This window comes from Allobosea sp. (assembly GCF_017308015.1).
GTDB lineage: Bacteria > Pseudomonadota > Alphaproteobacteria > Rhizobiales > Beijerinckiaceae > Allobosea.
The window spans coordinates 55644-110677 of record NZ_JAFKFW010000003.1 but is presented as its reverse complement, the minus strand read 5'-3'; the positions used below and the strand labels follow the sequence as shown (position 1 = coordinate 110677).

56 protein-coding genes, 2 tRNA genes and 1 pseudogene (2 of these 59 cut by a window edge) are annotated in these 55034 nt (G+C 66.7%); 28 read left to right on the top strand and 31 right to left on the bottom strand.

Annotation, left to right across the window (positions count from 1 at the left end; all coding sequences use genetic code 11):
• The 7 genes from cckA to flgB form a co-directional block, all read right to left on the bottom strand.
• Positions 1 to 2494: the 5' portion of a cell cycle histidine kinase CckA gene (cckA, locus tag J0I42_RS03605; RefSeq protein WP_291652890.1), read on the bottom strand. Its footprint begins 11 nt before the window's first position; 2494 of the gene's 2505 nt are visible here — the first part of the coding sequence; its start codon is at positions 2492 to 2494; its stop codon lies beyond the left edge, outside the window.
• A gap of 71 nt (positions 2495 to 2565) precedes the next feature.
• The gene (gene flhB / locus J0I42_RS03600; protein ID WP_291652889.1) at positions 2566 to 3633 is read right to left on the bottom strand and encodes a flagellar biosynthesis protein FlhB; all 1068 of its coding nucleotides are present in this window, start codon (positions 3631 to 3633) and stop codon (positions 2566 to 2568) included.
• 7 nt (positions 3634 to 3640) lie between these two features.
• Complete coding sequence (fliR, locus tag J0I42_RS03595; protein ID WP_291652887.1) at positions 3641 to 4396, bottom strand: flagellar biosynthetic protein FliR; 756 nt, start codon at positions 4394 to 4396, stop codon at positions 3641 to 3643.
• Positions 4397 to 4488: 92 nt separating this feature from the next.
• On the bottom strand, positions 4489 to 4755 hold the full coding sequence (gene fliQ, locus J0I42_RS03590; RefSeq protein WP_199089135.1) for a flagellar biosynthesis protein FliQ: 267 nt from the start codon (positions 4753 to 4755) through the stop codon (positions 4489 to 4491).
• Between the two features lie 24 nt (positions 4756 to 4779).
• Positions 4780 to 5103, bottom strand: coding sequence for a flagellar hook-basal body complex protein FliE (fliE, locus tag J0I42_RS03585; RefSeq protein ID WP_257732287.1), 324 nt, complete (start codon positions 5101 to 5103; stop codon positions 4780 to 4782).
• A 44-nt stretch (positions 5104 to 5147) separates the two neighbouring features.
• A complete protein-coding gene (flgC, locus tag J0I42_RS03580; RefSeq protein WP_291652881.1) occupies positions 5148 to 5558 on the bottom strand; it encodes a flagellar basal body rod protein FlgC in 411 nt (136 codons plus the stop codon).
• A 17-nt stretch (positions 5559 to 5575) separates the two neighbouring features.
• Positions 5576 to 5977, bottom strand: coding sequence for a flagellar basal body rod protein FlgB (gene flgB / locus J0I42_RS03575; protein WP_291652879.1), 402 nt, complete (start codon positions 5975 to 5977; stop codon positions 5576 to 5578).
• A gap of 221 nt (positions 5978 to 6198) precedes the next feature.
• On the opposite strand from flgB, the gene J0I42_RS03570 reads away from it, so the two are divergent.
• Together J0I42_RS03570 and fliP are read left to right on the top strand one after the other, a co-directional pair.
• Positions 6199 to 7503, top strand: a complete 1305-nt coding sequence (locus J0I42_RS03570; RefSeq protein ID WP_291652877.1) for a hypothetical protein — start codon at positions 6199 to 6201, stop codon at positions 7501 to 7503.
• Positions 7504 to 7658: 155 nt separating this feature from the next.
• Positions 7659 to 8426 (top strand): flagellar type III secretion system pore protein FliP, encoded by a 768-nt coding sequence (fliP, locus tag J0I42_RS03565; RefSeq protein ID WP_465247633.1) that lies wholly within the window; start codon positions 7659 to 7661, stop codon positions 8424 to 8426.
• A 69-nt stretch (positions 8427 to 8495) separates the two neighbouring features.
• On the opposite strand, the gene rnd is transcribed toward fliP, so the two are convergent.
• Complete coding sequence (gene rnd, locus J0I42_RS03560) at positions 8496 to 9635, bottom strand: ribonuclease D (RefSeq protein ID WP_291652875.1); 1140 nt, start codon at positions 9633 to 9635, stop codon at positions 8496 to 8498.
• Between the two features lie 143 nt (positions 9636 to 9778).
• Here rnd and aspS point away from each other — a divergent pair, with 143 nt between their 5' ends.
• From aspS to J0I42_RS03540, 4 genes are read left to right on the top strand one after another with little or no spacing between them, the layout of a single operon-like run.
• Positions 9779 to 11557 carry an aspartate--tRNA ligase gene (aspS, locus tag J0I42_RS03555; protein WP_291653151.1) on the top strand — a complete coding sequence of 593 codons (1779 nt, stop codon included), beginning with the start codon at positions 9779 to 9781 and terminating at the stop codon, positions 11555 to 11557.
• A 5-nt stretch (positions 11558 to 11562) separates the two neighbouring features.
• The gene (locus J0I42_RS03550) at positions 11563 to 11931 is read left to right on the top strand and encodes a hypothetical protein (RefSeq protein ID WP_291652873.1); all 369 of its coding nucleotides are present in this window, start codon (positions 11563 to 11565) and stop codon (positions 11929 to 11931) included.
• A 7-nt stretch (positions 11932 to 11938) separates the two neighbouring features.
• Positions 11939 to 12247 (top strand): hypothetical protein, encoded by a 309-nt coding sequence (locus tag J0I42_RS03545; protein ID WP_291652871.1) that lies wholly within the window; start codon positions 11939 to 11941, stop codon positions 12245 to 12247.
• Between the two features lie 42 nt (positions 12248 to 12289).
• The gene (locus J0I42_RS03540) at positions 12290 to 13207 is read left to right on the top strand and encodes a glycosyltransferase family 2 protein (protein ID WP_291652869.1); all 918 of its coding nucleotides are present in this window, start codon (positions 12290 to 12292) and stop codon (positions 13205 to 13207) included.
• Here J0I42_RS03540 and J0I42_RS03535 read toward each other — a convergent pair.
• The 3 genes from J0I42_RS03535 to J0I42_RS03525 all read right to left on the bottom strand — a co-directional run bounded on the left by J0I42_RS03535 (position 13173) and on the right by J0I42_RS03525 (position 16701).
• Complete coding sequence (locus tag J0I42_RS03535) at positions 13173 to 13991, bottom strand: class I SAM-dependent methyltransferase (protein ID WP_291652867.1); 819 nt, start codon at positions 13989 to 13991, stop codon at positions 13173 to 13175. The two genes, J0I42_RS03540 and J0I42_RS03535, sit on opposite strands and share 35 nt — an antisense overlap.
• Positions 13992 to 14168: 177 nt before the next feature.
• Complete coding sequence (locus tag J0I42_RS03530) at positions 14169 to 14756, bottom strand: CatB-related O-acetyltransferase (RefSeq protein ID WP_465247638.1); 588 nt, start codon at positions 14754 to 14756, stop codon at positions 14169 to 14171.
• Positions 14757 to 14862: 106 nt separating this feature from the next.
• Positions 14863 to 16701 carry a hypothetical protein gene (locus J0I42_RS03525; RefSeq protein WP_291652865.1) on the bottom strand — a complete coding sequence of 613 codons (1839 nt, stop codon included), beginning with the start codon at positions 16699 to 16701 and terminating at the stop codon, positions 14863 to 14865.
• A gap of 204 nt (positions 16702 to 16905) precedes the next feature.
• Between J0I42_RS03525 and J0I42_RS03520 the strand changes: the two genes are divergently transcribed.
• From J0I42_RS03520 to J0I42_RS03505, 4 genes are all read left to right on the top strand, one after another.
• On the top strand, positions 16906 to 17388 hold the full coding sequence (locus J0I42_RS03520) for a DUF192 domain-containing protein (RefSeq protein WP_291652863.1): 483 nt from the start codon (positions 16906 to 16908) through the stop codon (positions 17386 to 17388).
• Between the two features lie 107 nt (positions 17389 to 17495).
• Positions 17496 to 17572, top strand: a tRNA-Pro gene (locus J0I42_RS03515).
• Between the two features lie 69 nt (positions 17573 to 17641).
• Complete coding sequence (locus tag J0I42_RS03510) at positions 17642 to 17947, top strand: ETC complex I subunit (protein ID WP_291652861.1); 306 nt, start codon at positions 17642 to 17644, stop codon at positions 17945 to 17947.
• Between the two features lie 31 nt (positions 17948 to 17978).
• Positions 17979 to 18055 (top strand) — tRNA-Arg (locus tag J0I42_RS03505).
• Positions 18056 to 18185: 130 nt separating this feature from the next.
• On the opposite strand, the gene J0I42_RS03500 is transcribed toward J0I42_RS03505, so the two are convergent.
• Entirely contained in the window at positions 18186 to 19859 is a 1674-nt protein-coding gene (locus J0I42_RS03500; protein WP_291652859.1) for an ABC transporter permease, read from the bottom strand.
• Positions 19856 to 20899: an ABC transporter ATP-binding protein gene (locus J0I42_RS03495; protein WP_291652857.1), complete on the bottom strand. Its 1044-nt coding sequence runs from the start codon at positions 20897 to 20899 to the stop codon at positions 19856 to 19858. Before J0I42_RS03495 ends, J0I42_RS03500 begins: the two co-directional genes overlap by 4 nt.
• Positions 20900 to 21010: 111 nt before the next feature.
• Between J0I42_RS03495 and J0I42_RS03490 the strand changes: the two genes are divergently transcribed.
• A complete protein-coding gene (locus tag J0I42_RS03490; RefSeq protein ID WP_291652855.1) occupies positions 21011 to 21997 on the top strand; it encodes an extracellular solute-binding protein in 987 nt (328 codons plus the stop codon).
• A 29-nt stretch (positions 21998 to 22026) separates the two neighbouring features.
• The gene (locus J0I42_RS03485; RefSeq protein ID WP_291652853.1) at positions 22027 to 23037 is read left to right on the top strand and encodes a hypothetical protein; all 1011 of its coding nucleotides are present in this window, start codon (positions 22027 to 22029) and stop codon (positions 23035 to 23037) included.
• Between the two features lie 90 nt (positions 23038 to 23127).
• Here J0I42_RS03485 and J0I42_RS03480 read toward each other — a convergent pair whose 3' ends face one another.
• On the bottom strand, positions 23128 to 23331 hold the full coding sequence (locus tag J0I42_RS03480; protein ID WP_291652851.1) for a hypothetical protein: 204 nt from the start codon (positions 23329 to 23331) through the stop codon (positions 23128 to 23130).
• Between the two features lie 107 nt (positions 23332 to 23438).
• On the opposite strand from J0I42_RS03480, the gene J0I42_RS03475 reads away from it, so the two are divergent.
• The 4 genes from J0I42_RS03475 to J0I42_RS03460 all read left to right on the top strand — a co-directional run bounded on the left by J0I42_RS03475 (position 23439) and on the right by J0I42_RS03460 (position 26733).
• Positions 23439 to 23690 carry a hypothetical protein gene (locus J0I42_RS03475; protein ID WP_291652849.1) on the top strand — a complete coding sequence of 84 codons (252 nt, stop codon included), beginning with the start codon at positions 23439 to 23441 and terminating at the stop codon, positions 23688 to 23690.
• A gap of 165 nt (positions 23691 to 23855) precedes the next feature.
• Positions 23856 to 25553 (top strand): ArnT family glycosyltransferase, encoded by a 1698-nt coding sequence (locus J0I42_RS03470; RefSeq protein WP_291652848.1) that lies wholly within the window; start codon positions 23856 to 23858, stop codon positions 25551 to 25553.
• Positions 25554 to 25645: 92 nt separating this feature from the next.
• Positions 25646 to 26389, top strand: coding sequence for a glycosyltransferase family 2 protein (locus J0I42_RS03465; protein WP_291652846.1), 744 nt, complete (start codon positions 25646 to 25648; stop codon positions 26387 to 26389).
• On the top strand, positions 26389 to 26733 hold the full coding sequence (locus tag J0I42_RS03460) for a lipid-A-disaccharide synthase N-terminal domain-containing protein (RefSeq protein ID WP_291652844.1): 345 nt from the start codon (positions 26389 to 26391) through the stop codon (positions 26731 to 26733). The genes J0I42_RS03465 and J0I42_RS03460 overlap by 1 nt, the downstream gene beginning before the upstream one ends.
• 109 nt (positions 26734 to 26842) lie before the next feature.
• Here the strand turns inward: J0I42_RS03460 and J0I42_RS03455 are convergent, their stop codons facing one another.
• The 5 genes from J0I42_RS03455 to fliL all read right to left on the bottom strand — a co-directional run bounded on the left by J0I42_RS03455 (position 26843) and on the right by fliL (position 34007).
• Complete coding sequence (locus J0I42_RS03455; protein ID WP_291652842.1) at positions 26843 to 30283, bottom strand: hypothetical protein; 3441 nt, start codon at positions 30281 to 30283, stop codon at positions 26843 to 26845.
• Between the two features lie 744 nt (positions 30284 to 31027).
• Entirely contained in the window at positions 31028 to 31867 is an 840-nt protein-coding gene (locus J0I42_RS03450; protein ID WP_291652840.1) for a MotE family protein, read from the bottom strand.
• Positions 31864 to 32319, bottom strand: a complete 456-nt coding sequence (locus tag J0I42_RS03445; RefSeq protein ID WP_291652838.1) for a DUF6468 domain-containing protein — start codon at positions 32317 to 32319, stop codon at positions 31864 to 31866. Before J0I42_RS03445 ends, J0I42_RS03450 begins: the two co-directional genes overlap by 4 nt.
• 10 nt (positions 32320 to 32329) lie before the next feature.
• The gene (gene fliM / locus J0I42_RS03440; protein WP_465247632.1) at positions 32330 to 33457 is read right to left on the bottom strand and encodes a flagellar motor switch protein FliM; all 1128 of its coding nucleotides are present in this window, start codon (positions 33455 to 33457) and stop codon (positions 32330 to 32332) included.
• Between the two features lie 46 nt (positions 33458 to 33503).
• On the bottom strand, positions 33504 to 34007 hold the full coding sequence (gene fliL, locus J0I42_RS03435; RefSeq protein WP_291652836.1) for a flagellar basal body-associated protein FliL: 504 nt from the start codon (positions 34005 to 34007) through the stop codon (positions 33504 to 33506).
• A gap of 284 nt (positions 34008 to 34291) precedes the next feature.
• On the opposite strand from fliL, the gene flgF reads away from it, so the two are divergent.
• From flgF to J0I42_RS03405, 6 genes are all read left to right on the top strand, one after another.
• Positions 34292 to 35035: a flagellar basal-body rod protein FlgF gene (gene flgF / locus J0I42_RS03430; RefSeq protein WP_291652834.1), complete on the top strand. Its 744-nt coding sequence runs from the start codon at positions 34292 to 34294 to the stop codon at positions 35033 to 35035.
• A gap of 15 nt (positions 35036 to 35050) precedes the next feature.
• Positions 35051 to 35842, top strand: a complete 792-nt coding sequence (gene flgG / locus J0I42_RS03425) for a flagellar basal-body rod protein FlgG (protein ID WP_291652833.1) — start codon at positions 35051 to 35053, stop codon at positions 35840 to 35842.
• Between the two features lie 14 nt (positions 35843 to 35856).
• Positions 35857 to 36903: a flagellar basal body P-ring formation chaperone FlgA gene (gene flgA / locus J0I42_RS03420; RefSeq protein WP_291652832.1), complete on the top strand. Its 1047-nt coding sequence runs from the start codon at positions 35857 to 35859 to the stop codon at positions 36901 to 36903.
• Between the two features lie 18 nt (positions 36904 to 36921).
• A complete protein-coding gene (flgH, locus tag J0I42_RS03415) occupies positions 36922 to 37674 on the top strand; it encodes a flagellar basal body L-ring protein FlgH (protein ID WP_291652830.1) in 753 nt (250 codons plus the stop codon).
• Between the two features lie 376 nt (positions 37675 to 38050).
• On the top strand, positions 38051 to 38524 hold the full coding sequence (locus J0I42_RS03410; RefSeq protein WP_291652828.1) for a hypothetical protein: 474 nt from the start codon (positions 38051 to 38053) through the stop codon (positions 38522 to 38524).
• Positions 38517 to 39749 (top strand): HlyD family secretion protein, encoded by a 1233-nt coding sequence (locus J0I42_RS03405; RefSeq protein ID WP_291652826.1) that lies wholly within the window; start codon positions 38517 to 38519, stop codon positions 39747 to 39749. Before J0I42_RS03410 ends, J0I42_RS03405 begins: the two co-directional genes overlap by 8 nt.
• Before the next feature lie 44 nt (positions 39750 to 39793).
• Here J0I42_RS03405 and J0I42_RS03400 read toward each other — a convergent pair.
• From J0I42_RS03400 to J0I42_RS03385, 4 genes and pseudogenes are all read right to left on the bottom strand, one after another.
• Positions 39794 to 40185 (bottom strand): annotated as a pseudogene (locus tag J0I42_RS03400) (GFA family protein).
• Between the two features lie 157 nt (positions 40186 to 40342).
• Positions 40343 to 40765 (bottom strand): RNA polymerase-binding protein DksA, encoded by a 423-nt coding sequence (gene dksA / locus J0I42_RS03395; RefSeq protein WP_291652824.1) that lies wholly within the window; start codon positions 40763 to 40765, stop codon positions 40343 to 40345.
• A 181-nt stretch (positions 40766 to 40946) separates the two neighbouring features.
• Positions 40947 to 41969, bottom strand: coding sequence for a hypothetical protein (locus J0I42_RS03390; protein ID WP_291652822.1), 1023 nt, complete (start codon positions 41967 to 41969; stop codon positions 40947 to 40949).
• Positions 41944 to 43317: an MBOAT family O-acyltransferase gene (locus J0I42_RS03385; RefSeq protein ID WP_291652821.1), complete on the bottom strand. Its 1374-nt coding sequence runs from the start codon at positions 43315 to 43317 to the stop codon at positions 41944 to 41946. Before J0I42_RS03385 ends, J0I42_RS03390 begins: the two co-directional genes overlap by 26 nt.
• 170 nt (positions 43318 to 43487) lie before the next feature.
• Here J0I42_RS03385 and J0I42_RS03380 point away from each other — a divergent pair, with 170 nt between their 5' ends.
• The 4 genes from J0I42_RS03380 to J0I42_RS03365 are packed head-to-tail and all read left to right on the top strand — an operon-like array spanning position 43488 to position 47168.
• Positions 43488 to 44150, top strand: coding sequence for a CerR family C-terminal domain-containing protein (locus J0I42_RS03380; RefSeq protein WP_291652820.1), 663 nt, complete (start codon positions 43488 to 43490; stop codon positions 44148 to 44150).
• Complete coding sequence (locus tag J0I42_RS03375; RefSeq protein WP_291652819.1) at positions 44147 to 45106, top strand: HlyD family secretion protein; 960 nt, start codon at positions 44147 to 44149, stop codon at positions 45104 to 45106. Before J0I42_RS03380 ends, J0I42_RS03375 begins: the two co-directional genes overlap by 4 nt.
• Positions 45107 to 45108: 2 nt before the next feature.
• Positions 45109 to 46029 carry an ABC transporter ATP-binding protein gene (locus J0I42_RS03370; protein WP_291653147.1) on the top strand — a complete coding sequence of 307 codons (921 nt, stop codon included), beginning with the start codon at positions 45109 to 45111 and terminating at the stop codon, positions 46027 to 46029.
• Positions 46026 to 47168, top strand: a complete 1143-nt coding sequence (locus tag J0I42_RS03365; RefSeq protein WP_291652818.1) for an ABC transporter permease — start codon at positions 46026 to 46028, stop codon at positions 47166 to 47168. The genes J0I42_RS03370 and J0I42_RS03365 overlap by 4 nt, the downstream gene beginning before the upstream one ends.
• Positions 47169 to 47196: 28 nt before the next feature.
• Here the strand turns inward: J0I42_RS03365 and J0I42_RS03360 are convergent, their stop codons facing one another.
• The 6 genes from J0I42_RS03360 to J0I42_RS03335 form a co-directional block, all read right to left on the bottom strand.
• Positions 47197 to 47946 carry an SGNH/GDSL hydrolase family protein gene (locus tag J0I42_RS03360; protein ID WP_291652816.1) on the bottom strand — a complete coding sequence of 250 codons (750 nt, stop codon included), beginning with the start codon at positions 47944 to 47946 and terminating at the stop codon, positions 47197 to 47199.
• 26 nt (positions 47947 to 47972) lie between these two features.
• Positions 47973 to 49502, bottom strand: a complete 1530-nt coding sequence (locus J0I42_RS03355; protein ID WP_291652814.1) for an acyl-CoA carboxylase subunit beta — start codon at positions 49500 to 49502, stop codon at positions 47973 to 47975.
• 227 nt (positions 49503 to 49729) lie between these two features.
• Positions 49730 to 50518 (bottom strand): ATP12 family chaperone protein, encoded by a 789-nt coding sequence (locus J0I42_RS03350; protein WP_291652812.1) that lies wholly within the window; start codon positions 50516 to 50518, stop codon positions 49730 to 49732.
• Positions 50519 to 50561: 43 nt separating this feature from the next.
• Complete coding sequence (locus J0I42_RS03345; RefSeq protein WP_291652810.1) at positions 50562 to 52022, bottom strand: methyl-accepting chemotaxis protein; 1461 nt, start codon at positions 52020 to 52022, stop codon at positions 50562 to 50564.
• A complete protein-coding gene (locus J0I42_RS03340; RefSeq protein ID WP_291652808.1) occupies positions 52019 to 52333 on the bottom strand; it encodes a hypothetical protein in 315 nt (104 codons plus the stop codon). The genes J0I42_RS03345 and J0I42_RS03340 overlap by 4 nt, the downstream gene beginning before the upstream one ends.
• A 93-nt stretch (positions 52334 to 52426) precedes the next feature.
• The gene (locus tag J0I42_RS03335) at positions 52427 to 53449 is read right to left on the bottom strand and encodes a P1 family peptidase (RefSeq protein WP_291652806.1); all 1023 of its coding nucleotides are present in this window, start codon (positions 53447 to 53449) and stop codon (positions 52427 to 52429) included.
• Between the two features lie 174 nt (positions 53450 to 53623).
• Between J0I42_RS03335 and J0I42_RS03330 the strand changes: the two genes are divergently transcribed.
• Positions 53624 to 54259, top strand: a complete 636-nt coding sequence (locus tag J0I42_RS03330; protein WP_291652804.1) for a Spy/CpxP family protein refolding chaperone — start codon at positions 53624 to 53626, stop codon at positions 54257 to 54259.
• An 83-nt stretch (positions 54260 to 54342) separates the two neighbouring features.
• Here J0I42_RS03330 and J0I42_RS03325 read toward each other — a convergent pair whose 3' ends face one another.
• On the bottom strand, positions 54343 to 54585 hold the full coding sequence (locus J0I42_RS03325; protein WP_291652802.1) for a hypothetical protein: 243 nt from the start codon (positions 54583 to 54585) through the stop codon (positions 54343 to 54345).
• A gap of 199 nt (positions 54586 to 54784) precedes the next feature.
• Here J0I42_RS03325 and J0I42_RS03320 point away from each other — a divergent pair, with 199 nt between their 5' ends.
• Positions 54785 to 54937 (top strand): hypothetical protein, encoded by a 153-nt coding sequence (locus tag J0I42_RS03320; RefSeq protein ID WP_291652800.1) that lies wholly within the window; start codon positions 54785 to 54787, stop codon positions 54935 to 54937.
• A gap of 59 nt (positions 54938 to 54996) precedes the next feature.
• Here the strand turns inward: J0I42_RS03320 and J0I42_RS03315 are convergent, their stop codons facing one another.
• Positions 54997 to 55034, bottom strand: partial view of a hypothetical protein gene (locus tag J0I42_RS03315; RefSeq protein WP_291652798.1) — the 3' portion only. Its footprint extends 334 nt past the window's final position; 38 of the gene's 372 nt are visible here — the last part of the coding sequence; its start codon lies off the right edge, out of view — the gene reads right to left on this strand; the stop codon is at positions 54997 to 54999.

Sequence of the window (55034 nt, the reverse complement as noted above, 5' to 3'; positions counted from 1 at the left end):
CCGCCTTCACCGTCTCGACGAGCTGCTTCATCGTGAACGGCTTGGGCAGGAAGTGGAATTCCTCGCCCTCGGGCAGGTTCTTGCGGAAGGCTTCCTCGGCATAGCCGGAGACGAAGACGACCTTGGTATTCGGGTTGCGCTTGCGCAATTCGCCGAGCAGCGTCGGGCCGTCCATTTCCGGCATCACCACGTCGGAGACGACGAGATCGATCCTGCCGTCGTTCTGCAGGAAGAGATCGAGCGCCTCGACGCCCGAAGCCGCCTCATGGACGGTGTAGCCGCGCGAGACCAGCATGCGGGCGTTCAGCGCACGGACCGCGTCCTCATCCTCGACGAGCAGGATGACGCCGGCGCCGGTATGGTCGGCGGCGAGCTTCTTGGGCGTTTCCCTGGCCGCGGTTTCGGCTGCGATCTCCTCCTGACTCGGGACATGGCGCGGCAGAAAGATCTGGAAGGCCGTGCCCTTGCCGATGGTCGAGTCGACGAAGACATAGCCGCCGGTCTGCTTGACGATGCCGTAGACCATGGAGAGGCCCAGCCCGGTACCCTTGCCAACTTCCTTGGTGGTGAAGAACGGCTCGAAGATCTTGTCGAGATATTCCTGCGGGATGCCGGTGCCGGTATCCTCGACTTCCAGGAGGACGTAGTCGTCGGCCGGCAGCGCGTCGTGACCGAATGAGGCGCAGTCGTCGCGCGCGACGTTGCGGGTGCGGACCGCGAGCTTGCCGCCATCCGGCATGGCGTCGCGGGCGTTGACGGCAAGGTTGACGATGACCTGCTCGAGCTGGCCGAGATCGGCCTTGACCGGCCAGAGGTCGCGGCCCTGGCGGACGTCGAGCGTGACCTTGTCGGCGACGACGCGCTTCAGCATCAGCGAGAGGTCGGAGAGCACCTCGCCGAGCTCCAGTACCTGCGGGCGCAGGGTCTGGCGGCGCGAGAAGGCGAGCAGTTGCCGCACCAGCGCCGCGGCGCGATAGGCATTCTGCTTGATCTGCATGATGTCCGGGAAGGACGGATCGGTCGGCCGGTGGCTGGCGAGCAGGAACTCGGAGGCGTTGATGATGACCTGCAGCACGTTGTTGAAATCGTGCGCGATGCCGCCGGCGAGCTGGCCGACCGCCTGCATCTTGCCGGCCTGGTCCATGTTGTCGCGGAGCTTGCGCTCGGCCGTCGTTTCCAGCGCGTAGACGATGGCGCGCTCGCCTGCACCGCCCTCGGTGCCGGCGACGGGGGTGAGATAGAGCTTGGCCGAGCGGCCGTCCTCGCCGGCAAGCGCGAGGTCGAGCGGGGCGCCGCCAGAGCGCCCGGCGACCACCTCGGCCAGAGCCTGATCGAGGCCGGCGCTGGCAGCCACGAGATCGTGGATCGTATGCGGCCGCAAGCCGGCCGGGATCAGGCGGGCGAAGGCGGCGTTGGAATGCAGGATCGCGCCGGCCTCGTCGATGGTGGCGATCGCCATCGGCGTCGAATGGAAGAAGCGGGCGAAGCGGACCTCGGCATCGCTGCCGCCGTCGGAGCCGGCCTCGCCGGCGGTGCGGTTGAGGACGAGGGTGCGCGAGGGGCCGGCGCGGCCGTCCTGCCCGAACGCGACCTGATGATGCAGGCGCACGGGCAGGGGCGCGCCGTTGCGGCGTTTCAGGTCGACATCGAGCACCTCGACACGGACATCGCCGGGCTGGCCGCGGATCGCCTGGATCAGCGCGGCGGCGGATGAGGTGCAGACATCGTCGAGATGCAGGCCGCCGGAGCCGAAGCGGGCGAGGTCGAAATCGAGCCAGCCGGAGAGCGTGGCGTTGAGATAGGAGATCTCGCCATCGGCATCGATCGAGATGAAGCCGGCGGGCGCATGGTCGAGATAGTCGATCGCGTGCTGGAGCTCCTGGAACGCGTTTTCCTGGCGCTCGCGCTCAGGCGTGATGTCGGAGACCGACCAGAGTGTCGCGGTGGTGGTTTCGCGGCGAACCGGAGAAACGCGGACGCGATACCAGCCGACCTCGCCGCGTCCGTTCAGGGCGGGTTCCAGCCGGACCTCCTCGACAAGGCGGCGGTGCTCGCGGGCGGCGGTGGCGAGCCGGTAGATCGCTTCGGATACGTCGGCGCGCCCGGTCAGCAGGCGGCCGACCGGCTTCAGGTCGTTGGCACCGGTCGCGCCCGCCAGCGCCAGATAGGCTTCGTTGGCATAGACGATCTCGTTCTCGCTCTCGGTCACGACGATGCCGTCATCGGCGCGGTCGACGATCGCCTTGGTCAGGTCGTTGCGGGCGGCACGGCCGGAAAACTGCACGAGCCCGATGGCGAAGGCGAACAGCCCGAAGACGCCGACGACCGAGAGCAGCGCGAGCAGGCCGAGGATCAGAGGCTGCGCCCATTCATTGGCGAGGAAGCCGAGCGCGATCGCCGCGCCGACGAGCAGGGCGGCGACGAACAGGATGATCCCGATATGGCCGGGCTTGTCCGAGCGATCGATCGTGGTGGTCGCCGTGGTGCCGCTCATTGCGGTGGAGTCCGTTCCCTTGGGGCCGCGCGGAAACCGGGCGGCCAAACTTCCTTCGCATCCCTGCCGAGTTAGGCGCGGCGGCCCTTCAGGCGCAAGACGTATCCGATGACTTCGGCGACAGCCTGATAGTGTTCGACAGGAATTTCTTCGTCGATGTCGACCGTGGCGTAGAGCGCACGCGCCAGCGGCGGGTTCTCGACGATCGGCACGCGGTGCTCGCCGGCGACCTCGCGGATCTTCAGGGCCACCGCATCGACGCCCTTGGCCAGGCAGAGGGGAGCGGCCATTCCGGGCTCGTATTGCAGGGCGACGGCGAAGTGGGTCGGGTTGGTGATGATCACGGTCGCCTTGGGCACCGCCGCCATCATGCGCTTGCGGACGCGCTGGGCGCGGATCTGGCGCAGCTTCGCCTTGACCTCGGGATTGCCTTCGGAGTTCTTGAACTCGTCCTTCATCTGCTGCTTGGTCATCTTCTGGCGCTGATACCAGGAGAAGCGCTGCCAGCCGAAATCGCCGATGGCGATGATGGCGAAGAGGGCGAGGACCGCGCCCATCAACTGGATCGCGAGCGAGAGCGTCGCCGGCATCAGCGCCTCGACGCCCATCTGCGCGAAGCCTTCGAGCCGGTCATGCTGGCCCCAGAGCGTATACCAGACGACGATGCCGATCAGCGCCGTCTTGGCGAGGCCCTTGGTGAAATTGACCCAGGCCTCCTTGCCGAAGAGGCGCTTGGCACCGGCCATCGGCGATATCCGGTTGAACTTCGGCATCAGCGGCTCGAAGGTCCAGAGCGGCTTGTGCTGGAGCATCGCGCCGGCCAGGCCCGCGCAAAGGATGAAGGCGAAGGGCAGGCCGAGCGCCATGAAGCCGGTGAGCACGCCGCGCTGCGTGATCTGCATGAAGGAGGCGCCGTCGGACGGGACCTGATGCGCGTTCATCAGGAAGGAGCGCAGCGACAGCATGGCTTCCCGGGCCGACCAGCCGGCGGCGACCATCAGGGCGAGCGTGAAGCCACAGAGCACGAAGAAGGTCCCGATCTCCTGCGATTTGGGGACGTCGCCCTTCTCCGTGGCTTCGTCCAGCTTTCGCTGGGTCGGGTCTTCTGTTCTGTCTTCGTTTTCGGCTTCCTCGGACATCGCGACCTCAGCCGGTGAACTGACGGAGGAAGGCGCCGAGATCGTCGATGAAGACGCTCATCATCACGCCGAGCACGACGAGCATGACGAGCATGCCGCCCATGATCGAGGCCGGCACGGCGAGGAAGAACACCTGCAATTGCGGCATCATCCGTGCGAGGACGCCGAGGCCGAGATTGAAGAGCAGGCCGAAGACGAGGAAGGGCGCGGAGATCTGGATCGCGAGCGCGAAGCCGCGAGCCGTCGAGCGCACGGCCAGCGCCATCGTGTCAGCGAGATCCATGGCGCCGCCGGGGGGCAGCAGCCGATAGCTTTCATGGATGGCGGCGATGGCGATGTGGTGCAGGTCCGTGGTCAGGATCAGCGTGATGCCGAGCATCGTCAGGAAATTGCCGATCGAGGGGTTCTGCATGCCGCCGGTCGGATCGACCGTCATCGCGAAGCCGAGCCCCATGGTCTGGGCGACGAGCGTGCCGGCGGTCTGCAGGCAGGCCATGACCAGCCGGGCGCAGAGCCCGATGACGAGGCCGACCAGCAATTCGCCGATCAGCAGCGCGACGACGCCGGAGACATCGCCGGGTAGCTGCAGCGACGGGCGGGCAATGGGCACGATCATCAGCGCGATGAAGAAGGCGAGCGACAGCCGCCCCCGCGAAAAGATGAAGCGCTCGCCGATGCCCGGCATGAGCATGACGAGCGTGCCGACCCGCGCGAAGACGAGCACGAAAAGGGCGCTGATCTCGGGCAGGATCGCGATCTGCATCGTGCCGCGGGCACCTTTGCGACAATGACTTGCGCGCCAAGATGTGTGCCGCGGAGCCCCGCCGGCGAAGGCCGGCAGCAGGCGCGACGGGTTCATCCGCCCGTGGCGATTCGGGCGGCGACTCGCCCCATATAACCCGCCAGCGCGTCTCCCATGAACGGAAGAAACAGCAGCAGCGCGGCGAAGACGGCGACGATCTTCGGCACGAAGACCAGCGTCTGCTCCTGGATCTGGGTCAGCGCCTGGATGAGCGAGACGACGAGGCCGACCGCGAGCGCGATCACCATCAGCGGGCCGCCGACCTTGAGGAAGACGACGATGCCGTCGCGGGCGATGTCGAGAATGGCTCCGGAAGTCATGTTCTCTGTCCGATCCAGCAGCCGTCAGACCGGCATCCGCATGATTTCCTCGTAGGCCGCGATGACGCGGTCGCGCACGGCGACCAGCGTCTCGATCGCGGCCTCGCTCTCGGCCACCGCCGTCACGACATTGACGATGTCGGCCCGGCCGCCGGCGACGCTCGCCGTCTGGGCATCGGCCTTGCGCCCGGCGTCCGCCGTGGCGTCGAGCGCCTTGCCGAGCAGGGCGGAGAAATCCGGCCCGCCGGCCTCAGCGCCGCCCGTGGCGAGCGGCTTGCGCATCAGATTGCCGGCACCCATCCCCTGGATGGAGGCGTAGGCGCCCGCGGCGAAACCCGGAGTGGCCATGTCGGTCTAGTCCCCTTCTGGAGCGCCTGCTTCGAAGCCTCGCGTCAGGCGCGCAGGATGTCGATGGTGCGCTGGATCATCCGGCGCGTCGAAGAGATCAGGTTGAGATTGGCTTCGTAGCTGCGCTGGGCCTCGCGCATGTCGACCATCTCGACCAAGGAATTCACGTTCGGCATCTGCACGTTGCCGTTGGCGTCGGCGGCCGGGTTGCCGGGCTCGTGCTTCGTCCTGAAGGCGCTGGGGTCGCGCTGGACCTTGCCGAGCGCAACGAGCTGGGCGTCGAGCGCGCGGTCGAAATGACGCTGGAAGGTCGGGACCTTCCGGCGATAAGGCTCGGCGCCGGCGCGCTCCGGGCCGGAATCGGCATTGGCGATGTTCTCGGAGATGACGCGCATGCGTCCGGACTGGCTGCGCAGGCCCGAAGCTGCGACGGCGATGCTCTTGATCAGGTCCATGATCAGCGTCCCATCCTTCAGCGGCCTTTCCCGATCGCGATCTTCATCAGGCCGAGGCCCTTGCTGTAGAGCGAGGCGGCGAGCTGATAGTCGGACTGGTTCTGCGCAACCTTGAGCATCTCGTCCTCGAGATTGACCGCGTTGCCGTTGGGCGTGGTCTCGAAGCGCGGCGCGCCGGTGCCGTCGAAGCCGCCATTGGCGGTGTTCAGGCTCATGTGTCCGGCGCTGGTCCGGGCGACCGCCACACCGGCACGGGCCGGGTCGGCGCTCGGCGGCTTCAGGTCGACCGGGCGGAAGCCGGGACTGTCGGCATTGGCGACGTTCTCGGCGAGAATCTTCTGGCGCGACTGCTGGTAATGCATGCGCGTCTTCAGCGCCTGCATCAGGCCGCCGCCGACGCTGAAACCGTCGTTCGCCATGGCTCCAGCTCCCCGTTCTCGCCGCCGGCAAGGCCGGCGTACTGGGCAAATCCTGCCGGGTGCATGGTTAATATCCGGTTAAAGGGCGGGTTTTCACGGGTGTGATTAACCACGCGTTCACCATGTTTCCCGATAGGAAAAGCGTTATGCTATAGCCAAGGTGTTGAACCATGGGCGGGACTTAACGGCCGTCCGGGCCGCCGTCGCAGATGAGGCAGACCTTGCAGAGCTTGTTCGGATTGGAACTCTCGACCGCACAGAAGGTGATCGTCGCCTCTGTGGTCATTCTCGTGCTTCTCGCGCTGCTCGGCCTGTTCGTGCGGCAGATCCAGGGCGGGCGGCTGCGGCTGCGCGGCCAGCCGGGGGGGCGGCAGCGCCAGCCGCGCCTGGGTGTGGTCGATACCTACGACCTCGACCGCCAGCGCCAGCTCGTGCTGATCCGCCGCGACAATATCGAGCATCTGCTGATGATCGGCGGCGTGTCCGATGTCGTGGTCGAGACCAACATCCTGCGCAGTGGCGGCCGCGCCGCGACGCCGGCCCATTTCGACACCACAGGGGCCGATCGGCCGCTGCCGCCGTTCGAGACGCTGGTGCCGCCGAGCGAACCCGCCATGCGGGCGGGCGAGGAAGCGCGGCGCGCCGGTTATCCCGAAAGTCCTGAGCTGTTGCCATCCTTGCCGACCCGGCCCGCTTCGGTCCCGGTCGAGGCGCCTGTGCCGACCGCTGCCGCCGCGACGGCAGGCGTCGCCGCCGCTCTCGGTGTCGCAGCAGCCGAGGCGGTTGCTGCTCCTGCCAAGCCCGTGGCTCCGGCAATGCCCGTTCCTCCGATCACGACCGGGCCGGCGCCGAGCTTCGCCCGGGAGCATGCGCCGCAGCCGGCCGTCAGCGCCGGCGAACTCGACGATATGACGCGTCAACTCGAAGAAGCATTGAAGCGTCCGTTCTCCGCCGTGCGTCCGGCCAATCTTGGCGGCGAGTCGTCCGCAGCGAATGTGGCGCCGGCTGTCGAGCTGCCCGCGCCCGTTGAAAAATTTGCTCCTGCGCCCATCGCCGACGAGGAGCCTGTTCCGGTGGAAGCGGCCGCCCCCATCGTCGAGCCGCCGCCCGTTCCTGAACCGGAAACCGTGCCTGAGCCCGTCGTGACGCCGGCTCCGGCCGCTCCGCCGCGCCCGAAGCCGATTCCGAGCGATGTCGAGGCGGAGCTTGCCGCCGCCCTTGGTCTTTCTCTGGATCGCCCGATCCAGAAGGCGCCGGAACCCAGGCCGTTAGAGCCCAGGCCGGTGGAAACGCACCACGCGGAGCCGGTCCCGGCGCCCGCGCCAGCAATCGAGCACGAGCCGGTCGTCGAGGAGGAGGCCGTTGCTATCGTGGAAGAGCAGGCCCCGGTCGAAAGCCCGAAGCCGCAGCCTGAACCCGAAAAGCCGGCCGAGCCCGCCGCGAAGGAGATCGATCCCTTCTCCGTCGATGCGATCGAAGCCGAGTTCGCCCGCCTGCTCGGCCGCGATCCCAAGGCCAAGTCCTGAGGCAATAAGGTACGGTCCGCGCTGGTTCAGGCCGCCGGCCATCAACAGGATTGTCGGCCATACGGCCCTGTGACGCCGCGCATCGGTTGCGCGGCGTTTTCGCGTGGCTAGCCTCGTCGGCGCCCGATCGGTTGAGTCGGGCAGTGGCGGCGCGCGTGACGATCATCGGCAGACGAGCAAGGGGCTTTCGAGGCGGGCGCATCCTGGCCGCTGCCGCGCTGCTGCTCGTGCTGCAGACGATGCCGGCGCTGCCGCAGACGCTGTCGCTCGATCTCGGGCAGGGCGGCGGCGTGGCGGAGCGGGCGCTGCAGCTCATCGCCGTCATCACGGTGCTGTCGCTGGCGCCGTCGATCCTGATCATGGTGACATCGTTCACGCGGATCGTGGTTGTGCTGTCGCTGCTGCGCTCGGCATTGGGCACGCAGACCGCGCCGCCGAATGCCGTGATCCTCGGACTTGCGCTGTTCCTGACCGGCTTCGTCATGGCACCGACGCTGCGCGAGGCCTACACGACGGCCGTGCAGCCGCTGGTTGCCGGCCAGATCCAGCCGCAGGAGGCCTATAATCGTGGCGTCGTGCCCTTCAAGACCTTCATGCTCAGGCATGTACGCGAGAAGGACCTGGCACTGTTCCTCGACATGTCGCAGGGGCCGCGCCCACAGACGCCGCAGGAGATCGGCATCGAGGTGCTGATCCCGGCCTTCATGATCTCGGAGCTGCGCCGCGCCTTCGAGATCGGCTTCCTGCTGTTCGTGCCCTTCCTGATCATCGACCTCGTCGTGGCCTCGATCCTGATGTCGGTGGGCATGATGATGCTGCCGCCGGTGACGGTGGCGTTGCCGTTCAAGCTGATCTTCTTCGTGCTCGTCGATGGCTGGGGGCTGGTCGCCGGCTCGCTGGTGAAAAGTTACGGCGGCGGGTGATCCGCTACGAAATCGTGAATCGAACCAACTGCCTGAACGCAGCTCTTCAGAGCTTGATTCCGCCGAGCCTCAGCCCACGACCACTCTGCCGCGCTGGATGCGCAGGCTGAGCGAGCCATCCTTCAGCGCCAGGGCCTTCTCGCCGAAGACGCTGCGGCGCCAGCCTTGCAGGGCCGGGACTTCGGCGAGATCGTCCGAAGCGATCGCTTCGAGATCGTCGGTCGAGGCGATGATCTTCGGCGCGACGCGCTCGGCATCGGCAATGGCCTTGAGCAGAACCTTGAGCAGGTCGAGCACAGCGGCGCTGGTCGGCCGGCCGCGCTCGCGCTCAAGCCGGGGCAGAGTCTTGGGATCGATCGCGGCGGCGCGCTCGATCGCGGCCAGCACCTCGGCGCCGTTGCGCGAGCGCTCGAAGCCGTTGGGGACGGAGCGCAATTCGGCGAGCGCCTCGACCGAGCGCGGACCGCGCTGGACGATATCCATCATTGCATCGTCCTTGAGCACGCGCTGGCGCGGCACGTCACGGGTCTGCGCCTCGCGCTCGCGCCAGGCGGCGATCTCCATCAGGTTCGGCAACTCGCGCGGCTTGCGGATGCGGCCCTTGAGGCGCTGCCAGGCGTTCTCGGGCTTGACCTCGTAGGTCGAAGGTGACGTCAGCACGGACATCTCCTCGGCGACCCAGCTCTCGCGGCCGCTGGCGTCGAGATCGGCCTTCAGGGCGAGATAGATGTCGCGCAGATGGGTGACGTCCGATTCGGCATAGGCGAGCTGAGCCTCGGTGAGTGGGCGGCGCGACCAGTCGGTGAAGCGCGAGGACTTGTCGATGCGCGCCTTGGCGAGGTCGTTGGCGAGCTGCTCGTAGCCAACAGAATCGCCATAACCGCAGACCATGGCCGCAACCTGCGTGTCGAAGAGCGGCGTCGGCAGGACTCGCCCGAGCAGCCAGACGATTTCCAGGTCCTGCCGGGCGGCGTGAAAGACCTTCACGACGTTTTCGTCGACCATCAGCCCGAAGAAGGGGGCGAGGTCGAGATCGGGCGAGAGCGGGTCGACCAGCACGGCTTCGTCCGGCGAGGCGATCTGGATCAGGCAGAGCTTGGGGTAATATGTGGTCTCGCGCAGGAACTCGGTGTCGACCGTGACGAAGGGATGGGTCGCGAGGCGGTCGCAGGCGGCGGAGAGCGCGGCGGTATCGGAAATGAGATGCATGATGACGCCGTCTTAGCAGAGACAGAAGCAGGATGTCGCGGGCGTTCTTGACATTTCGGGCGCGCGCGTGTGCTTAGCCGCAAGCTGCGGCTGGTCTTGCGGACCGGCCTTCGACGCATTTCCGAAAGACCGACCTCGTGACCCTGCATCGCTATCGTTCCCATACCTGTGGCGCGCTCCGTGACAGCGACATCGGCCAGAATGTCCGCCTCTCCGGCTGGTGCCACCGCATCCGCGACCATGGCGGCGTGCTCTTCATCGACCTGCGCGACCATTACGGCATGACGCAGGTCGTCGTGGACCCCGATTCGCCGGCCTTTGCGGATGCCGAGGCTGCGCGCTCGGAATGGGTCATCCGCATCGACGGCAAGGTGAAGGCCCGCCTCGAGGGCACCGAGAACGACAACCTCGCCACCGGCAAGGTCGAGGTGTTCGCGACGGCGCTGGAAGTGCTGGGCCCGGCGGCCGAGCTGCCGCTGCCGGTCTTCGGCGATCTCGAATATCCCGAGGATACCCGGCTCAAGTACCGCTTCCTCGATCTGCGTCGCGAGAAGCTGCACAACAACATCATGCTGCGCACCAAGGTTATCGACTCGATGCGCCGCCGCATGAAGGATTCGGGCTTCTCCGAATTCCAGACGCCGATCCTGACCGCGTCCTCGCCGGAAGGCGCGCGCGACTTCCTGGTGCCGAGCCGCCTGCATGCCGGCAAGTTCTATGCGCTGCCGCAGGCGCCTCAGCAGTACAAGCAGCTCCTGATGATGGCGGGCTTCGACCGCTACTTCCAGATCGCGCCCTGCTTCCGAGACGAGGATCCGCGCGCCGACCGCCTGCCGGGCGAGTTCTACCAGCTCGACGTCGAGATGAGCTTCGTCGAGCAGGAAGACGTGTTCGCGACGATGGAGCCCGTCATCACCGGCGTGTTCGAGGAGTTCGCCGAGGGCCGGACCGTCACGCGCAACTGGCCGCGCATCCCCTATGCCGAGGCAATCGCCAAATACGGCTCCGACAAACCGGATCTGCGCAATCCGATCGAGATGCAGGACGTCTCCGAGCATTTCCGCGGCTCGGGCTTCAAGGTCTTCGCGCGCATCCTCGAAGGCGAGAAGAACCGCGTCTGGGCGATCCCCGCGCCGGGCGGCGGCAGCAGAGCCTTCTGCGACCGGATGAACTCCTGGGCGCAGGGCGAGGGGCAGCCCGGTCTCGGCTACCTGATGGTCAAGGAAGACGGCGAGGGCCAGGGGCCGATCGCCAACAACATCGGGCCTGAGCGCGTCGCGGCCATCGTCAAGCAGATGGGGCTGAAGGGCGGCGACGCCTGCTTCTTCGTCGCGGGCGATCCGGACAAGTTCTACAAGTTCGCCGGCAGCGCGCGGAACAAGGTCGGCCAGGAACTCAGCCTGATCGACGAGAACGCCTTCGCCTTCGCCTGGATCGTCGACTTCCCGATGTTCGAGTACAACGAGGACGAGAAGAAGGTCGATTTTTCGCACAACCCCTTCTCGATGCCGCAGGGCGGACTGAAGGCGCTCAACGAAGAAGATCCGCTCTCGCTCAAGGCCTTCCAGTACGACATCGCCTGCAACGGCTTCGAGCTCGCTTCCGGCGGCATCCGCAACCACCGTCCCGAAGCGATGGTGAAGGCCTTCGAGATCGCCGGCTACGGTGAGGAGACGGTGATCGAGCGCTTCGGCGGCATGTACCGCGCATTCCAGTACGGCGCTCCGCCGCATGGCGGCATGGCGGCTGGTGTGGACCGCATCATCATGTTGCTGGCGCGCGCCACGAACCTGCGCGAAGTGGCGCTGTTCCCGATGAACCAGCAGGCCGTCGATCTGCTGATGGGGGCGCCGGCCGAGGCGACGCCGAAGCAGTTGCGCGAGGCGCATCTGCGGATCAACGCTCCCGAGAAGAACGGCTGACATCGATGGCCCTGCTGCCGATCGGGCGGGCTCTGCCGCTCGCCCTTCTCATGGCGCCGCTGCTCGGTGCCTGCGTGGCCCATGGCGACAGCAGCGCGGGGCGGGCTTCGGCTCTGGCGACGACGGTGTCGCGCGCCATAGCCTGCAAAGCGGGCTCGCCGCAGCGGACGACGCTCGACCGTTTCCTCGCGGCCGAGAAGGCGCGCGGCGCCGACGATCAGCAGATCGCGGCGGCGCGTGCGGCCTATGTCGGCGTCTCCGAGGCCGAGATGGTCAATCAGGCCGTCAAGCCGCAAGCCTGCACGGTGCAGGAACGGACCGAGCTGAAGGCCAGGATGGGCCGCATCCGTGCCGGAGAGTTCGACAAACTCTGAGCCGCCCGTGCCGCTATCGTCGATCCAGAAGCGGGTTTCCGCGGCGGCCCTGTGCGGGGCGCTCGCCGCCTGCACGGCAAGCGGGCCGCGGCCCGGCACGGTGGAATATGCCGCGGCCACCGTATCGCGCGCTTATGATTGCGGCCTGCGTGTCGATCGCGGCGGGATTCTCGCGCGGCTCGACGCGCGCGACCGGCAACGCTTCGTCGCTGCCAATGCCGGCTATGCGGTGAAATCCTACACGGCGCCGCATCGCTGCGAAGCGAGCGAGCGCGAGCGGATCAGGGGCGAGGTCGGCGCACTCGCCCGCCGCTGAAATCGCTTGCATCCGGCCTCCCGACAGGGCCACAAGGCGGCAATGTCCGCCGCCGCCATCACCGCCATCGTCGTCAGCTTCGACAGCGCGCAAGTGCTGCCAGCCTGTCTCGACTCCTTGGCCCGAGAGGGGGTGCCGGCCATCGTCGTCGACAATGCCAGCGGCGATGCCTCGACAGAGATCGCGGCACGGCACGGAGCCCTTGTCCTGCGCAACGAGCGCAACGAGGGCTATGGGCGTGCGAACAACCTCGGCGCGCATGCGGCGACGACGCCCTTCATCCTGATCGTCAATCCCGATCTCGAGATGCAGCCCGGCGCCGTCGCGGCCCTGTTGTCGGCGGCGGAGGCCTATCCCGACGCGGCCGCCTTCGCGCCGCGTCTGGTCGAGCCGTCGGGCCGCGTCTTCCTGCAGCCGCGTTCGCTGCTGTCGCCTGACCATCTCAACCGGGCGCGCCGCATCGTCCTGCCGGAGGGGGATGCCTGCCTGCCATTCCTGTCCGGTGCTTGCCTGCTGTTGCGGCGCGAGGTTTTCCTGAAGCTCGGAGGGTTCGACCCGGCGATCTTCCTGTTCTACGAGGATGACGATCTCTGTCGCCGCCTGCGCGATGCGGGGCATGCGCTCATCCATGTCGATGGCGCCGAGGCCCGGCACGGACGCGGCAAATCAAGCGTGCCGTCGCCGCAGCGCCGTTTCATCGCGCGCTGGCATCTGGCCTGGTCGCAGCATCATATCGCGCGCAAATGGGGACGGCCGCTGCCCGGCCTCGGAAAAACCGCCGAAAACCTGGCGAAGGCAATCGGTTACGGCCTGCTTTTCAATCGCGACAAGATGTATGCCCATGTCGGCTCCGCGGCGGGCGCGCTGGCGGGCCGCGCCGGCCGCAGCGCGTTGGAGAGGCAGGGGCTGAGCGAGGCGCCGCGCCTCAGAGATGCAGATCCTTCATCGGGGTCGCGATGATACGGCGGATTTCGCGCAACTGACGCATGACGAGCCGGCCCTTGCGCATGAAGGTGCTCGACGCTGCCAGCAACTCCGCCTCGCGGGCGGCGAAAGCCGCCTTGCCGGTCTGGACCGGGATGGGGCTGAGTGGTGTGGGCGCGTCGGCGAGACCGGCGGCATTGATTTCGGCGAGCGCCGGCTCGGCGCCGCGCAGGCTCTTGCCGATCGCGATCCGCGCCGCATCGAGCCGGCTTTGGCCGGCATCGAGCACGGGCTTCTGCATCACGGCGCTCGAATCCCGCCACTGGATGCCCTTGCGATAGGCCGGAACCCACTGCACCTGCGCCTCGAGCAGATTCAGCCCGGCATAGCGGGCGAGCGCGGGGAAGGCGTCGTCGTAGAAGCGCCAGCAATCGACCGGGAAGCGATGGCGCGGCCCACCGCCGGGAGAGGTGATGAAGGCCAGGCCGTTTCCCTTCAGCACACGTGAAATCTCGAGGATGGTGATCCAGAAATACTCGGCGTGCTCGAAGACCTCTGAGCAGGTGACGACATCGACGGAGCCGGTGGCGATCTCCTTCCAGTCGTAGGGATCCGCGACGACGACCTCGACGTTCAGCCCCGGTTCGATATCCATGCCGACCAGCGTCCAGGCCGGGTTGCTCATCACGTCGCGATTGGACAGCGATTGGTGCTCGACAATGGCAGAGCCGACATCGAGCACGGTGAGGGGAGCCGTCTCGACATCGGCGAGATAGGCCTTGCGGAAGACCCGCGCCTTGTCGTTCGCGGAAGCGTGCATGAAACCGTCCAGATGGCTTGCGGTAGGGGGAGGAGCCTCGGCAGAAGCCTCTAGAGCATCGGGCCGGAAAGTGGAAACCACTTTCCGGCCCGATGCTGAAACAACGAGCCAGGTCGCCATTTCGCCGCCGGCGGGCGTGTGCGGGCCGGAGCGGGGCAACCGGTCTTCCCGGCTGGCTTATTGCGCCGCGCCGGGCAGCTTCTCGACCTGTTCCGACAAGAGCGTCGGAATGAGCCGCCTGACGTGGGCTTCGGGCAGCAGCCACCATTCGCTGCGCAACAGCGCGGCGATGCGTTCCTCGCTCATCCGGTAACGCACGACGCGGGCCGGGTTGCCGGCGACGATCGCATAGGGCGGCACGTCCCTGGTCACGACGGCGCGCGCCGCCACCACCGCGCCATGTCCGATGGTGACGCCGGACAGGATCAGGGCCTGCGAGCCCAGCCAGACGTCATGGCCGATGACGGTGTCGCCGCGCGAAACATGGCTGCCGTCGAGGCCCACGGATTCGGGCCAGAGGCCGGGCAGGGCAGGGAACGGATACGTCGTTACCCAATCGGTCCGGTGGTTGCCGCCGAGCATGATCTCGACGCCGTCGGCGATGGAGCCGTAGCGCCCGATCGAGAGATTCGAGCCGCTGACCGCAAAGCGCACCTTCGGGCGGCCATAGGTATAGGCGCCGACCGTGATCTGCCCGGGCCGGCGCGCCATCAGGGCGGCCAGATAGAGACGGGTCTGATTGTGCGGATTGAACCAGCGGCGCAGAAAGCTGCGTGGGCCGGTCGGAAGACCGGCCCACCAGACGGCGAGGGCGCCCGGGCGCCAATCGGCGTCCGGAGCGGGCAAAAGCGGCGAACTCAATGCAGCAACCTCACTCCGCCGTGGCCTTGAGGTCGATCTTCTCGAAGATCTCCGTCGGTTCGGTCATGGTGATGACATCAGCGAGACCGAGGCCCGTGGCCGATCTGGCGCTGGCCTGGACCGTCAGCGTGCCGGGCTTGGCGACAAAGCGGGAGGCGGCGGCAGCCACGCTCTTGGCTCCGTCGGAGGGGCCCAGGATCGCGGCGAGGCCAAGGCTCGCGACCATCGTGAACTGCTGGCGGACGTCATCGACCTTGCGCTTGGATTTGCGCGCCTCGTTCTCGATCAGCTTCTCGACCAGCCCGAAATTCTGCAGCTTGACCTGCAGGTTGCGGGCGGTGGCGCCGAGCGCGGCGACCTGCGCGAGGGCAAGATCGCCGGCAAACAGGTCCTTGGTGACGTTGCCGAGCGTGCCGGAAGCCTCGATCTGGGCGAGGCCGGCACTGCCGAAGGAGAGCGTGCGAATGGCGATCTCGTTCTTCGCAGCTTCCCAGGCGAGGTCGAGCTTCGCCGACAGGTCGAGCGTACGGATGCCCATCGCGATCATGTCCTTGGCGGCGGGATGGCCGGTCGCTTCGGAAACCGGGGTGACGAGCTTGTCGATCGTCAGCGCCAGGCTGGTCGGGATGCCGTTGAGCTGCTCGCCCGCCTTGAGCTCGAAGGTGCCGAGCGAGATCTTGACCGGCTCCTTGCCGGTGATGATCGCCGGTGCGTCGATCGAGATGCCGGCGAGGCGGATCGTGCCGAGCGTCGGGATGAAGCGGCGGAAATCGACTTGATCGATCGGCTTGTCGGGTTCGTTCAGCGCGGCCCGCAACTCGCGAATGACGGAGCCGAAGGCGAAGCCGGAATAGGCGATCGAATCGACACCGCCCTTGGCCTCGCCGGAGCGGAACTGGAGGCCTTCCATGGCGAATCCGGATTTCGCTGGGGTGTTCTCGCCGAAGGCCATGCGGGCGATCCGCATGTCGACGGCTTCCGCCTTGGCGCCGGCCTTCGGCGGCGGGCTGACATTCATGACGAGGTCGCGCGTCTCGCCGCTGCCGTATTCGAACATGTCGAAGAGTGCGAGCACGGAGAGGCCGAGCTGCCGTTCCGCTTCGGTTTTCTCCGGAGACTTGTCGGCATCGGCGGGCTTCTTGTCGCCCTGTTTACGCTCCACCTCCTCGCTGGCCGCCGCGAGGCGGGACATCACGTCCAGCAGCGGTTCGGGGCCGACCTTGGCGGCGAAGCCACGCGCGGTCGTGCGACCGAGCGACATCCTGCCGGCCTTGCCCATGTCGAGGCTGTAGCCGTCCTGCTCGAAATTGCCGATGACCGGCAGCATCGCCTCGTTGGCGCCGGGGGCGGCCTTCTCGGTCAGCACGCGCGCGATCTGGCGCAGGTCGAAGGCGTCAAAGGCGGTGCGCTTCAGTTCCCCCTTCATCGGGCCGGTGGCTGACCCGTCAGCGGTGATGCTGCCGCTCGCCGATTCGCCGTGGCCGATCTTGCCTTCGCGGATATCGGTGAGGCGGATGTCGCGGTAGGTCGTGGTCTGCTTCTGGTCGCCGACCGTCTGCACCAGCGACAGTTCGGGCGCGCTGATCTCGGCCGCATTGAGGCGTGCCGCCCGGCCCGCTGCCGATTCGCTGGCAGCCGCGCCGGTGAACAGTGCCAGGAAGGCGTCCTTTTCCAGTGTCGAGCCCTTGATCGCGATCTTCGGCGCGTTGATCACGAGCTTGCCGAGATCGATCCTGACATTGTCGAGCTGGAAATCCGCAGCCCAGCCCGGGGAGGCCAGGGACATCAGAACAATCGCCAGGGCCGTGCCGGCGAGATGCGTCGTCCAACGAGGGCGCGCAACGATCATGAATATCTCCTGATTCAATAGCCCGGCGAAACTGCCGCAGGCGGATGACGAAAGAAAGCCGTCAGGCAGTGCTGCGTGGCGTCCCGCATTCATATGATGACGAAAGGCTTGACCGAAAGGCGGCGAAGGCGGCCATCTGCCGAAGATTTGCCATCGGTCGCTTCTAGAGCGCAAGAGGCGACAGCCGCCACGGAGACCAAAGCGATGCATGCCCTCAGAACCGCTCTCGCCGCCGTCGCGCTGGCGCTGATCGCCTTGGCGCCGGCCGGCCTGCAGGCGCAGGGCCAGCCGGCCGCTGCCGGGGGGGCCGGGCTCGAATCGCTGGTGATCGTCAGTGGCGGCACGCGTCATGCCTTCCAGGTCGAGGTCATGCGCACGCCGGATCAGCGGGCGAAAGGGCTGATGTTCCGCAACTACATGCCGGCCGATCGCGGCATGCTGTTCGATTTTGCCGCCACCGAGCCGGTGGCGATGTGGATGCAGAACACCTATATCTCACTCGACATGCTGTTTATCCGGGCGGACGGCACGATCGCGCGTATCGCCGAGCGCACCGAGCCGCTCTCGACGCGCACGATTCCCTCGGGCGAACCGGTGTTGTCCGTGCTGGAGATCAATGGCGGCGTCAGCAAGCAGCTCGGCATCAAGGCCGGCGACAAGGTGGAGCACGCCCTGTTCAAGCGCTGAGCGGCGCCACGGCTATCGCTGCACAGCCTAGGCGGCCCGCAATCGGCTTTCGCTTGCGGGCGCGGCCTCTGGCATGATAGCGAACCGCAACGTTTGGAATGTCTCGTCGGGGTATAGCGCAGCCCGGTAGCGCATCTGCTTTGGGAGCAGAGGGTCCCAGGTTCGAATCCTGGTGCCCCGACCATCATTCCAGGCGCGTATGAAGCGGTTCGCGTCGCGGACTGCACAGGTTTGGTGACGGCAGAGTGCTTTTATGACCGCACGCATCTATCGCCCGGCCCGCACGGCCATGCAGTCCGGTACGGCGAAGACCGAGCGCTGGCTGCTCGAATACGAGCCGGAGACGCCGCGCCAGATCGAGCCGCTGATGGGCTGGACCTCGTCCTCGGACATGAAGAGCCAGCTCAAGCTCTGGTTCGACAGCGAGGCCGAGGCCGTCGCTTATGCCACGCGTAACGGCATCGCCTATCGTGTCGAACAGCCGAACGAGGCCAAGCGCCGCACGCTGTCCTATTCCGACAATTTCAAGTTCACGCGCCTCGGCCAGTGGACGCATTGATGCCGACAGGCGAGGGGCTGCCCTCGCTTTCGGGCCCGTAGCTCAGATGGATAGAGCAGCAGCCTTCTAAGCTGCTGGTCGCAGGTTCGAATCCTGCCGGGCTCGCCATCGTTTCCATCGTGAAATGCCTTCCCGTCCCGGAAGCATTCCGACGATCACAGGCGCTCATCCCGTCTCTTGTCAGCCGTTGGGGCGCCTGCCTTCCTTCGGCATGGATGCCGATCCAGCGGGCCGCACCCTACAGCAGGGCGCGCTCGTCGCGGCCGAGCAGGCGGAAAGCCAGGTAGATGGCCGTGCCGCTGAGCACGAGCAGGATCGTCGAGAGCGAGGCGGCCGTGCCGTAGTCGCCGTCATTGATCGCGATGTAGATCTTGACCGGCATCGTGATCGTCCCGCCGACATAGAGCACGAGCGACGAGGAGAGCTCGTTGACGGCGGTCACGAAGGAGAGCATCGCGCCGGCGACGATGCCGGGCAGGATCAGCGGGATGGTGACTTTCAGGAAGGCCTGGACCGGGCTGTAGCCGAGCGAGATCGCCGCTTCCTCCATGCTTGGCCCGACCTGCCTCAGCGCCGCCGCCGAGGAACGTACCGCATAGGGCAGACGACGGATGAAGACCGAGAGGATGATGATCGCCGCCGTGCCGGTCATCGCCAGCGGCGGCGTGTTGAAGGCCGCGATGAAGGCGACGCCAACGACGATCCCCGGCATGACATAGGGCACCATCAGGGTCGCATCGAGCAGCGAGGAGTGGGCGGTGTTGCGCCTTGCCACCAGGCAGCCGATCAGCGTGCCGATGACGACGATCAGGAGCACGGAAGTGCCGGAGAACAGGAGCGAGTTGCGCACGACGTCGCCGAGCGATGCGATGATGCGGCTATAGCTTTCAAGGCCGAAACCGGGTTGGAAGACCGGTCCGTTCGTCTTCCTGATCGAATAGATCGCGGCGATGATCGCCGGCATCGCGCCGCCCAGCGCGATGAAATAGACCGCTGCATGGGCGGCGACATTGGCGAAGCCGCGCAGACGGATCTTCTCGGGCCGGTTGATCAGGTTGCTGTGATAGACGTTGCGCCGCGACATGTAGCGCTGGATGAAGACGAAGATCATCGACATCAGGATCAGGACGAGGCTCAGCGTGGTCGCCATGCCGAGATTGGAGCCGATCTCGGCGGAATAGGCGGTATAGGCCTCGGTCGCGAGCACGTTGAAGCCGCGTCCGAGCAGGCGCGGCGTGCCGAAATCGGCGATGGCGTGGATCAGCGCGAGCAGGCCGCCGGCCGAGAGCGCCGGCAGGACCAGCGGGAAGGAGATCTTCATCACGCGCTGGAACGGCGTCAGCCCGAGATTCTCCGCAGCCTCCTCCAACGAGCGATTGATATTGGAGAGCGCGCCGGACGTCAGCAGATAGACGTAAGGATAGAACTTGAAGGCGAAGACGATGAGGATGCCCCAGACGCCGTAGATCGGCGGCATGAAGATGCCCCAGCCCATCAGGGTCTGCCGGACGATGCCGCCCGAGCCGAACAGAACGATCCAGGAATACGCGCCGATGAAGGGCGGCGACACCAGCGCCAGAATCGCCATCATCGAGATGAGGCGTCCGCCCGCGATCCGGATGCGGGCCATGCAGAAGGCCATGACGGAGCCGAGCAGGAGCGCGCCCGCGAGCCCACCGAAGCCGACGATCAGCGTATTGACGAGCGCGTTGACGTAGCGCGTGCTGGTGAACAGCCGCTGCCAGTTGGCCAGCGTGAGCTGGCCGCTTTCGTCGCGAAAGCTGGAGACCAGCACGAGTCCGAGCGGGATCAGCAGCAGCACGATCAGGATCGCCCAGGCTCCGATTGCGACGAGCGTCCAGAAATCCGGGCGCCAGCCGCTGCGCCTGGCCGGAGCGACGACCGCGCTCATGCCGAAAGCTCCGTCCGGACCCGCCGGCCCGCGGCATCGAAGGCGTGCAGATCGTCCCGGACGAAGCCGAGCCTGATCTCACGGCCGGCCTCGATGGCGAGATCAGCGGGAGGGGCTGCGATCTGGGCAACGAGGCGATGCCCCTGTGCCTGCACCGTGAGATGCGCTTCGCGGCCGAGATAGGTGAAATGTTCGACGAGCCCGGTGAAGCCCGCGGCTCCGGGCTCGGCCACGCCCGCCTCGGCGAGGCGCAGGCGCTCGGGCCGCAGGGCCCATTGCGCCACGCCCGGCACGTCCGGCAAGCCGAAGGCGGTAGGCGACAGCAGATTCATCGTTCCGACGAATGAGGCGACGAAACGCGTCGCCGGCTGGCCATAGATCTGCTGCGGCGTGCCGATCTGTTCGATCGAGCCGCCATCCATGACGCAGATCCGGTCGGAGATGGCGAGAGCCTCTTCCTGATCGTGCGTGACGTAGATCGCGGCGATTCCGATCGTGCGCTGGATGTCGCGGATCTCGTCGCGCAGGTCGAGCCGGAGCTTGGCGTCGAGATTGGAAAGCGGCTCGTCCATGAGGAGTAGGCGCGGCTTCACCACCATCGCCCGGGCGATGCCGATGCGCTGCTGCTGACCGCCCGAAAGCGCCGCCGGCAAACGCTCGGAGAGCGCCGAGAGGCGCACGGTCGCCAGCGCCTCGGCAACGCGGTCGCGAATCTCGGACACGGCGACCTTGCGCGCCTTGAGGCCGAAGGCAACGTTCTCTGCGACCGTCAGATGCGGGAAGATCGCGTAGTCCTGGAAGACCATGCCAATATCGCGCTTGTGCGGCGGGACCGCCAGCAGATCGGTGCCGGCGAGCGAAACCTTACCCTCCGACAGTTGCGAGAAGCCCGCGATCGAGCGCAGCAAGGTCGTCTTGCCGCAGCCGGACGGGCCGAGCAGCGTGAAGAACTCTCCCTGTGCGACGGTGAAGGAGACGCCGTTCAGCGCCGTCGTGGCCCCGTAGCGCTTGATCGCGCCTTCCACAGTCAAATAAGCCATGCCGGCAAAGAATCTCCGCTCTCCCCTAGTTGCGCATGGCCGCGATTGGACGGCAAGATACCTCATCATCGTCGGCAGAGATCGACGCTCTGGGAGAGGAACGGGAACATCATGACGTCGCGCAAAATCTGGATCGGGCGCATCCTGCTGACGGCGGGGCTCCTGGGCTTCGCGGGAGCAGCGGTCGCAGCCGACAACAAGGTCGTGCTCTATACCGCCCACAAGTCCTCGATCGTCCAGAAGATGATCCCGCTCTTCGAGGCGGAGACCGGGATCAAGGCCGAGGTGGTGCAGCTCGGTTCCGGCGACGTGTTCCGCCGCGCCCGCGCAGAGGCTGCCGCGCCGAAGGCCGACGTGATCTGGAGCGTCACCGGTTCGCTGCTGGGCGAAAATGCCGACCTGCTCACGCCCTATGCGCCGAAGGACCAGGCCGCCATCGACGAGCGCTTCGTCAGCAGCCCGGCCTGGACGCCGTATACGACCGTCATCTACGTGCTGATGGTCAACAATCGCATGGTCAAGGATGCCGATGTTCCGAAGACCTGGGCCGCGCTCTCCGATCCGAAATGGAAAGGCAAGGTTGCCTCGGCCCGCGTCGACAATTCCGGCTCGGCCTTTCAGCAGATGACGACCGTGCTCACCGCCGGCGGTGATAAGGGCTGGGAGAATTACGGCAAGCTCGCCAAGAACTTCGTCTTCTCCGACAGCTCCGGCGCGGTCCCGCGCTTCGTCGCCGATGGCGAGGCGCCGCTCGGCCTGACGCTGGAGGACAATGCGCTCGAGTATGTCGCGGGCGGCGCGCCGGTGAAGATCTCCTATATCGAGGACGGCACCACGACCTCGCCCGATGGCGTGGCGATGCTGAAGGGCGCGCCCAATCCGGAGCCGGCGAAGCGCTTCATCGACTGGGCCCTGTCGAAGAAGACGCAGGAGGCCTTGGTCAAGGAGGCCGGCCGCCGCTCGGTGCGCAAGGACGTCGCCGCTCCGGGCGACGTGAAGCCGCTCTCCGAACTGAAGCTCGTCAAGCTCAAGTCCGTCGAGGAGCTTGGCGGCACCAAGGCATTGATCGAGAAATGGCGGCAGGTGACCGGCAACTGACGGGCTGACGGCCGGATACGAAGACGACCATGCAGATCGAATGCTTCAGCCTCGGCAAGCGCTTCGCCAGCCCTGAGGAGAACGAGGACAGCGTCGTCATCCTGCCCGGCCGCGGCTATGCCGTGATCGACGGGGTGACCGACCGCAGCGGGCGCCGCTTCGGCCCCATGCGGGCCGGGCGCTACGCTTCCAGCCTGGTCTCGGCGGAGGTCACCCGCTTCCTCATGGCCGAGGACCTGAGTGTCCGTGGCGGGCCGGAGCGCGTGCACCGGCTTGTCCAGGCTCTGGGCGAGGCGTTGCGCGCGGGCTATGCGGCGCATGGTCTGCTCGACAAGGCGTCGGCCGATCCCGCCGCCCGGATCGGCTGCACGCTGGCGCTGGGCTACCACGACGGCCCGGCGCTGCAACTGGTCTCGATCGGCGATTCCGGCATCCGGCTCGGCGGGAAAACCCTCGGAACGGTCCGCCATATCGAGGAAAAGCCGCTCGACCGGGTGACCGCGCTGATCCGGCGCGAATGCTGGGCGCATCTCGGCCGGATGCGGGCCGATCCGCTGCCTCAGCGTGCGATCTCGGACGATGCTGTCTGGAACGGCTTGCGCGAACCGCCGGCCGGCCTGGGTGCCGAGGCCTGCGCCACGATCAGGGCGCATGTGCTGCGCCTCTGCGACGAGGAGATGCCGGGAATCGCGCGGGCCGAGATCGAGCGGATCGTCGATAGCGGCATCAGCGGCCAGCGCGCCTTCTCCAATCACCCCACGAGCGATCTCGGCTATGGCGTGCTCGACGGCTTCGCCATCGCCGGGCGGCACGTCTTCACGGCGGATTATCCCGCGGCCGAGGTCGCGCGGCTCGAATTGTTCAGTGACGGTTATTTCGCCGAGCCGGACGCTTTCGGGGTCGCGGCCTGGGAGGCGAGCTTCGCCGAGGTCGAGCGGATCGACCCCGACAAGATCGGTCCCTATGCCAGCGTGAAGGGCTCCGGCGCCGATAGCTGGACCGACGACCGGACTTATCTCGGTATCGCGTTCGATCGCTGAAGGTTCAGTCTTCCCGGCCCCAGCTCCGCAATCTGCGGATCGTGGCGGCGGGGTCGCGCGGGCGCAGCCTCCACAGGTTTCTGATCAGGCTCACGAGCGCGAACAGCACGAAGCCGGCAAAGCGAGGGCGACCGGAACCGTGAGCAGGCCCATGGCGCAGCCGCCGGAATCACCGGGGCTGCCGCATTTCGGGTCGATGAGCATCAGTCCGAAGACCCAGACCAGACCCGCCAGCGGGCCAAGGACGAGGCCGATGAGGCCGGAGAGCAGCGCTTTCGTCAGCAGGCGCGTCATGCCGAGCCTTCCCCGTTTCGGGTAAGCATAGCCCGGCTCTTCCACGGCGGAACAGCCTGCGGCCTGTCTCGTTGTAGGAGCGGGGGTCGATGCGGAGAACACCGATGTTGCGGTTCGTCGCCATCACCGCCCTTGCGGCGGCTCTTTCGTTCCCGGCGTTTGCAGAGCCCGGTTTCGTCAAAACGGTCAGTCTGCCGGTGCCGGGTTCCTCCTACGGGCTCGGTCCTCGGGCGGCCTGCGAACTGCCGGCGAACCTCTCTGGTCCGGCGGAGCCAGTCGCGATGCCTGATCATGCGATGACCCTGTCGCCGCGCATGATCCAGGCGATCCGTGTCGACAGCAATCCGGCTACCGACTGAGGACGGCCGGGCTCTCCGCCACCGGGGGGCCGTCGCCTCGGCGCTTGCCGACCTGTGCCCGTCAGCGTAAACCCCGCGCGGCACCGCCTTGATCGTGCCTGAATGGCCCGCCATCGGGCGGCAGCCGGCATTCTGGACATATGCGGCCGGCAGCCGCGGGGATGAATGATGTTTTCGCTCACGCCAGCGATCGACCGCCTCAAGGAAGCGGCCTCGGCCAGCCATCTGCGGGCCTGCGTTTTCCTGCTGCTCCTGTCGTGCGTGGCTTTCCTTCCCGGCTTCAGGACGCTCCAGCCGCTTGACCGCGACGAGCCGCGTTTCGCCCAGGCGAGCAAGCAGATGCTTGAAACCGGCGATTTCATCGATATCCGCTTTCAGGACGAGGCGCGCCACAAGAAGCCGGTCGGCATCTACTGGCTTCAGAGTGCGGCGGTGAAGGCCGGCGAGGTGCTCGGTGTTCCCGAGGCGCGTACGCAGATCTGGCTCTATCGCATTCCCTCGCTGATCGGTGCGACCGCGACCGTGCTCCTGACATATTGGGCATTGCTCGCCTTCCTCTCGCCGCCGCTGGCCTTGCTCGGCGGGGCGCTGATGGCGGCTGCCGTGCTGCTCGGTGTCGAGGCGCGCATCGCCAAGACGGACGCGCTGCTGGCCGCCTGCGCCGTCGCCACGATGGGCGCACTGGCCCGGACCTGGCTCGACTGGACGCGCTCGCTCGCCTTCGTGCCGGACCGGCGCAACTGGCTGGTGTTCTGGGGCGCGACCGCGCTCGGCCTGCTCATCAAGGGGCCGATCGTGCCGATGGTCTGGGGCCTCACCATCCTCGTGCTGAGCGCCAGCCAGCGCTCCTTCCGCTGGTTGAAGCCGCTGCGCTTCGGCGCGGGACTTCTACTCTGCCTTGTCGTTGCGCTGCCCTGGTTTGCGGCGATCATGATCAAGACCGGCGGCAGCTTCTTCGCCGACAGCGTCGGCCAGGACATGCTCGGCAAGGTCGCGGAGGGGCAGGAGAAGCATTGGGGGCCGCCCGGGCTCTATCTCGTCGTGTTCTTCGCGACCTACTGGCCGGCGGCGGCTTTCGCGGCGATGGCGGTGCCCTTCGCATGGGTCAGGCGCAAGGAGCCGCAGATCCTGTTCCTGATTGCCTGGATCGTGCCGTCCTGGCTGGTCTTCGAGGCGGTGCCGACCAAGCTGCCGCATTATGTGCTGCCGCTCTATCCGGCGATCACCGCGCTTCTGTTGCTTGCCGTGCTCAACGGCGGCATCAACCGCCATCGGCGTGGCGCGGTGCTCACCGCCTGCCTCGTCGTGATCGTGCCGCTGGCATTGATGGGCGTGATCCTCTTCGGCAACTGGACGCTGGACCGGGCGGTGCCCTGGCTGGCGCTGCCGTTCTTCGCGCTGGTCCTGCTCGCCGGGATCAGCGTGGTTGCGGCCTTCCGGCGGCTCGATTTCGAGGGTGCACTCTGGCGCTGCGTGCTCGCGAGCCTGCTGCTGACCATTGCCGTCTATCCCTTCGCCATCGAGAGCCTGCGTTCGCTGAAGCTGTCGCCGCGCCTGGCCGAAACGGTCAAGGCGGTCGGTTGCGCCGATCCGGCCGCGGTGACGCTGGGCTATCGCGAGCCGAGCCTGGTCTTCCTGGCCGGCACGAAACTCGCGATGGCCGCCAGCGGCGCCGATGCGGCGACGTTCCTGAGCCAGGCCGGTTGCCGGGTCGCATTCGTCGAGAGCCGCTTCGCCAACGACTTCAATGCGGCGCTGGCCAGCCAGAACCTGAAGCCGCGGCTTGTGACCACGATCAACGGCTTCAACCTCAACGGCGGGCGCAAGCTGGGGATCGCCGTCTTCACCAACTCGCCCGGCTGAGAACCATTGCGCTCGAAACCCTTCTGCTCGAAGCCCTTGCCCTATCCGCCGCGCTGACGCAGTTTGCGGACCGTTTTCCGGATGATGCCCCTTTGACCGAAACCTCTTCCCATCCGCTGCTCAGCGTCGTCGTGCCGGTGCGCAACGAGGTCGGCAATATCGCCCCGCTCGTCGCCGATATCGAGAAGGCCTGCGCAGCGATCGGCCCCTTCGAGGTCGTCTATGTCAATGACGGCTCGACCGATGGCACGGCCGCTGCGCTGGCCGAACTCGCCGCGACGCGGCCCTGGCTTCGTGTCGTCACTCATGCCCAGTCCTGCGGGCAGAGCGCTGCCGTGCGCAGCGGCGTGCGCCATGCCCGATCGGCGATCGTCGCGACGCTCGACGGTGACGGCCAGAACGATCCCGCCTTCCTGCCGGAGATGGTCGAGGCTCTCCAGAAGGCCGGGCTCCAGGCCGGGATGGTGCAGGGGCAGCGCGTCGGGCGCAAGGATACCGGCTTCAAGCGCTGGCAGTCGAAGATCGCCAATGGCGTGCGTGGGCGCGTCCTGAAGGATGATACGCGCGACACCGGCTGCGGGCTGAAATGCTTCCGCCGCGAGGCCTATCTCGCCCTGCCGTATTTCGATGCGTTGCACCGCTTCATGCCGGCCTTGATGGCGCGCGAGGGGCACAAGGTGCTGCATGTCGACGTGCGTGACCGGCCAAGGCTGACCGGGGTCTCGAATTACGGCTTCTTCGACCGCCTCTGGGTCGGCATCCTCGATCTTGCCGGAGTATGGTGGCTGATCCGGCGGCGCAAGCGCGTGCCGCAGATCGTCTCGGAGACGATGTGATGCTGATCGATCTGCAGCAGACCATCGGCAATTATTTCCACGATGTCTTCGTCAACAACATCGACTGGTGGGTGTTGCTCGGCGTCGTCGCGCAGGGACTCTTCACCATGCGCTTCGTGGTGCAGTGGTGGGCGAGCGAGAAGGCCCAGCGTTCGGTCGTGCCCATGACCTTCTGGTGGTTCTCGATCGGCGGCGGCGCCCTGCTGCTGATGTATGCGCTCTACCGGCGCGATCCGGTCTTCATCCTTGGCCAGGGCTTCGGCGTCTTCGTCTATATCCGCAACCTGCAATTCGTCCTGCGTGCCAGGGCGCGTGGCGAGGACACGAATTCCGGGCCGGGCTAGGTCCGGGCCGTCATTCTCGGGCGAAGTGAAGCGTAGACCCGAGAACCTCATGACAGGACGACACTGGTTTCCGAGATACTCGGGTCAAGCCCGAGCATGACGGCGCGTGTCAGCTCCGCGAGGGCGCCGCAGGCTCTGCCGCTGCGCCGTCGGCGGGCGAGGGCAGCTTGTCGGCGTCGGGGGCCTGCGGCTTGCGCATCGCGGCCGAGTAGGCGGGGTAGCGCTCGCGATAGGCCTTCAGGAATTCGGAGAGCGTGTCGGCATTGGCGGTGGCGCGCGCCATCTCGCGGATGTCGGACGCGCGGGTCCGGTCGGCCCCTGTGATGAAGGCAAATGTGCGGGCATCGACGCCGCGTGCCATCTTCGGGGCAAACTTGCTGCGCAGCCGGTCGAGCGACAGATTCTCGCTCGCCATCACGTAGGAGACTCCGGAGCGCATCACGTCGGCACGTTCGCCGTCACCAAGCGCGCCGTCGCCGCGCCAGCTTTCGCCGAGCAGTCGTTCATAGGCTTCGCCTGCCTCGCGCCAGCGGCGCCCGGTCCAGTAGATATCGGCGCGCAGCCGGTCGATCTCGGGGCCACGCTCGGCTTCCAGCATCTCGAGAGCCTGATCGGTGCGCGAAAGGTCGGAGAGAGCCTTGGCTTCGAGGAGCAGGCGAGCGCGCTTGACGTCGGCCGGCAATTCGACGAGCCGTGTCGTGTTGAGCGCGCGGACCGCGTCGGCGGGCTTGCCGTTCATCAGGTCGATCATGGCGAGCCGCGCCGCGACAGTGGAACGGGCCGCGCCGGTGAGACGGCGATCCATCTGGTATTTCAGGATCTCGGAGGCCTGGTCGAGCAGGTCGAGCTCCACCAGTCGGTCGGCGAGGAGGCGGGTGATCTCGTCGCCCCGGCGGCCGATCGGCAGAAATTCCTTGAAGTCGTAGAACAGCGCCAGCGCCTCGATGCGCGGCAGCTTGCCCAGCCCCGCTCCGCTGAACAGTTCGGCGAAGCGCTGTGCCGTCTCGTCATGCATGCGCCGGGTCAGCGGGTCGTCGGTGAAATTCTCGTTGGCGCGGCGCGCGACCATGAAGGCGTCGCGCCAGCGCTGCTGGTCGGCATACAGCCGGCCGAGTTCGGCGAGAGCCTCGATTTCCAGACGCCCTCCGCGCCAGATGACCGAGACGGTTTCCAGCCGGGCGATGGCTTCCTCGGGTTTGATGTCAGTGCGCTTCTCGGCGTCGGCGAGCTTGACCGCGCGCAACTGCGCTTCCGCCGCGATCGGGCGGCTTTTGGCGTCGAAGAGTGGCTTGTAGCCGTTCATCGCCGCTTCCGGGCGGCCGCCGATATCGTCGAGCCGCGCCTGCAGCAGGGCGAGATGCTCCTGGTCGAAGCTGCCACGCGGCATGTCGGCCAGGGCCTGGATTTGCCGCTCGGCGACGCCGATATCCTGCTGCGCGAGCGCGGCGCGGGCCATCGCCTCACGGAAGCCGCCCTGCAGGTCGACGGGGTAGCGGTCGAGCACCGCCTCGGCGCGGCGGAAGCCGACCAGCGCCTGGGCATTGCGGTTCAGGCGCTGCTCGACGAGAGCACGCCAGAGCCCGGCCTCGGCATCATCCTTGATCGGGGTGGCATCGAAGGCGGCGAGCGCTTGCTGGTCGCGGTACATGCCGGCGGCGACGACGCCCTTCAGGAAGAGTGCCTCGCGGTCGCTGCGCATCGCCGGGTCGTCGGCGAGCAAGGCATTGAGTGGCCCGGCCGCTTCGGGCATCAGGCCGTTGGCGGCATAGAAGCGGGCGAGGGCCAGCCGGGCCTCGGATTTGCGGCTGCGCGAGGCGTCGGTCACGTCGAGCATCAAAGCGCGGGCGCGCTCGCGCGGGTTGCCGAAGCGCAGCTTCGTCCAGGCATCGCCGTCGAGCAGGGGGGCAGCTTCCTGCGTCTCGGCCTTATCATCGGCCTTGTGGGCGGATTCGCCGAGGTCGAGCGAAACGTTGAGCCCACCGCTGCGGCCGATACGGGCCTGCTCTGTGCCGGCCCGGACCGCGATATCGTCGGCATGAGGCTGGACCGCCAGGCCCTGCGCGGTCGGGAGCAGGCCGAATTCCACGAACTGATAGGGCTTGGGCGTGGGCCGGGTCGGACCGGTCGCGGTCGCGACGGCGACGGGCAGACCGGCGGGGCCTGCCTCCAGCCAGTGGACGCCGGTCAGCCCGGGCAACGGCACAGCGACGATGGTCTGGCCACGCTCGTCCATGCTGCGCTGGGGCTCGACCGGGGCGGCCGGCCGGCCGGCATCCTCGCCGAGATCGAGCGACCAGGTCGGACCATTGTCGAAAACACGGGCCAGAGGCTGGCCGGCAAGCCTGAGCTTGACGAGCGTGACCTTGCCCTCGCGGGTGACCGTGCTGTCCTCGATCAGTCTGGGCATCTGACCGGCCAGCTTCGCGGGGTCGATCGTGTCGCGGGTGTCGAAGACCAGCGTCATCACGCCGGAATCCAGGAAGGCGGCGGCGCCCGTGGGGCGGGTGAAGCGGAAATCCAGGCGCGTGCCATCGACCGTGATGGCAACAGGGCCGGGCGGCACTTCGGGAGCGGCCGGGGCGGCGGCGACCTGAACGGGCGGCGCGGCTTGCTGGGCCGCCGGTTGAGGTGCCGCGGGTTTTTCGACAGGATCGGTCGGTGGCGCAACAATGGGGACGGTGGCCGGCGGCGCCTGGGGCTTGCCGGGATCCGCGAGCGTGAGCGCTTCCTGCTTGACGGGGCGCAGCAGGTCGAGGACCAGTCCGGTCTCGTCGCTGAAGCTGCGCGTTTGCCAATCCCTGGGCAAGGACAATGTCAGGCTCAGCGCCTCCTTGCCGGAATCCAACCCGACGAGGCCGATTTCAGCAGGAAGGGCGCTGCGGATGGCGCCGGCTTCGACGTTCATCGGGCGATCGAAAACCAGCTTCAGCGTGCCGTCCGACAGGTTGCTTGCGAGCTTGGTCTCGGCCGGCGCCTTGAAGATCAGGCGCTCGAGCGTCGGCAGGCTGGCCGAGGTCATCGTCAGCATCGCCGGAGGGCTGGACGGCTGGCGGGCGCCTTCGCGCGCGCGCGCTTCGGCGAGGCGCAGGCGCTCGGTCAGTTCGGCGATGGCCTCGGCCGGCGGGCCGGGCATCACGCCGGACCAGCTCTGCGGCAAAAGGTCGATGAAGGCCTTGTCGCCGGCCTCGATCAGATTCGCCTTGTAGGGTTGCGTCAGTGCGAAGCGCATGCCGCGCCCGTCCGGGTCGAGGCGGGCGACGGAGACGTAATTGGGCAATTCGCGGGCGATGCGCGCGACATCGACCTGGACCTGGCCGCCGAAGGCGACGATCAGGACGCCGTTGGAAACGCGAATGCGGGTCTGGATCGGCTCGTCGAAGGTCAGGGACAGGCGGCCGAAGCCGGCCGGCATCGCTTCGCCACGCAGGTTCGCGCCGGCTGCGAGGACAGGTGTCTCCAAGCCGGCGGCGAGCGCGAGAGCTGCCAACCCGATACCGAAGGCGAGGGAGCGCGACAGACGCAAACCGTGATACTCGACACAAAGCGACAAGGGGCTCCGTCGCGTCCGACGAACACGGCGGTCCTACGGCACGCTAGCGTGTCAACCATAATGGCGTGTTAACGGTCAGGCGCTGCGGGTTCCGATGATCGCCGGCTTTCCATCTCTGGAACGATCATCGAACGATCGCTGTTCAGCCGGCGCTGCGAGTAGCTCCCTGTTCGAAGCAGGCAGTGCTAGCATTCGGCGCATCTAGGAGGATTGTAACCTATTGGTGGAGGCGGTCCGCCGGAATGTCCGCCACGATATCCGCGGCCTCCGTAGACCGGGCCGTTGCCATAGACTGGACCGCCGCCATAGTCCGGGCCCCTGCCATAACCGGGCAGGCGTCCGACCGGCCTTCCTATCGGCCGGCAACCATAGGCGTTGCAGGTAGACTGGGTATAGACGCCGGTTCGCTGGTTGATGCAACTGGACGGTGTACATTGCATTTGCACGCTATGGATGTCTTTCGGTGCCTGAACCTGCGGCATTGGCATCGATAGAGCGTGAGTCGCCGGCCCGAACAGCAAAGCCAAAGCGAGAATCGAGACGCGCATAGCGAAGTCCTCCTGCCGCGATCATCCGCCGCCTGAGCTGAACGAATCCTGACTACACCAGTTCCATGGTGTCTCGCTGCAATTTCGACCTGGATCGCCGGGATTGTTCGCAAGGTGAGGTGCGAGACAGGCTGCCGACCTTGATCGCGCCAGCGGCCCTGCTCTCGCCAGACCGGGCTAAACGGGACAACCAGGATCAGCGCCGGAGGGCCGGGGAGATCGCCGGGAGTTCGTTGCCGGGCAGGGGGGCTTCGTTCGTCACGCGTTCCACGGTCGCGCCGCGCCCGCTCGTCGCCAGCGCGACGGTCAGCTTCTCCGCGCGGTCGGGCGACATCGCCGCCATCACCTCGGACATCTTGCGCGGGTTCATCTGCTGCACCACCGGCACGAGCACGTCGAGGCCGAGGCGGTCGAAGACGCGTGCGGCATCTTTCGGCTTCATCGCTTCGTACATGATGACGAGATTCTTGATCGCCTTGGCCTCCTCGATGGCCGGCTTGACGGAGCCCGGCCCGTCGATCTTCTCTTCCAGGGCCTTCAGGTCTCCGACGCGACCGTCGAGCTTCTTCTCGGCGGAGTTCAGCAGGCGCTCGCGCATCTCGAGTTCGCGCATCCGGCCTTCCAGCTCCTCGCGCCGCTCGCCGAGGCGCTCCAGGATCGCCTTCTCGGCCGGCGACATCGGCTGGACCGAGCCGTTGATGATGCCGGCCTTGTTGTTGGGATTGGCGGCGCGGACGGCTTCCGCCTTCGCCTCGGCCTCCTTCTTCTCCTGCTCCTTCTTCGGATCGGGCACGGAGCCTGTGGTTTCCGGATCGAAGACGTCCGGCGCATGGGCCCGCGCGATGATCTTGGCGAGGCCCCAGATCTCCGGCTCGGGCTGGTTCGCAGTCCTGGTTGCAGGGGTCTGCGCCATGACCGGCGGGGCGGCCGGAATCCGGCCGGGAGCGGGCTCGGCCGTCCAGGCGAGCAGCTTCAGCGCCAGCAGACCCATGGCGCCGAGAATCACTGCCGGCAGGAGACGGGGCCGTTCGATCACGCAGCCTGTTCCTCAAGGCGGCGGGCGGCCCGGGCGCGGATGGCGGCGGCGGACTGGGCCGCGCTCTCGAGGCGGGACACTGGCGCCGGTGCGGCGGGCGCCTCGGCCGGGACTTCCCTCGCGCCGACGAGGGCAGCGGCGCTGACGATCTGGCCGATTCGCTCCATCACGGCCTGGCCGGCCTCGACCTGGGCGGCGAGATCGGCGGCGTAGCGCTCGGCGGTGCGCAGGCGTTCTTCCAGCGTGCGGTCGCAATCGCCCAGCGTCGACTTCAGGCCGGCGATGGCGCGCTCGGCATTGTCGGTTGCGGTGATCAGCGCGCCGACGGTCTGGCGCATGCCGGCCTCGTCCGTCTTCAGGCGCTCGATGCGCTTGGTGAGGATGAAGCAGGTGACGATGGTGGCGACAAGGAGACAGGCGACAAGCACGTCGGCGATGAGATTGATCGTCATGGCATCCCTATCAGGTGGTGGCGCCGAGATGGCTGGCAAGGCTGTCGAAGGCGGCGAGCGTCGTCTTGGAGCGCCGGAGCGGGTTCACCACCTGCACCGCGATCTTGCCGTCGACCCGGCCGATCCGCCCCTCGGTGACGACGAAGTCGCCACAGCGCAGGGAGACGATCGAGTCCGGCCGGGCGTCGAACATCAGCGTGTCGCCGATTTCCAGCTTCATGACGCGCTTGAGTGGCATCTGCGTCTCGTGGAGCACGCAGGTGACGTCGACATCGGCCTGCCAGACCTCGGTCGCAAGATGGTTCTCCCAGATCGGATCGCGCCCGAGCTTCTCGCCCATGAAGCTTTCGAGCAGCAATTCACGGATCGGCTCGATCGTGGCGTAGGGCAGGAGGATGTGCAGCGCGCCGCCGCGGCCCTCCATGTCGAATTTGAGTTCGACGCGGATCGCGGCGTTGGCGGGACGGGAGATCGAGACGAAGCGCGGATTGGACTCGACGCGGTCGACGGTGAAACGAACCGGCGAGAGCGGCTTGAAGGCGGCCTCGGCGTCGCTCAGCACCAGTTCGATGACGCGGCGGACCATACGGATTTCGATGGAGGTGAAGGGACGGCCGTCGATGCGCGGTGCCGGTTGGCCGCGCTTGCCGCCGAACATGGCGTCGAGAACGGAATAGATCAGGGACGACTCGATGGTGATGAGGCCGAAATTATCCCACTCCTCGGCCTTGAACACCGAGAGCAGGGCCGGCTGCGAGATCGAGTTGACGTAGTCGCCGAAGCGGATGGAACGGATGCTCTCCAGCGTGACCTCGACATTGTCCGTGAAGAAATTGCGCAAGCTGGTCGAGAGCAGGCGGACAAGGCGCTCGAAGATGATCTCGAGCATCGGCAGGCGCTCATAGGCGACCGAGCCGGAATCGACGATCGCCTGGATACCGTTGCGGCCGTCCCTTTCGTCGCCGCTGGAGAAACCGAGCATCGTGTCGATTTCGTCCTGCGACATGAGGCGGTCTGTACCGCCTTCCTGTTCACCCTCGTCGTCGATGACGTCGGGCATTGCCGCCCAGCCGGCCGCCATCCCTTCCGGGGTCAGCGGCTCGTCGCTCAGCTTGTTCTTGTCGCGTTCGGTGCTCATCTCTGCACTGCCATCCCGGTCCGGTATGCGAGGGCCATCGGCCTGCTCACTGCACCAGCAATTCCTTGAACAGCACGGCGTCGACCTTGGCCGGATAGACGGTCAGGTTGACGCGGCGCAGCAGTTCTTCCTTGAGCCGGTACATGCCGGCCGAGCCTTCGAGATCGGAGGGACGCAATTCGCGCATGAAGACCTGGAAAGCGTCCTCGACGCGCGGCAGCAACGGCTTGACCTGGTCGGCCGCCTTCGCATCGGCGATTTCCAGCACGACCTTGATCTTCATGACCGGCTGGCGGTCCTGCTGACCGCCATTGGACATGCTGATCATCATGTCCTTCATGTCGAGAAAGGCGACGGGATTCTTGGCCTTGGCCGCGGCTTCGGCAGCCGCGATCTGCTCGGGCGACGGCTTCTTCAGGAAGAGCCAGCCGCCACCGCCGGCCGCTGCCAGCAGCACGGCGCCGCCGATGATCATAAGGAGCTTCTTCCTGCTCTTCGGCGCCTCTTCGCCGGAGGCGGCTTCCTCATCCGTCTTGGCTTTCTTCGCCATCTCGTCACGCGCCCCGGCCGTCGGGCCGCGTTCTGCCGCCCATGAGGCACCTTCGCCAATTACGGTTAACGCGTCGTTAAGGGCGGCAGAATTTGCCGGGCTGTTCTTGCCGTTCAAGCAGCCTGTGCCGGGTGCCAGAAGGTGGTTGTCTCAGGCTTCATGTCAGCAATATCAATGTTTTGCCTCAATTAACCATCCTGGCACGCCGTTTGCGATCATCAGGCCGTGGCGACTGCGCTGGGGAGCGTCGAGGTCGCTGCGGGACATGATCGGGAGCCTTTGCCGTGGAGAACGCGCTTCTCATCGGCCTGTCGCGTCAGGTGGCTCTGGCGCGCGAGCTGGACGTCATCGCCAACAACATGGCGAATGTCGGCACCAATGGATTCAAGGCGCGCAGCGCGCGCTTCAACGAATTCCTCATGCCAGTGGCGAAGGCCGATGCGTTCAAGCCGGCCGATCGGCCGCTGTCCTATGTCATCGACAGGGGTACGCCGCTCGACCTGTCACAGGGCACGATCGAGATGACCGGCAACCCGCTCGATGTCGCGCTGAAGGGCGACAACTACCTTGTCGTGCAGACGCCGAACGGCGAACGCTACACGCGTGCCGGCTCCCTGACCATCGACCGGCAGGGCCGGCTCGTGACCCAGACCGGCCTGCCGGTGATGGGCGATGGCGGGCCGATCGCCTTCGGCTCCAGCGAGCACTCCATGCGTATCGCGGCCGACGGAACGGTCAGCAGCGACCAGGGTACGCGGGGCAAGCTGCGCCAGGTCCGCTTCGCCGATCCGGCAGTTCTGGCGAGCGAAGGCACCAACCTGTTCTCCGCGACCACGCCCCCGCAGGCGGCTGGCATCGAGGCGCGGGTGGAGCCCGGCGCGATCGAGCGCTCCAACGTCAAGGCCGTGGTCGAACTGACCCGCCTGATGGAGGTGCAGCGCAACTACCAGAGCGTCGCCAACATGATCAGCAAATCCGATGAACTGCGCAGCCGGGCGATCTCGCGCCTGGCCGACCAGCAAGCCTGATAGGGAGCGAGCACCATGCGCGCCATGCAGACAGCCGCGACCGGCATGATGGCCCAGGAGATGAACGTCCAGGTCATCTCCAACAACATCGCGAACGTTCGGACCACCGGCTACAAGCGCCAACAGATCCATTTCCAGGACCTGCTCTACGAGCATTTCCGGCGTGCCGGCTCGGCCACCTCCGACCAGAACACCCAGGCACCGGCCGGCACCTTCATCGGCTCCGGCGTCAAGACGGTCTCGACCGGCCGCGTCATGACCCAGGGCAACATCACTCCGACCGAGAAGCCCTACGATCTCGCCATCCGCGGCGAAGGCTTCTTCCGCATCCGCATGCCGGACGGCCGTACCACCTACAGCCGTGACGGTTCCTTCGACCTCGACGCGCAGGGCCAGCTCGTGACCCGCGACGGCTATCAGGTCGAGCCCGGCATCACCGTGCCGAACAACGCCTCCAGCGTCAGCATCAACGCGCAGGGCATCGTCGAGGCGATGGTGCCGGGGCAGACCGCGCCGCAGCAACTCGGCCAGATCCAGCTCGTGCGCTTCGTCAACAAGGTCGGCCTCGAGTCGATCGGCGACAACCTCTATGTCGAGACGGCGGCTTCGGGCCAGCCGATCGACGGCTTCGGCGGCGGCGAGGGCTTCGGCACGCTGCAGCAGAACTATCTCGAGGAAGGCAACGTTCAGGCCGTTACCGAGCTCTCTTCCCTCATCGCCGCCCAGCGCGCCTACGAGATGAATTCCAAGGTCATCACCGCCGCCGACCAGATGATGTCGGCGACGACCCAGATGTTCCGCGGTTAAGGGGGCTTCGCATCGTGATCCGCCTCTCGCTCATCGCCCTGCTGGTCTCCGGCACCGCCGCGCTCGCTGCGTCGCCGCAGGGCCAGCCTGCACCGGTCGCGATGGCTTCGGCCGTCGTCGCTCCTGCTGCCCCCGCGCTGCCATCGAAGCTGCAATTGCGTCCCGAGATCAGCCTCGCCCGCGATCTCGTTACTTTCGGCGATCTCATTCCCGGCCTTGCGGGGGAAGCTGCCGCGACGGCCGCCTTCCGGGCGCCTGCGCTGGGCGAGACCGGCACCATCCAGGTCGCGCGCATCGTCGAGGCCGCCCGCGCCGCGGGCATCGTCCGTGAGGCTGGCGAGCTGCACAGCCAGGGCTTCGCGCAGGTCGTGGTGACGCGCGCGGCCCGCCGCATCACCGCGATGGATCTCGAAGCCGCCGTGAAGACCGGTTTGCAGGAGCGGTTCGGCGTCGATGCCCGCATCTTCGCGCTGGCGATCGACGGCGGGGCGCCGAGTGTCGCGGTCGAGCCCGAACTGACCGGTGACGTCGCCGTGGTCGATCTCTCCTTCGACGCGCGTTCGCGGCGCCTGCAGGCCCGGCTCGCCGTGCCCGGCAGCACGGCGATGCGACTAAAGCCGCTGCGGATCTCCGGCCAGCTCGTCGAGACCATGGAGGTCGTGGTGCCGAAGCGCCTGATCACTCGTGGCGAGACGCTCGGCAAGGACGACATCACCGTCGAGCGCCGCCCGCGCGACGGGCAGGGCAGCGAGATCATCGGCGATGTCCGCGCGGCTATCGACAAGGTCGCGCGCCGTGCGCTGCTCGCCGGCGTGCCCCTGCGCAGCAGCGACGTCCAGCGCGAGGAGATCGTCGCCAAGGGCGACCTCGTCACGATCGTCTACGAGGCGCCGGGCCTGCTGATCACGCTGCGCGGCCGCGCCAACGAGGCCGGCGCGATGGGCGATGTCGTCTCCGTCACCAATCCTCAGTCCAAGCGCGTGCTGCAGGGCAAGGTCAGCGGGCCGGGACGGGTTTCCGTCCAGCCTTCCGCCGCCGGCCGTATCGCCAGCGCTCAGTAAAGTTCCGTGGAAACCGCCATGTACGCCAACCGTCTCGCCAAGCTCTCCGGGCTCCTGCTGCTCACCGTCTCGCTCGGTGCCTGCGGCATGGGCGATCGCCTCGCCAATGTCGGCCAGGCGCCGACGCTCTCGCCGATCGAGGACCCGACTGCCGCCAAGGGCTACAAGCCGGTGCAGATGCCGATGCCGGAGGTGGCGCATGCCTCCTACGCGCCGAACTCGCTCTGGCGCACCGGCTCGCGCGCCTTCTTCAAGGACCAGCGCGCCCGCAATGTCGGTGATCTCGTCACCGTCAAGGTCAAGGTCACCGACAGGGCCCAGCTCAACAACACGACCAAGCGCAGCCGCAAGAACGGCGAGGATTTCGGCGCGGAGAACGCCTTCGGCTTCGAGAACAAGCTCGACAAGTTCCTGCCCGACGGCGCGAAGGCTTCCTCGCTGCTCAAGCTCGACTCCGATGCCTCCAGCGAAGGGGCGGGCTCGGTTAACCGCTCCGAGACGCTGGCGACGAATGTCGCGGCTGTCGTCACCCAGAACCTGCCCAACGGCAATCTCGTGATCGAGGGCAAGCAGGAGATCCGCGTCAATTTCGAGGTGCGCGAACTGATCGTCGCCGGTGTGATCCGGCCCGAGGACATCGAATCCGACAATACCATCGAGTCGACCAAGATCGCCCAGGCCCGCATCGCCTATGGCGGCCGCGGCCAGATCACCGATGTCCAGCAGCCGCGCTACGGCCAGCAGGTGATGGATATCCTGCTGCCGTTCTAATCCTCTTCCACCGGAATCCCGGACGGCGCGGAACGCTCCCCCTTGTCTCCGCGCCGGACGGCCGGCGGTCTCTCCCGAGCCGCCACCATCCCGGCCGCCCGCTACGCTCCCCAAGCTCATCAGCCGGCGGCCAGAAGCCCCGCGTTCTCCCGACGCGGGGCTTTTCATGATCCCTCAGAAGCTCTTCACCCAGACGAGAGATGACCCCTGATGGCTGGCAGGCCCTCGGCATCGCTTGCTCCCGCACCAAACTGACGTCGGATGTGTTGACCTAAGGACATCCTTGCGCTGTCATATCATCGGGCCTGTTGCCGCCGATGCTTGATCGGTCCGGCACCGCAGTTGTGCCTATGCCTCCTGCGAGAGGAGTACCGTCATGACGGCAGCCGTTCACCCAGCCGCTCCGCATGTGCTCCCGAATTTCATCACCGCGCCCGGCGAAACCGACTACCTGATGGTACTGGCCGGCATTATTCTTGTCGGAGCGGTGCTGGGCGTCGGTCTGCTCTTCCTGCGCCTGCACACCTTGCCCGAGCGGATGGCGCACAAGTCGCACAAGCTCCAGTTCGAGGTCGTGGCGGTGCTCGGGCTGCTCGCTCTGTTCACGCATATCCATCTGTTCTGGGTCGCCGGACTTCTGCTCGCCCTGATCGACCTGCCCGATTTTTCAGGAACGTTCGGCCGGATGGCGAGAGCGCTGGAGACGATCGCGGGCAAGGCTCCGGTCGAGAGCGAGCCAGCGGCCGCGCTGGCCGCGGAGGCGGTCGCGGAGTCGGTCCAGGCCCCTGCGGAGAGTCCGCCGGCCGCAGGCGACGAGAGCGCCAAGGGCGAGGAGAAGGGTCATGCTTGAGCTTCTCATCTGTTCCCTGCTGACGATTTTTCCCGATTATCTCTATCGCCGCTATGTGCAGGGCAAGCGCTTCGGCCGCGAGATCACGCTGTTCTCGGTCTGGTTCGAATTGCGCTGGGGCATCGTGACCTGTGCCATGCTGACGGTCGCCCTGATCACAGTGATCTTCTACAACCACCCCTCGACGACGAGCGCGACGGTCTTCTTCCGCACGGTACCGATCATCCCGGAGGTGAATGGTCGGGTCGCCGAGGTGCATGTCGGGGCCAGTCAGGCGGTCGCCAAGGGCGATCTGCTCTTCACGCTGGACAACAAGACCCAGGCCGCGGCGGTCGAGGCGGCGCGCCGCAAGGTCGCCGAGGCGGATGCCGCGCTCGCGGTCGCGAAGGCGGATATCCTTGCCAACGAAGGCAAGATCCAGGAGGCCAAGAGCTCCCTGCAGCAGGCTCTGGACGAGTTGCGGACCAAGACCGACCTGCAGCGCCGCAATGACGGCGTGGTTGCTGCGCGCGAGATCGAGCGGCTCGAGAATATTGTCGCGGGGCGGGAGGCCGCGGTTGCGTCGGTGACGGCCGCGAGAGATGCCGACCAGACCAGGATCGCCTCGCTGCTTCCGGCCCAGCGCGCCAGCGCCGAGGCCGCGCTCGTCCAGGCCGAGGTCGAGTTGCAGAAGACGGTGGTGCGAGCCGGTTTCAATGGCCGGGTGGAGCAGTTCACGCTCCGGGTCGGCGATGTCGTCAACCCGTTCATGCGCCCGGCTGGTGTCATCATCCCGGAGGAGGCGGGCCGGGGGCGGCTCCTGGCCGGGTTCAACCAGATCGAGGCGCAAGTCATGAAAGTCGGCATGGTCGCCGAAGTCACCTGCATCTCGAAACCCTGGGTGATCATCCCGATGGTGGTCACGGGCGTGCAGGACTTCATCGCGGCGGGGCAGGTGAGGAGCGGCGAGCAGCTTCTCGATGCCCAGCAGGTGGTTCGGCCCGGCACGATCCTGACCTTGCTGGAGCCGCTCCACCCGGGTGGGCTCGATGGGGTGACGCCCGGCAGCAGTTGCGTCGCCAATGCCTATAGCAGCAATCACGACGTCATCGCCGACAAGGAAACCGGCACGCTGCGCCGCATCGCGCTCCATGGCGTCGATGCGACCGGGGTGGTCCATGCGGTGCTGCTGCGCATCCAGGCGCTGGTGCTGCCGGTCCAATCCCTCGTCTTCAGCGGACACTGAGGCCAGGAGAAGCCGGCGCCCGCGGCGCGGCATCGCACCGCGGGCTATTCCTCGGAGCGGCAGTCGGAAACCCGATCGCGCTCGTAGCGCTCTCGAGCGGGAACGGCGGCAGCCAGGCTTCGCGCCGCACCGTCCAGAGCTCATAGGTCGGGATCAACTGATCCGGAGCATCGAGCGAGCCCAGATTGACCTCGATCTCGTCTCCGCTGCGCCCGAAGACCGGAGAGCCGCAGCGGGGGCAGAAGAACCGCCCCTCGTAGTCGCGAGCTTCGCCTTCGATCGTCACGGCGTCCTGCGGGAAGATCGCCGACGCATGGAAGAGCGCGCCGTGATGTTTGCGGCAATCAAGGCAATGGCAGATGCCGACGCGACAAGGACGCCCCGACGCCACGATCCTGATATCGCCGCACCGGCACCCGCCCGTGAAACGGTTCATGCCGCATCTCCTCTTCGAGCCCCCGCTGTCGCGCCGATCCCGGATCCCGCCGGGCTTTCGTCGAAGCCGCATCCTCGCGGCGAAGGGTACGCAGATGAAAAAGCCCCGCGTCTTCGGACGCGGGGCTTTCCGAAAAGCCAGGCGTTTTCGTCGTCGCTCAATCGTCGCGGAAGACGCGCTCGTTGCGCTCGTGGCGCTCCTGCGCTTCCAGGGACAGGGTCGCGATCGGACGGGCTTCCAGGCGCTTCAGCGAAATCGGTTCGCCCGTCTCCTCGCAATAGCCGTAGGAGCCGTCATCGATGCGGGCGACGGCCGCGTCGATCTTGGCGATCAGCTTGCGCTGCCGGTCGCGGGCGCGCAACTCGATGGCGCGGTCGGTCTCAGAGGATGCCCGGTCGGCGATGTCCGGGTGATTCTCGCTCTCGCTTTGCAGGGTGACCAGGGTTTCCTTGGCTTCTCGCAGGATTTCGTCCTTCCAGGCGAGGAGCTTGCCGCGGAAATACTCGCGTTGACGATCGTTCATGAACGGCTCGTCATCGCTCGGTTTGTAATCCGCCTCGAGGATGATCTGCTTCGACATGGGCGCGCTCTCTCATTTGTCGGCTCACGCGCCCATCGGCTGTGCCGCGGGAGGGTGGCCGATTTGGCGCCCTTATAGCGATCCGTTTCAAGCGGAACAATCGCTTCCGTCGCAGCTTCAACGGCTTCGTGAAAAGGCAGGTTTCAGGGTCAGTTTTCGATGATTTTTCCCGCTTTTTGCGTCAATCGAGCTTGCGGATGGCCTCGGCGATGTCGGCCTCGACCAGTCGGGCAAGCGGATTGCGGTAGTGACTATGGTCGGAGAACAGGCTGGGATCGTGCAGTTCGGGCCTGTCGGCGCGCCAATCGACCAGTGCGGTGCGGGGCCGCCGGGCGGCCAGATCGGCGAAAGCCTTGCGGCAGGCTGCATCGGCCGCAGCGTCGCGGCTGCCGGCCTTCGGCAGGGCAGTGGCGTAAACGGGCGGCCGCAGGAGAATCAGCGCCGTTTCCGCCGGCGCTGATTTCATCAGGGCTTCCAGCCCGGTCGCGGCAGGAAAGGGACCATCGACATTGCCGCCGCCGGATTCGCGCGGCTTTTCCAGCCGGGCCAAGATCTCCGGATTGATGCCGCCGCCCTGCCTGCTGTAGCCCGCCTCATAATCCCAGTAACCGTCGGGGCGGGCGCGTTCGGAGTTGCGCGAAATCAGATAGCCGATGCGACGGGGCAGTTCTTCCAGCAGATCGAAGCGCATCAGCCCGCCGATATATTCAGGCAGGCTGCGGCTCAGCAGCCAGAACGGGAAGGGTTTTTCGTTCGGCAGGGCAGGGTTCGCCGTGCACCAGTAAGGGTCGACGCCGACCACGATCGCCTTCGGCGGCATCTGTCGGTGATGGCGCAGGAACCAGTCGATCGTTGCGAAGGTCTCCTTCGGCATGGTTGCGGGCGCGATCAGCGAGACGAAGGGGATGCCGGTCTTCGCGCGCAATTCCTCCGGCGAGATCAACTGAATATGCGAATTGCCGAAGATGGCGCCGGTGAAGCTCGGATCGCGCCCGCGGCTCGCCAGCGCGGTGCGCGGCCCTTGCGGGCGCACGCCTTCCTTGAGCTTCAACGGCGAGCGGCCGGAATCATAGGGGTCGATCAGGAAGGCGGCCGTGAGGAAGGCGGCTGCGATCAGCACCGCCGCGCCCAGGAAGGAGCCGGTGAAGCCCGTCCACTTCGCCGCCCGAGCGGCCTGCTCAGAACTGGAAGTAGATGAACTCATAATTGGCGTCTTCGCCGATCTTCAGCAGGATGATGACGAACAGGAGCCCGCACAGGATCGCGAGCCAGCGGGTCGGCGGCAGCTTCTGGACGAGGTTCCAGGCGGTGGGGCCTATGATGGCGAAGGCGGCGGCCGGCAGCAAAGCGCGCCATTTGAAGCCGGAGCCGATCGGGCCGAGGCCGAACAGCCCCTTGTAGATCGCCAGCGCGGCCTGGAAATTCGTAGCCCGGAACAGGACCCAGCACAGCGCCACGAACAGGAAGGTCAGGAACCAGCCGAGCATCGCCGGCATGGGGAGGTCGGCCCGGCGCCAGAACAGGGCGACGATCAGCGCCAGCCCATGAGCCACGCCCCAGGCGACGAAGGTGAGGCCGGCACCGTGCCACAGCCCGCCGAGCGCCATGGTGGCGAAGAGGGCCCAGATCTGGGTCGGCAGCCCGCTGCGCGAGCCGCCGAGCGGGATGTAGAGATAGTCGCGCAGGAAGCGCGAGAGCGTCATGTGCCAGCGCCGCCAGAAGTCCTGGATCGAGAGCGAGCGATAGGGAGCCTCGAAATTCTGCGGCAGCACGACGCCGAAGAGCAGCGCGAGACCCAGCGCCATGTCGGTATAGCCGGAGAAGTCGAAATAGATCTGGAAGGTAAAGGCGAGCGTCGCCTGCCAGGCTTCCGCCATGCTGATGACCTTGCCGGCGGCCGCCGCCGCGAAAACCGGGTTGGCATACTCGGCCAGTGGATCGCCGATCAGCACCTTCTTGGCGAGGCCGAAGGTCAGCAGCATCAGCCCGCGTGCGACCCGCTCGGCCGCATCGGGGCGCCGATAAGGGCGCTCATCGAGCTGGTGCATGATCTCGCGCCAGCGCACCAGCGGGCCGGCGAGTACCTGCGGAAAGAAGGCGATGTAGAGCGCGTAACGGACGAGATCGTAGCGCGGTGCCTGCCCGCGCCGGAGGTCCGTCAGATACATGATGTGGTGGAAGGTGAAGAAGGAGATGCCGAGCGGCAACGCGATGTCGAGCTTCGGTGCCGGTAATCCGGGAATCATTCCAGCGAGATCGGCGAAGAAGTTGAAGTACTTGAACACCGCGAGGACGGCGAGGTTCAGGACGATGGCGAGCGTGATCAGCGCTCCCGATCTCGTCTTCTGGAAGGCTTCGGCGATCAGCCAGTTCAGTCCGATCGACAATGCCAGCAGCGGCAGGAAGCGCCAGTCCCAATAGCCGTAGAAGGCGAAGGACAGCACGACCAGAACCGGCAGCCGCAGGCCTGGTGCAAAGCGTTCCGCGCCCCAGTGGAGCGCAAGCGCGAGCGGCAGGAAGGCGAGCAGGAAGACGAAGGAGTTGAAGAGCATCGGGCGAGGCTGAGCAAAGGATGGCTGCCGCCTTAGACCATTATGGGTTGCGAGTCATGACGCAGCCGGCCGGTTCGCGTGGGAGGCGGGCGCATCGGTGACATGAGTTTTCATCCCACCATTTCAATCAATCGATTGATTGAAATGGTGGGGAATGCTATGGAGAGGGCATGAAAGCCATTCCCGATAGCGATGCCGGTACGCGCGAGGCGCTGATCCGGGCCGGGCTCGACCTGTTCGGGCGGCACGGCTTCGAAGCGAGCTCGATCCGCGAGATCGCTCAAGCGGCGGGCGTCAACAGCGCCGGGATCGCTTATCATTTCGGCGGCAAGGACGGTTTGCGCCAGGCCTGTGCCGAGGCCATCGTCGCCACGATGAAGCAGCGGGTTTTCGGCGCCGCCGCCGTAATGCCGCCGCTCGACGGGCTCGCGCCGGAGGCGGCCGTCGAGCTGCTGCTCGCCATCGTCGGCCGGGTCACCGCCTTCGCCGCGCAGGCGCCGGAGAGCGAGATCATCGCCCGCTTCGTCACCCGCGAGATGATGGAACCGACCTCGGCCTTCGAGACGCTCTACGAGGGGCTGGTCGATCCGGTCCATGGCCAGCTCTGCAGGCTCTGGGCGATTGCGACCGGGATGGTGGCCGAGGCGCAGGAGACCAAGCTCGCGGTCTTCGCGACGATCGGGCAGGTCATCTATTTCCGACTGGCCCGGCCGGCCGTGATGCGGCGCATGGGTTGGAGCGTCATCGATCCAGCCCAGAGCGAGGCGATCGCCGACGTCATCCGCGCCAATCTCCGGGCGAGCATCGCCAGCATGCGGGAGAACAGGTCATGATCCTCGGCTTCCTCTGTTCCTTCGGGCTGATCGCAGCGAGCTTCTCGGCCTGCGGCGGTGATACGATCCGGATCGCCGGCTATGTCGAGGGCGAATACGTCCGGCTCGGGCCGATCGATACGGCCCGGATCGAGCGCATCGATGTCCGGCGGGGCGAGCGCGTCGAGGCCGGGAAGGGCGTCGCAGCGCTCGAAACGACGGATGCGGAGAACGCAGTCCGGGAGAGCGAGGCGCGGCTGGTGCAGGCGCAGGCGCAGCTCGACAACCTGCGCAGCGGCAAGCGGCCGGAAGAGATCGCGGTGATCGAGGCCAATCTGGCCTCGGCCAAGGCGCAGCAGCGCGAGGCCGAACGGGCTCTCGATCGTCGGCAGGACCTGCTGCGGCGCGGCGTCTCGACCCAGGCCGATTTCGACCAGGCGGAAACGGCGCGCGATGTCGCCGCCGCCAGCGTCCGCCAGAATGCAGCCAATCTCGATGTCGCACGTCTGCCGGCGCGGCCGGACGAGATCAAGGCGAGCGAGAATGCGGTCGAGCAGGCCAAGGCGGCTCTGGCGCAGGCGCGCTGGCGGCTATCGCAGCGCCAGCTCTTCGCGCCCTCGGCCGGGCGGATCAGCGACGTGCTGCGCCGGGTCGGCGAACTGGCCGGGCCGAGCGCGCCGGTGCTGCTGATGCTGCCGGATGGCGCGTCCAAGCTGATGCTTTATGTGCCGGAGATCAGGATTTCCGGCGTGACCACCGGCATGAAGCTCGATGTCCGCTGCGACGGCTGTGCGCCCGGACTGACCGCGACGGTGACCTATGTTTCGCCGGAGCCCGAATTCACGCCGCCGGTGATCTATTCGGCGCAGACGCGGCAGAAGCTGGTCTATCTGGTCGAGGCCCGGCCGGACGGCGGCCCGCAATCGGCCTTGCAGCCCGGCCAGATCGTCGACGTCACGCTGCCGAGGCAGCGGTGAGCGTGCCGCTCGCCATCGATGTCCGCGGCATGACCAAGCGCTTCGGCAAGCGCACGGTGGTCGACGATGTCGATCTCGCGGTCGCGACAGGCGAGATTGTCGGCTTCCTCGGCCCCAACGGCTCAGGCAAGACCACGACGATCCGGATGATCTGCGGTTTGCTCAAGCCCGATGCCGGGGAGGGCACCGTGCTCGGGCTCGATGTCCGCACGCAGAGCGCGGCGATCAAGCGTCAGGTCGGCTACATGACGCAGCGCTTCTCCTTCTACGAAGACCTGACGATCGCCGAGAACCTGACTTTCGTGGCGCGGCTCTACGAGCTCGATCCAGTCGATGAGGCTGTCGCGAAGACGCTGGACGGGCTCGGCCTGACCTCCCGCAAGGATCAGCTCGCCGGCACGCTCTCGGGCGGCTGGAAGCAGCGGCTCGCGCTTGCCGCCTGCATCATGCACCAGCCGAAGCTGCTGCTGCTCGACGAGCCGACGGCGGGTGTCGACCCAAAGGCGCGGCGCGAGTTCTGGGACGAGATCCACCGGCTCGCCGGCGACGGGCTGACCGTGCTGGTTTCGACCCACTACATGGACGAAGCCGAGCGCTGCCATCGCATCGGCTATATCGCTTATGGCCGCATGCTGGCGACAGGGACGGTCGAGGAGGTCGTGAAGGGCTCCGGGCTCGTGACTTTCGTCGTCCACGGTGCGTTGAAGCCGGCCCAGATCCGGGCGCTGGAGGCGGCCGATGGCGTCGAGCAGGTCGCGCCCTTCGGAGCGACGCTGCATGTCGTCGGCACCGACCGCGGCAAGCTGGAAGCGGCGCTCGCGCCCTTGAGGAGCGAGGCCGGCATCAAGGTCGAGCCGGGAGAGACCAGCCTCGAGGATGTCTTTATCAAGTTCATGACCCGCGCGCAGGAGCGGGCGGCATGACCGGCTTGATCTCCACCCGCCGGCTCGGCGCGATGCTAGCCAAGGAATTCGTACAGATGCGGCGCGATCGCATCACCTTCGCGATGATGCTGGCGGTGCCGATCATCCAGCTCCTGCTCTTCGGCTATGCCATCAACAACGATCCGCGCGGCCTGCCGGCGGCGATCCTGGCGCTCGGGCAGGATCGCTATACCCGCGCCGTGGTTTCGGCGCTGGAGGTCTCGAACTACTATCGTTTCGGCGAGCGCCCGCAGAGCGCAGCCGAAGCCGAGAGCCTGATGGCGAAGGGCGAGATCTCCTTCCTCGTCACCATCCCCAGCGACTTCGGCGCCCGCGTCGAGCGGGCGGACGAGCCGCGCATCCTGGTCGAGGCCGATGCGACCGATCCGGCGGCAGCGAGCGGAGCCGTCTCGGCGCTCGGCACCATCGCGAGCCGGGCCTTGCAGCGGGCGCAAGGGCGTGAGCCCGTCACCGACCCGGCCGGCGCCAGCGGCGACAGCCTCTCCTTCGTCGTGCACCGGCGCTACAATCCGGAGAACATCACCCAGTACAACATCGTGCCGGGCCTGCTGGGCGTCATCCTGCAGATGACCATGGTGATGATGACCGCGATGGCGCTGACGCGCGAGATCGAGCGCGGCACCATGGAGAACCTTCTCGCCATGCCGGCGACGGCCGGCGAGATCATGCTCGGCAAGGTGCTGCCCTATCTCGCCGTCGGCGCCGTGCAGGTCCTGATCGTGCTGGGGGCGGCGAAGCTGCTTTTCGCGGTGCCGTTCCTCGGCGGGCTCGGGCTGCTGCTGACCTGCGTGCTGATCTTCGTGCTGGCGCTGGTGCTGCTCGGCTATACGATCTCGACGGTGGCGCGCACGCAGCTCCAGGCGATGCAGCTCACCTTCTTCTTCTTCCTGCCGTCGCTGATGCTGTCCGGCTTCATGTTCCCCTTCGCCGGCATGCCGGGCTGGGCACAGGCACTGGGCGAATTGTTCCCGCTGACGCATTTCCTGCGGATCATCCGGGCGATCATGCTGAAGGGCGCGGGTTTGAGCGATATCGGCGACGAGGTATTTTATCTCGGCCTGTTTGTGCCGGTTTACGCCGGCCTCGCGCTGATGCGGTTCCGCAGCACGCTGGATTGATGCTGCGCGTGCGCTGGCCTGCCTTGCTTCAGCGGCAGATCGCTTCCTCCGCGGCCCTCCGGGCTCTCGCATAATTGAGGAGATGAACGCCGTCGGGCTCCATCGTTCCCGCACGCGCGACGAGGGGATCATCCGAGCGGATGGCCTGATACGGGTCGATGAAGGCGCAATGCGGGAGATGACACAGGGCCGCCAGCTTGTCGGAGAATCCGGCGACGGCCGCGCGATCGAAGGTCGGCATGACGTCTTCGGCGATGGGCGGGAGAGGAAATACGACCAGAAACTCTGTGCGCTTCAGCAATTTCGCGATGATGGCTTCCGCTTCGACGCCAAATCGCGAGACATTGCGCGGTACGAATTTGCGCCGCGCGCTGTTGGTGCCGATGCTGAGGATACCCATGGGTATCCTGGAAGGGAGCGCAAGCTTCTCCATGAAGGCGCGATAGCCGGTGGTGGTGATGCCGCCGACCCCCGCATTGAGTACGGCCTTCCCGCAGAAGGGATCCTTCTCCGACATGAAAACCGCGTGCGAGTCCCCGAAAAATACGGTTTCGGCCTTTGCGGCTGCTAGATTCCGGTTCAGGTCCTCGAGCTGTCGCTGGCCGATCAGGTGGTCGTAGCGCGCGCGTTCCAGCGGAGCCGAGAGCACGAGCCAGGCAGCGAACAACGAACCGCCGAGGAGCAGCGCGGCAAGCGCGAGCCCTTTCGGCCGCAGGAGCCCGAGGCGCAGGCGAAGAAGACGGCCCGAGCTTGCCCGGGGCGTGGAGTTTGGCTGCATGATCAGGGGTGCGGTGGGAGTGCGCCTTAGAGAGGGATGTTGTCGTGCTTGCGCCAGGGCCGCTCGACGCTCTTGGTCCTGAGCATGGCGAGCGCGCGGGCGATGCGGCGACGGGTCGAGTGCGGCATGATCACCTCGTCGATATAGCCGCGCTCGGCCGCGACGAAGGGAGACATGAAGCGGTCCTCGTATTCCTTGGTCTGGCGCGCGATGGTCTCGGCATCGCCGCCGCGGAAGATGATCTCGACCGCGCCCTTGGCGCCCATCACCGCGATCTGCGCGGTAGGCCAGGCATAGTTCACGTCGGCGCCGATATGCTTGGAGGCCATCACGTCATAGGCTCCGCCGAAGGCCTTGCGCGTGATGATCGTGACCAGCGGCACCGTGCATTCGCTATAGGCGAAGAGCAGCTTGGCGCCGTGCTTGATCAGGCCGCCATATTCCTGCGCCGTGCCGGGCAGGAAGCCGGGGACGTCGACCAGCGAGACGATCGGGATCTCGAATGCGTCGCAATAGCGCACGAAGCGCGCCGCCTTGCGCGAGGCGTCGGAATCGAGCACGCCGGCCAGCACCATCGGCTGGTTGGCGACGATGCCGACAGTGCGGCCCTCGATGCGGCCGAAGCCGGTGACGATATTGCCGGCATAGGCCGCCTGGATCTCGAAGAAGTCGCCCTCGTCGACCGTCTTCAGGATCAGCTCCTTGATGTCGTAGGGCTTGTTCGGATTGTCGGGGACGAGCGTGTCGAGGCTCATGTCGACGCGATCGGGCACGTCGAAGGACGGCCATTCCGGCACGCCTGCCGTGTTGTTGGCCGGGAGGAAGTCGAGCAGGCGGCGCACCTGCAGCAGCGCCTCGACATCGTTCTCGAAGGAGCCGTCGGCGACGGATGACTTGGAGGTGTGGACCTTGGCGCCGCCGAGCTCCTCGGAGGTCACGGTCTCGTTGGTGACGGTCTTCACCACCTCCGGGCCGGTGACGAACATGTAGGAGGTGTCGCGGACCATGAAGATGAAGTCGGTCATCGCGGGCGAATAGACATCGCCGCCGGCGCAGGGACCCATGATCACCGAGATTTGCGGGATGACGCCGGACGCCTGAACGTTGCGCTTGAAGACCTCGCCATAGCCGCCGAGCGCCGCGACACCCTCCTGGATGCGGGCGCCGCCGGCATCGAACAGGCCGACGATCGGCGCGCGCATCTTCAGCGCCATGTCCTGGATCTTGATGATCTTCTGGGCGTGGGTCTCGGAGAGCGAGCCGCCGAAGACGGTGAAGTCTTTCGAGAAGACGAAGACGGTGCGGCCGTTGACCGTGCCCCAGCCGGTGACGACGCCGTCGCCGGGGATCTTCTCGGCCTTGTCCATGCCGAAATCGACGGCGCGGTGCTGCACGAACATGTCGAACTCCTCGAAGGAGTCCTTGTCGAGCAACAGCTCGATGCGCTCGCGCGCCGTCAGCTTGCCGCGCTTGTGCTGCGCCTCGATGCGGCGCTCGCCGCCGCCCTTGCGGGCGCCATCGCGCCGGGATTCGAGCTGTTCGAGGATGTCCTTCATGGCGGCAGGCTCCCGGCGGAAAAATCGCGTCTCAGAGCCGGCTTAAGCGGCGAGGCGCTTCGAGTCCATTACGACGTTCGCGGAAGCCGGAACCGCAATCATGCGGAGCGACAGGAAAGTGGGCCTTGCCGGCGGGGGCGGTCGAAGCGCGATCACAGCGACTGCCCGGACTGCTGCCGTATCGCATTTTCTTCATGCCAACCGGGACTATTTCACTCCCAAATGCCCTAACCCTTCAGAAGCAAAAGCACGGCGGCGTCGAATTCGCGGCGGCGGACGATGCGGCGCTCGGCCGCTTCCTCGTCCTGGCCCCAGATGCCGATCTGGTAATCCTCGTCGAGATGGGCGGCATCCCAGGCCGCATCCGGGCCGATCAACCCGTTCGCCAGCGCCAGCGCCAGGATGGCCGAGCCGGTCAGCGTCATGACGTTATGGGCCCCGGCCAGCGCCAGCGGGGCCGGTATGGTCTCGACCTGCCGGGTCACGGCGGCGAGCGTTCCTTCCGGCTGTTCGGTGAAAACCACGCCCTCTGCCAGCAGGAAGCGGGCGCCGATCAGAGCTTCGATATCGCCGAGGATCGGCTGCCAGACCCGGTTCTGCCGTTCGACGAGGGCCTCGGGTTCTCCAGCCCGGTAGCAGAGCGCATCGGAACCGGCATAGCGGACGATCTCGGCGCGGACGGCTTCCTGCTGGTCCTCGACGCCGTCGAGAGCCGAATTGACAAGCCGGGTCAGCGGCATCTGGGCAGGGTCGATCCGCTCGGCCTGCGCCTGCCATTCAGCGGCGAGCGCTTCGGCAACGGGACGGGAGCCGACGGCGAGCGGTTTGCGGGCCGGGGTTCGTGCGGTCTTGCCGTCGAGAGCGACATGGAAGAGGCCGTCGCGCTCCAGCACGCCGGTCTCCTTGTAGAAGCGCGCGGGCAGGGGGGGGCGCATCGCCTGCTGGGCGGCGGCGACCGGATCCGGCTGACTGGCGCCGGGGGAGCCGAAACGGGCGAGGAAATCGTCGGTGGACATCGCCCCGCCATAGCGCATTCGCGGCCGGCAGGGAAACCACCGTTCAGGCGGCGCGGATGCGGCCGAGGAACTGGGCAACCTCGGCATCGAGAAGGGCCGACTGGCGCGAGAGCTTGTCGGCGGATTCGGCGACATGGCTCGCGGCCTCGTCGGTTTCCGAGGCGATGCGGCTGACCACATCGATATGGCCGGCCGCGAAAACGGTTTCGTCGGCTGCGCGGCGGATGATCTGGGCGATATTTGCCGTAGCGGCGTTCTGCTGCTCGACCACGGTCGCGACATTGCCGGAAATCTGGTTGAGCGAGCCGACCGTCGTGTTCATGGCGTCGATCGCGTCGATCGCCTCGGTGCTGGAGTCGCGGATCGCGCCGATCTGGCTCTGGATCTCCTCGGTCGCGCGCCAGGTCTGATTGGCGAGGGACTTGATCTCCTGGGCGACGATGGTGAAGCCGCCGCCGGAGCGGCCGAGGCGGGCAGCCTCGATCGAGGCGTTCAGCGCGAGCAGGTTGGTGTGCTTGGCGATGGTCGAGATCGCATCGGTGATGTCGCCGATCTGACCGGCCTTGCGCGACAATTCGCCGACGGTGTCGAGCACTGCGCGGGCCTGCCGCGTCGTTTCACCGACGACCCGCGTGGTTTCCGCGACCTGGCGATCGACCTCGGCGAAGGAATGGGCCAGTTCCGTCGTTTCCTGCGTGGCGGCGACGACATTCGAGGAGGTCTGGCGCGAGGCTTCCGAGGCCGCGCCGGTGCGTTCGCAAACCTCGAGCGCTCCGCTTTTCATCTGCTGCGACGCAACGCGCAAGGAGCGCACGGACGCGATGACGTCGCGGGCGATGCCGGCGATCTCGCGTTCGAAGTCGTCTGCGACGGTGTGCAGCACCTGGCGACGGACGAGCGCGCTCCTCTCCATGGTTTTGGCCAGGTCGCGCCGCGCTCCATCCGCGGCGGCGCGGGCTGCGTCGGCCTCGTGGCGCTCGCGTTCCGATGTTTCGAGCGACTGATGCAGTGCCCAGACCAGCCAGCTCAGTGCCACCGATTGGACGGCGACGATCAGGCCATGCAGCAGCACCCGATCGATCTGGTTGCCGTTGAAGAACACCCCGATCGGCATGAGCAGGCCGAACGCGAGATGGTGAATGACGATCGCGAGGGCGGCCGGAAGAAAGATACGCCAGTCCAGCCAGCCGGCGAGCACGGCCAGCATGGCGAAGAAGTACATGTGCATGTCGGACTGGTAGGGATGGCCGGCATAGGCATAGACCAGCAACATCACCTGGCCCATGGTCACGATGCTGGAAAACTGGCGCGTCAACCAGCCGATGCGGTCGATGCGCCAGACCATCGTCCCGAGAGCGGCCAGGCCGATGCCTGCCAGCGCGATCGCGGGGCTATGCAGCGGCGAGGATGTGGGCGTCCCTAAGGCGAGTACCGCGGCATTGATCCAGAGGATCGCGATCAGAAGACGGGAGAAGCGCTCGCGAAAGCGTGCGGTGGCGTTCATCGACTGCTCCCTGCAGTGCTCCCGGTGCAGAGCCTGGCAAAGGCGGCATCGATGACGAGCCAGGCTCCCGCTCCGTAAAGGGACGAGACGAAGCCGTCGCGCTCGCCCGTCGTGAAAGCGACGGCAGCACCGGCATCGATCTGCAGGAGGCTGCCGCTCGCCCCGGCGACGGCTTGCGCGATATCGGCTGACGAGGTTCCAGCGGGAAAAAAGGCGGCGATCGGCCGTCCCGGTACAGGCCAGGCTGCGATCAGGAGCGCGGCTACCGCCATCGCGAAGCCGCAGATCAGGCCGAAGCCGATCTCGCGCATGTAACTCCCCCGGTTGTCCGTCCTTGCGGGCAGAAACCTAGGCAGCCAGTTTAAGGACGCGGGCTTTATGCTTGGTAAACTGCTTCGCTAACGTCAGGCACGTCCGTGACCGTCGGCCGCGGTGCCGAAGCGGTCCCGCCAGGCGGGCGTCGCACCGTCGAAGGGCAGGGCGGTCGCCGCATGGACGCCGCGCGCCACCGCGCGGGCCAGGACGTCGGCGGCGGTGGCGCAGAGTTCGGTCATCGCGAAGGCATCCGAAGGCGCGCCGCTATAGCCGGTTGCCGCGGCGAAGACGATGTCGCCGTCGAGCGGGGCATGGATGGGACGCAAGGCACGGGCGAGGCCGTCATGGGCGGCGAGCGCGAGACGGCGGGCCTGGGGCTTTGTCAGCACGGCATCGGTCGCAACGAGCGCGATCGTGGTGTTCTGCCCGGTGCCCCCCTTGAAGCGCAGGGCGGTGTCGTCGGACGTGATCGCCGCGGGCCAGCCCCGGCCGCCGAATTCCCCTTCGCGCTCATAGGGCGCCGACCAGAAATGCGGGCCGTCGCCGATCGTGGCGCTGCCCACCGCATTCACCGCGACGAGCGCGCCCACGACCTGCCCGGTCGCGGCGCGTGCGCTCGCCGAGCCGATTCCTCCCTTGAGAGTGGCAGTCGTCGCGCCGAAGCCTGCGCCGGCCGTGCCGAGCGCGAAATTGGCCGAAGCGGCTGAAGCAGCCTCGGCTCCCAGTCGGGGATAGGGAGTTTCGCCTTCGCCGCGCGCCCAGGGTTTCTCGCCGCCGTTCATGAGGTCGAACAGGATCGCCTGCGGAACGATCGGCACGCGGAACGCGCCGACGGGAAAGCCGCGCCCTTCCTGTGCCAGCCAGCGCATGACGCCGTCGGCAGCGCCGAGCCCCCAGGCCGAGCCGCCGGAGAGCACGATGGCATCGACATGCTCGACGGTCATCTCCGGGATGAGCAGCGCGGTATCGCGGGTGCCAGGTGCGCCGCCGAGCACGGCGGCCGAGGCCACGGTCGGTCGTTCGAAGACCGCCACGGTGACGCCTGTGGCCGCCCTCGCGTCCTGCGCCTGTCCGACCAGCAGGCCGCGGACATCGGTGATCAAATTCTGCATGAGGGAATCCGATGGCGAACCGAATCGCGCCGAACGCGTTGTCGCTACATTACGATCTTTTCATCCGCTGGCCATTGCCGGGTCAGGCCCGCGGGATCAGGTTCATGCTATCGCCAATCGGCTTCGAGACCCGCTGCGCGACGCTTCGACTGGACTGCTCCAAGGAGATTGCCCGTGAAACCCATTGCCCTCATCGCCGCATCGTCGATCGCCATGCTCGCCGGCAGCTTCGCTCTGGCGCAGCCGCAGCCGGTTCCGCCCGCAGGCGGCGACCAGAAACAGGAACGCACCGAGAGCCGCGAGCAGCGCCGCGACGACTGGCGCGAGCGCCGTGCCGAGCGTGCCAAGGCACGGCTCGAAGAGCGCCTTTCGAAGGTGCGCACCGACCTCAAGCTCAAGCCGGAGCAGACCGCGCTGTTCGACAAGGTCGAAGGGCTGATCAAGCAGCGCAGCGCCGAGCGCGGAGATCGCTGGACCGCGATGCGTGAGCGACGCGAAGCGTTGCGCCACGCCGACCTGATGGAGCGGCTCGACGCCACTGCCACCCGGCAGGGCGAGCGTGCGGCGCGCTCCAAGGAACTGGCCGATGCCGTACGCCCGCTCTGGACCACGCTCAGCGACGAGCAGAAGACGGTTCTGCGCCGTTCAGTGCGTGAAGCGATGGCGGAAGGGCGGGAGCGGGTCCGCGAGATGCGCGGCTGGCGGGGTGGCTGGCATGACCAAGACCGCGGCGATCGCTGGGAACGTGGCGATCGCAATGACCGCGGACGCATGCGCTGGCAGGATCGCGACGACCACAACGACGACTGAGCCCGACTGCGGGCCGTTCCAGACACGTGATCGAAAAGAGCCGCGCCCGGTTCCGGGCGCGGCTTTTCATATCCGGCTCGCCGTCAGCCGCCGACCGCGTCCGAAACGCATTTCTTGGTGAAGCTGCTCTTGGCGGCGCCCGCCAGCTTCCTGTCGGCAGCCTGCTTGTCGCAAGCGGCGCCGGCGTCCTTTTCGCACTTGGTCAGGAAGCTCGTCTTCGCCGCGCCGGCCAGCTTCTTTTCGGTTGCCTGCAAGTTGCAGCTCTGCGCCTGCGCCGCGCCAGCCATGCAGCCTATCGCGAGGGCCGTCAGCAAAAGTCGTTTCATGCGAATCTCCTCTCGGGCAGGTGAAGCTACCCTACGGCACAGCAGGGGGAAATGGCTAAAAGCGCTATTGCCCTGCTTTCGCCAAAAACCCTAACACGCGGAATTTAAAAGGAATTCTGTGATTTACCATATCCATTCAGCTTGGATTCACGGATGGCCGTTTACGCTTTGTCAGTGATTGTGATGCGAGAGGTTAGCCATGAAGCAGACATGGTCAGCTTGGGCGATGCGGGCTTTCATCGGCTCCGTTTTCATCGTCTGCCTGTTCGGGCCCTATGCACTGTCGATCCTGATCGGCTGCATCGGGGTGGGCTGCTACTTCTTTCGCAACGAGGTTGGCTCGCATCTCTGAGCGGCCGCGCGGCGAGCTTCATCCCCGCCGACGCTTTTCACCGCGCTGTGCGGTGAAGCCTATCTGATCCGCCGCAGGTGACAGACCTTCACCTCGC

Bases quoted from the DNA above. Each gene is read 5' to 3' on its own strand.
- fliM (WP_465247632.1), bottom strand. From the start codon at position 33,457: ATGAGCACCGAACGCGACAAGAACAAGCTGAGCGACGAGCCGCTGACC.
- J0I42_RS03345 (WP_291652810.1), bottom strand. From the start codon at position 52,022: ATGAACGCCACCGCACGCTTTCGCGAGCGCTTCTCCCGTCTTCTGATC.
- flhB (WP_291652889.1), bottom strand. From the start codon at position 3,633: ATGTCCGAGGAAGCCGAAAACGAAGACAGAACAGAAGACCCGACCCAG.
- J0I42_RS03510 (WP_291652861.1), top strand. From the start codon at position 17,642: ATGACCGCACGCATCTATCGCCCGGCCCGCACGGCCATGCAGTCCGGT.
- J0I42_RS03405 (WP_291652826.1), top strand. From the start codon at position 38,517: ATGCTTGAGCTTCTCATCTGTTCCCTGCTGACGATTTTTCCCGATTAT.
- fliQ (WP_199089135.1), bottom strand. From the start codon at position 4,755: ATGACTTCCGGAGCCATTCTCGACATCGCCCGCGACGGCATCGTCGTC.
- dksA (WP_291652824.1), bottom strand. From the start codon at position 40,765: ATGTCGAAGCAGATCATCCTCGAGGCGGATTACAAACCGAGCGATGAC.
- J0I42_RS03550 (WP_291652873.1), top strand. From the start codon at position 11,563: ATGGCCCTGCTGCCGATCGGGCGGGCTCTGCCGCTCGCCCTTCTCATG.
- J0I42_RS03490 (WP_291652855.1), top strand. From the start codon at position 21,011: ATGACGTCGCGCAAAATCTGGATCGGGCGCATCCTGCTGACGGCGGGG.
- fliE (WP_257732287.1), bottom strand. From the start codon at position 5,103: ATGGCCACTCCGGGTTTCGCCGCGGGCGCCTACGCCTCCATCCAGGGG.
- J0I42_RS03385 (WP_291652821.1), bottom strand. From the start codon at position 43,317: ATGCTCTTCAACTCCTTCGTCTTCCTGCTCGCCTTCCTGCCGCTCGCG.
- J0I42_RS03520 (WP_291652863.1), top strand. From the start codon at position 16,906: ATGCATGCCCTCAGAACCGCTCTCGCCGCCGTCGCGCTGGCGCTGATC.
- J0I42_RS03535 (WP_291652867.1), bottom strand. From the start codon at position 13,991: ATGCACGCTTCCGCGAACGACAAGGCGCGGGTCTTCCGCAAGGCCTAT.
- J0I42_RS03500 (WP_291652859.1), bottom strand. From the start codon at position 19,859: ATGAGCGCGGTCGTCGCTCCGGCCAGGCGCAGCGGCTGGCGCCCGGAT.
- rnd (WP_291652875.1), bottom strand. From the start codon at position 9,635: ATGCATCTCATTTCCGATACCGCCGCGCTCTCCGCCGCCTGCGACCGC.
- J0I42_RS03470 (WP_291652848.1), top strand. From the start codon at position 23,856: ATGATGTTTTCGCTCACGCCAGCGATCGACCGCCTCAAGGAAGCGGCC.
- J0I42_RS03480 (WP_291652851.1), bottom strand. From the start codon at position 23,331: ATGACGCGCCTGCTGACGAAAGCGCTGCTCTCCGGCCTCATCGGCCTC.
- J0I42_RS03390 (WP_291652822.1), bottom strand. From the start codon at position 41,969: ATGAGTTCATCTACTTCCAGTTCTGAGCAGGCCGCTCGGGCGGCGAAG.
- J0I42_RS03445 (WP_291652838.1), bottom strand. From the start codon at position 32,319: ATGACGATCAATCTCATCGCCGACGTGCTTGTCGCCTGTCTCCTTGTC.
- J0I42_RS03460 (WP_291652844.1), top strand. From the start codon at position 26,389: ATGCTGATCGATCTGCAGCAGACCATCGGCAATTATTTCCACGATGTC.
- J0I42_RS03325 (WP_291652802.1), bottom strand. From the start codon at position 54,585: ATGAAACGACTTTTGCTGACGGCCCTCGCGATAGGCTGCATGGCTGGC.
- fliR (WP_291652887.1), bottom strand. From the start codon at position 4,396: ATGCAGATCGCGATCCTGCCCGAGATCAGCGCCCTTTTCGTGCTCGTC.
- J0I42_RS03320 (WP_291652800.1), top strand. From the start codon at position 54,785: ATGAAGCAGACATGGTCAGCTTGGGCGATGCGGGCTTTCATCGGCTCC.
- J0I42_RS03525 (WP_291652865.1), bottom strand. From the start codon at position 16,701: ATGATCGTTGCGCGCCCTCGTTGGACGACGCATCTCGCCGGCACGGCC.
- J0I42_RS03495 (WP_291652857.1), bottom strand. From the start codon at position 20,899: ATGGCTTATTTGACTGTGGAAGGCGCGATCAAGCGCTACGGGGCCACG.
- flgB (WP_291652879.1), bottom strand. From the start codon at position 5,977: ATGGCGAACGACGGTTTCAGCGTCGGCGGCGGCCTGATGCAGGCGCTG.
- J0I42_RS03360 (WP_291652816.1), bottom strand. From the start codon at position 47,946: ATGCAGCCAAACTCCACGCCCCGGGCAAGCTCGGGCCGTCTTCTTCGC.
- fliL (WP_291652836.1), bottom strand. From the start codon at position 34,007: ATGGCGAAGAAAGCCAAGACGGATGAGGAAGCCGCCTCCGGCGAAGAG.
- J0I42_RS03350 (WP_291652812.1), bottom strand. From the start codon at position 50,518: ATGTCCACCGACGATTTCCTCGCCCGTTTCGGCTCCCCCGGCGCCAGT.
- J0I42_RS03410 (WP_291652828.1), top strand. From the start codon at position 38,051: ATGACGGCAGCCGTTCACCCAGCCGCTCCGCATGTGCTCCCGAATTTC.
- J0I42_RS03355 (WP_291652814.1), bottom strand. From the start codon at position 49,502: ATGAAGGACATCCTCGAACAGCTCGAATCCCGGCGCGATGGCGCCCGC.
- flgC (WP_291652881.1), bottom strand. From the start codon at position 5,558: ATGGACCTGATCAAGAGCATCGCCGTCGCAGCTTCGGGCCTGCGCAGC.
- J0I42_RS03375 (WP_291652819.1), top strand. From the start codon at position 44,147: ATGATCCTCGGCTTCCTCTGTTCCTTCGGGCTGATCGCAGCGAGCTTC.
- J0I42_RS03380 (WP_291652820.1), top strand. From the start codon at position 43,488: ATGAAAGCCATTCCCGATAGCGATGCCGGTACGCGCGAGGCGCTGATC.
- flgH (WP_291652830.1), top strand. From the start codon at position 36,922: ATGTACGCCAACCGTCTCGCCAAGCTCTCCGGGCTCCTGCTGCTCACC.
- flgG (WP_291652833.1), top strand. From the start codon at position 35,051: ATGCGCGCCATGCAGACAGCCGCGACCGGCATGATGGCCCAGGAGATG.
- J0I42_RS03485 (WP_291652853.1), top strand. From the start codon at position 22,027: ATGCAGATCGAATGCTTCAGCCTCGGCAAGCGCTTCGCCAGCCCTGAG.
- J0I42_RS03365 (WP_291652818.1), top strand. From the start codon at position 46,026: ATGACCGGCTTGATCTCCACCCGCCGGCTCGGCGCGATGCTAGCCAAG.
- J0I42_RS03335 (WP_291652806.1), bottom strand. From the start codon at position 53,449: ATGCAGAATTTGATCACCGATGTCCGCGGCCTGCTGGTCGGACAGGCG.
- J0I42_RS03340 (WP_291652808.1), bottom strand. From the start codon at position 52,333: ATGCGCGAGATCGGCTTCGGCCTGATCTGCGGCTTCGCGATGGCGGTA.
- J0I42_RS03540 (WP_291652869.1), top strand. From the start codon at position 12,290: ATGTCCGCCGCCGCCATCACCGCCATCGTCGTCAGCTTCGACAGCGCG.